Source organism: Algoriphagus chordae (genome assembly GCF_003254055.1).
Classification (GTDB): domain Bacteria; phylum Bacteroidota; class Bacteroidia; order Cytophagales; family Cyclobacteriaceae; genus Algoriphagus; species Algoriphagus chordae.
In genome coordinates this window covers 173,015-230,685 of the sequence record NZ_QKZT01000004.1, presented here as the reverse complement: position 1 = coordinate 230,685, position 57,671 = coordinate 173,015, and the positions used below count along the sequence as shown (strand labels likewise).

General features: G+C 40.2%; 54 protein-coding genes, 2 tRNA genes and 1 riboswitch (2 of these 57 running past the window's edge). Of the genes, 34 read left to right on the top strand and 22 right to left on the bottom strand.

Going from position 1 to position 57,671, the window contains the following annotated elements; genetic code table 11:
• Both LV85_RS06350 and LV85_RS06345 read right to left on the bottom strand, forming a co-directional pair.
• Positions 1–15, bottom strand: partial view of a xanthine dehydrogenase family protein molybdopterin-binding subunit gene (locus LV85_RS06350; protein WP_111317350.1) — the 5' end (the start) only. Its footprint begins 2,151 nt before the window's first position; only the first 15 of its 2,166 coding nucleotides appear in the window; it begins with the start codon at positions 13–15; the stop codon falls past the left edge of the window.
• A gap of 2 nt (positions 16–17) precedes the next feature.
• A complete protein-coding gene (locus LV85_RS06345; RefSeq protein WP_111317349.1) occupies positions 18–476 on the bottom strand; it encodes a (2Fe-2S)-binding protein in 459 nt (152 codons plus the stop codon).
• A gap of 318 nt (positions 477–794) precedes the next feature.
• Between LV85_RS06345 and LV85_RS06340 the strand changes: the two genes are divergently transcribed.
• From LV85_RS06340 to LV85_RS06330, 3 genes are all read left to right on the top strand, one after another.
• The gene (locus LV85_RS06340; protein ID WP_111317406.1) at positions 795–1,928 is read left to right on the top strand and encodes an MBL fold metallo-hydrolase; all 1,134 of its coding nucleotides are present in this window, start codon (positions 795–797) and stop codon (positions 1,926–1,928) included.
• A 147-nt stretch (positions 1,929–2,075) separates the two neighbouring features.
• The gene (locus LV85_RS06335; RefSeq protein ID WP_111317348.1) at positions 2,076–3,224 is read left to right on the top strand and encodes a Gfo/Idh/MocA family protein; all 1,149 of its coding nucleotides are present in this window, start codon (positions 2,076–2,078) and stop codon (positions 3,222–3,224) included.
• 175 nt (positions 3,225–3,399) lie between these two features.
• On the top strand, positions 3,400–3,906 hold the full coding sequence (locus LV85_RS06330; protein WP_111317347.1) for a DUF2911 domain-containing protein: 507 nt from the start codon (positions 3,400–3,402) through the stop codon (positions 3,904–3,906).
• Positions 3,907–4,258: 352 nt separating this feature from the next.
• Here the strand turns inward: LV85_RS06330 and LV85_RS06325 are convergent, their stop codons facing one another.
• The 3 genes from LV85_RS06325 to LV85_RS06315 form a co-directional block, all read right to left on the bottom strand.
• Entirely contained in the window at positions 4,259–4,831 is a 573-nt protein-coding gene (locus LV85_RS06325) for a GNAT family N-acetyltransferase (RefSeq protein WP_111317346.1), read from the bottom strand.
• A 72-nt stretch (positions 4,832–4,903) separates the two neighbouring features.
• Positions 4,904–5,419 (bottom strand): hypothetical protein, encoded by a 516-nt coding sequence (locus LV85_RS06320; protein WP_111317345.1) that lies wholly within the window; start codon positions 5,417–5,419, stop codon positions 4,904–4,906.
• 37 nt (positions 5,420–5,456) lie between these two features.
• The gene (locus tag LV85_RS06315) at positions 5,457–6,065 is read right to left on the bottom strand and encodes a hypothetical protein (RefSeq protein ID WP_111317344.1); all 609 of its coding nucleotides are present in this window, start codon (positions 6,063–6,065) and stop codon (positions 5,457–5,459) included.
• Between the two features lie 391 nt (positions 6,066–6,456).
• On the opposite strand from LV85_RS06315, the gene hrpB reads away from it, so the two are divergent.
• Positions 6,457–8,943: an ATP-dependent helicase HrpB gene (gene hrpB / locus LV85_RS06310; RefSeq protein ID WP_111317343.1), complete on the top strand. Its 2,487-nt coding sequence runs from the start codon at positions 6,457–6,459 to the stop codon at positions 8,941–8,943.
• Here the strand turns inward: hrpB and LV85_RS06305 are convergent.
• Both LV85_RS06305 and LV85_RS06300 read right to left on the bottom strand, forming a co-directional pair.
• Positions 8,940–9,572 carry a hypothetical protein gene (locus tag LV85_RS06305; protein ID WP_111317342.1) on the bottom strand — a complete coding sequence of 211 codons (633 nt, stop codon included), beginning with the start codon at positions 9,570–9,572 and terminating at the stop codon, positions 8,940–8,942. The two genes, hrpB and LV85_RS06305, sit on opposite strands and share 4 nt — an antisense overlap.
• Positions 9,573–9,626: 54 nt before the next feature.
• On the bottom strand, positions 9,627–10,154 hold the full coding sequence (locus LV85_RS06300) for a HEAT repeat domain-containing protein (protein ID WP_111317341.1): 528 nt from the start codon (positions 10,152–10,154) through the stop codon (positions 9,627–9,629).
• A 48-nt stretch (positions 10,155–10,202) separates the two neighbouring features.
• Between LV85_RS06300 and LV85_RS06295 the strand changes: the two genes are divergently transcribed.
• The 4 genes from LV85_RS06295 to LV85_RS06275 all read left to right on the top strand — a co-directional run bounded on the left by LV85_RS06295 (position 10,203) and on the right by LV85_RS06275 (position 14,348).
• Positions 10,203–10,913, top strand: coding sequence for a hypothetical protein (locus LV85_RS06295; RefSeq protein ID WP_111317340.1), 711 nt, complete (start codon positions 10,203–10,205; stop codon positions 10,911–10,913).
• Between the two features lie 555 nt (positions 10,914–11,468).
• Positions 11,469–12,908, top strand: a complete 1,440-nt coding sequence (locus LV85_RS06285) for an alpha-L-fucosidase (protein ID WP_111317338.1) — start codon at positions 11,469–11,471, stop codon at positions 12,906–12,908.
• Positions 12,909–13,358, top strand: coding sequence for a GNAT family N-acetyltransferase (locus LV85_RS06280; protein WP_111317337.1), 450 nt, complete (start codon positions 12,909–12,911; stop codon positions 13,356–13,358).
• A 138-nt stretch (positions 13,359–13,496) separates the two neighbouring features.
• Positions 13,497–14,348 carry an alpha/beta hydrolase gene (locus tag LV85_RS06275; protein ID WP_211318381.1) on the top strand — a complete coding sequence of 284 codons (852 nt, stop codon included), beginning with the start codon at positions 13,497–13,499 and terminating at the stop codon, positions 14,346–14,348.
• Positions 14,349–14,456: 108 nt separating this feature from the next.
• Here the strand turns inward: LV85_RS06275 and LV85_RS06270 are convergent, their stop codons facing one another.
• A complete protein-coding gene (locus LV85_RS06270; protein ID WP_111317336.1) occupies positions 14,457–14,840 on the bottom strand; it encodes a TM2 domain-containing protein in 384 nt (127 codons plus the stop codon).
• Positions 14,833–15,138 (bottom strand): DUF2752 domain-containing protein, encoded by a 306-nt coding sequence (locus tag LV85_RS06265; protein ID WP_111317404.1) that lies wholly within the window; start codon positions 15,136–15,138, stop codon positions 14,833–14,835. The genes LV85_RS06270 and LV85_RS06265 overlap by 8 nt, the downstream gene beginning before the upstream one ends.
• A 243-nt stretch (positions 15,139–15,381) precedes the next feature.
• Between LV85_RS06265 and LV85_RS06260 the strand changes: the two genes are divergently transcribed.
• Complete coding sequence (locus LV85_RS06260; protein WP_111317335.1) at positions 15,382–16,260, top strand: TolB-like translocation protein; 879 nt, start codon at positions 15,382–15,384, stop codon at positions 16,258–16,260.
• A 36-nt stretch (positions 16,261–16,296) separates the two neighbouring features.
• Positions 16,297–17,184, top strand: a complete 888-nt coding sequence (locus LV85_RS06255) for an SMP-30/gluconolactonase/LRE family protein (protein WP_245942182.1) — start codon at positions 16,297–16,299, stop codon at positions 17,182–17,184.
• Between the two features lie 97 nt (positions 17,185–17,281).
• On the opposite strand, the gene LV85_RS06250 is transcribed toward LV85_RS06255, so the two are convergent.
• The 3 genes from LV85_RS06250 to LV85_RS06240 all read right to left on the bottom strand — a co-directional run bounded on the left by LV85_RS06250 (position 17,282) and on the right by LV85_RS06240 (position 22,012).
• Positions 17,282–18,607, bottom strand: a complete 1,326-nt coding sequence (locus LV85_RS06250; RefSeq protein WP_245942180.1) for a hypothetical protein — start codon at positions 18,605–18,607, stop codon at positions 17,282–17,284.
• A 60-nt stretch (positions 18,608–18,667) separates the two neighbouring features.
• Entirely contained in the window at positions 18,668–21,082 is a 2,415-nt protein-coding gene (locus tag LV85_RS06245) for a TonB-dependent receptor (protein ID WP_245942178.1), read from the bottom strand.
• 222 nt (positions 21,083–21,304) lie between these two features.
• Entirely contained in the window at positions 21,305–22,012 is a 708-nt protein-coding gene (locus LV85_RS06240) for a DsbA family oxidoreductase (RefSeq protein WP_111317402.1), read from the bottom strand.
• A gap of 328 nt (positions 22,013–22,340) precedes the next feature.
• On the opposite strand from LV85_RS06240, the gene LV85_RS06235 reads away from it, so the two are divergent.
• The 13 genes from LV85_RS06235 to LV85_RS06175 all read left to right on the top strand — a co-directional run bounded on the left by LV85_RS06235 (position 22,341) and on the right by LV85_RS06175 (position 37,573).
• Positions 22,341–23,600 carry an aminotransferase class V-fold PLP-dependent enzyme gene (locus tag LV85_RS06235; protein ID WP_111317332.1) on the top strand — a complete coding sequence of 420 codons (1,260 nt, stop codon included), beginning with the start codon at positions 22,341–22,343 and terminating at the stop codon, positions 23,598–23,600.
• Positions 23,601–24,018: 418 nt separating this feature from the next.
• Positions 24,019–24,702, top strand: a complete 684-nt coding sequence (locus LV85_RS06230; protein ID WP_111317401.1) for a GNAT family N-acetyltransferase — start codon at positions 24,019–24,021, stop codon at positions 24,700–24,702.
• Positions 24,703–24,861: 159 nt separating this feature from the next.
• Positions 24,862–26,055, top strand: coding sequence for an argininosuccinate synthase (locus LV85_RS06225; RefSeq protein WP_111317331.1), 1,194 nt, complete (start codon positions 24,862–24,864; stop codon positions 26,053–26,055).
• Entirely contained in the window at positions 26,048–27,016 is a 969-nt protein-coding gene (gene argC / locus LV85_RS06220; RefSeq protein ID WP_111317330.1) for an N-acetyl-gamma-glutamyl-phosphate reductase, read from the top strand. Before LV85_RS06225 ends, argC begins: the two co-directional genes overlap by 8 nt.
• Positions 27,017–27,173: 157 nt before the next feature.
• Positions 27,174–28,319 carry an aspartate aminotransferase family protein gene (locus LV85_RS06215; RefSeq protein WP_111317329.1) on the top strand — a complete coding sequence of 382 codons (1,146 nt, stop codon included), beginning with the start codon at positions 27,174–27,176 and terminating at the stop codon, positions 28,317–28,319.
• A 3-nt stretch (positions 28,320–28,322) separates the two neighbouring features.
• Entirely contained in the window at positions 28,323–29,294 is a 972-nt protein-coding gene (locus tag LV85_RS06210; RefSeq protein ID WP_111317328.1) for a Rossmann-fold NAD(P)-binding domain-containing protein, read from the top strand.
• A gap of 13 nt (positions 29,295–29,307) precedes the next feature.
• On the top strand, positions 29,308–30,108 hold the full coding sequence (gene argB, locus LV85_RS06205) for an acetylglutamate kinase (RefSeq protein WP_111317327.1): 801 nt from the start codon (positions 29,308–29,310) through the stop codon (positions 30,106–30,108).
• 21 nt (positions 30,109–30,129) lie between these two features.
• The gene (locus tag LV85_RS06200; protein ID WP_111317326.1) at positions 30,130–31,203 is read left to right on the top strand and encodes a M20 family metallo-hydrolase; all 1,074 of its coding nucleotides are present in this window, start codon (positions 30,130–30,132) and stop codon (positions 31,201–31,203) included.
• A 2-nt stretch (positions 31,204–31,205) separates the two neighbouring features.
• Entirely contained in the window at positions 31,206–32,540 is a 1,335-nt protein-coding gene (argH, locus tag LV85_RS06195; RefSeq protein WP_111317325.1) for an argininosuccinate lyase, read from the top strand.
• Positions 32,541–32,648: 108 nt separating this feature from the next.
• Complete coding sequence (locus tag LV85_RS06190; RefSeq protein WP_111317324.1) at positions 32,649–34,190, top strand: SulP family inorganic anion transporter; 1,542 nt, start codon at positions 32,649–32,651, stop codon at positions 34,188–34,190.
• On the top strand, positions 34,187–34,834 hold the full coding sequence (locus LV85_RS06185) for a carbonic anhydrase (RefSeq protein ID WP_111317323.1): 648 nt from the start codon (positions 34,187–34,189) through the stop codon (positions 34,832–34,834). The genes LV85_RS06190 and LV85_RS06185 overlap by 4 nt, the downstream gene beginning before the upstream one ends.
• Positions 34,835–34,924: 90 nt before the next feature.
• A riboswitch (SAM riboswitch) is annotated at positions 34,925–35,033 on the top strand.
• A gap of 171 nt (positions 35,034–35,204) precedes the next feature.
• The gene (locus tag LV85_RS06180; protein WP_111317322.1) at positions 35,205–36,509 is read left to right on the top strand and encodes an O-acetylhomoserine aminocarboxypropyltransferase/cysteine synthase family protein; all 1,305 of its coding nucleotides are present in this window, start codon (positions 35,205–35,207) and stop codon (positions 36,507–36,509) included.
• A gap of 8 nt (positions 36,510–36,517) precedes the next feature.
• Positions 36,518–37,573 (top strand): homoserine O-acetyltransferase family protein, encoded by a 1,056-nt coding sequence (locus tag LV85_RS06175; protein ID WP_111317321.1) that lies wholly within the window; start codon positions 36,518–36,520, stop codon positions 37,571–37,573.
• A 30-nt stretch (positions 37,574–37,603) separates the two neighbouring features.
• Here LV85_RS06175 and LV85_RS06170 read toward each other — a convergent pair whose 3' ends face one another.
• Positions 37,604–38,047, bottom strand: coding sequence for a DUF2147 domain-containing protein (locus LV85_RS06170; RefSeq protein WP_158531149.1), 444 nt, complete (start codon positions 38,045–38,047; stop codon positions 37,604–37,606).
• 315 nt (positions 38,048–38,362) lie between these two features.
• Between LV85_RS06170 and LV85_RS06165 the strand changes: the two genes are divergently transcribed.
• The 9 genes from LV85_RS06165 to LV85_RS06125 all read left to right on the top strand — a co-directional run bounded on the left by LV85_RS06165 (position 38,363) and on the right by LV85_RS06125 (position 47,198).
• Entirely contained in the window at positions 38,363–39,253 is an 891-nt protein-coding gene (locus tag LV85_RS06165; RefSeq protein WP_111317319.1) for a cell division protein FtsX, read from the top strand.
• Between the two features lie 4 nt (positions 39,254–39,257).
• A complete protein-coding gene (locus LV85_RS06160; protein ID WP_111317318.1) occupies positions 39,258–39,470 on the top strand; it encodes a DUF3098 domain-containing protein in 213 nt (70 codons plus the stop codon).
• Positions 39,471–39,478: 8 nt separating this feature from the next.
• On the top strand, positions 39,479–40,273 hold the full coding sequence (locus LV85_RS06155; protein ID WP_111317317.1) for an undecaprenyl-diphosphate phosphatase: 795 nt from the start codon (positions 39,479–39,481) through the stop codon (positions 40,271–40,273).
• 1 nt (position 40,274) lies between these two features.
• Positions 40,275–40,958, top strand: a complete 684-nt coding sequence (gene truB, locus LV85_RS06150; RefSeq protein ID WP_111317316.1) for a tRNA pseudouridine(55) synthase TruB — start codon at positions 40,275–40,277, stop codon at positions 40,956–40,958.
• Positions 40,945–41,868 (top strand): bifunctional riboflavin kinase/FAD synthetase, encoded by a 924-nt coding sequence (locus tag LV85_RS06145; protein WP_111317315.1) that lies wholly within the window; start codon positions 40,945–40,947, stop codon positions 41,866–41,868. The genes truB and LV85_RS06145 overlap by 14 nt, the downstream gene beginning before the upstream one ends.
• Before the next feature lie 11 nt (positions 41,869–41,879).
• A complete protein-coding gene (locus LV85_RS06140; RefSeq protein WP_111317314.1) occupies positions 41,880–42,575 on the top strand; it encodes a CoA transferase subunit A in 696 nt (231 codons plus the stop codon).
• A 43-nt stretch (positions 42,576–42,618) separates the two neighbouring features.
• Entirely contained in the window at positions 42,619–43,278 is a 660-nt protein-coding gene (locus tag LV85_RS06135; RefSeq protein ID WP_111317313.1) for a 3-oxoacid CoA-transferase subunit B, read from the top strand.
• A 190-nt stretch (positions 43,279–43,468) separates the two neighbouring features.
• Positions 43,469–43,807, top strand: a complete 339-nt coding sequence (gene gldC / locus LV85_RS06130) for a gliding motility protein GldC (RefSeq protein WP_111317312.1) — start codon at positions 43,469–43,471, stop codon at positions 43,805–43,807.
• A 322-nt stretch (positions 43,808–44,129) separates the two neighbouring features.
• Complete coding sequence (locus LV85_RS06125; protein WP_111317311.1) at positions 44,130–47,198, top strand: TonB-dependent receptor; 3,069 nt, start codon at positions 44,130–44,132, stop codon at positions 47,196–47,198.
• Positions 47,199–47,563: 365 nt separating this feature from the next.
• Here LV85_RS06125 and LV85_RS06120 read toward each other — a convergent pair whose 3' ends face one another.
• The 3 genes from LV85_RS06120 to LV85_RS06110 all read right to left on the bottom strand — a co-directional run bounded on the left by LV85_RS06120 (position 47,564) and on the right by LV85_RS06110 (position 51,360).
• Positions 47,564–50,980, bottom strand: a complete 3,417-nt coding sequence (locus LV85_RS06120) for a HEAT repeat domain-containing protein (protein WP_111317310.1) — start codon at positions 50,978–50,980, stop codon at positions 47,564–47,566.
• A 186-nt stretch (positions 50,981–51,166) separates the two neighbouring features.
• Positions 51,167–51,241 (bottom strand) — tRNA-Glu (locus LV85_RS06115).
• 47 nt (positions 51,242–51,288) lie between these two features.
• Positions 51,289–51,360: transfer RNA gene (locus tag LV85_RS06110), tRNA-Glu, on the bottom strand.
• Positions 51,361–51,550: 190 nt separating this feature from the next.
• On the opposite strand from LV85_RS06110, the gene gap reads away from it, so the two are divergent.
• Positions 51,551–52,564: a type I glyceraldehyde-3-phosphate dehydrogenase gene (gene gap / locus LV85_RS06105; RefSeq protein WP_111317309.1), complete on the top strand. Its 1,014-nt coding sequence runs from the start codon at positions 51,551–51,553 to the stop codon at positions 52,562–52,564.
• Positions 52,565–52,569: 5 nt separating this feature from the next.
• On the opposite strand, the gene LV85_RS06100 is transcribed toward gap, so the two are convergent.
• The 4 genes from LV85_RS06100 to LV85_RS06085 are packed head-to-tail and all read right to left on the bottom strand — an operon-like array spanning position 52,570 to position 55,637.
• On the bottom strand, positions 52,570–53,631 hold the full coding sequence (locus LV85_RS06100; protein ID WP_111317308.1) for a VOC family protein: 1,062 nt from the start codon (positions 53,629–53,631) through the stop codon (positions 52,570–52,572).
• Entirely contained in the window at positions 53,628–54,356 is a 729-nt protein-coding gene (locus LV85_RS06095) for a TIGR04283 family arsenosugar biosynthesis glycosyltransferase (RefSeq protein ID WP_111317307.1), read from the bottom strand. The genes LV85_RS06100 and LV85_RS06095 overlap by 4 nt, the downstream gene beginning before the upstream one ends.
• The gene (locus tag LV85_RS06090) at positions 54,349–54,972 is read right to left on the bottom strand and encodes a DUF6134 family protein (RefSeq protein WP_111317306.1); all 624 of its coding nucleotides are present in this window, start codon (positions 54,970–54,972) and stop codon (positions 54,349–54,351) included. Before LV85_RS06090 ends, LV85_RS06095 begins: the two co-directional genes overlap by 8 nt.
• Positions 54,969–55,637: a TIGR04282 family arsenosugar biosynthesis glycosyltransferase gene (locus tag LV85_RS06085; protein WP_111317305.1), complete on the bottom strand. Its 669-nt coding sequence runs from the start codon at positions 55,635–55,637 to the stop codon at positions 54,969–54,971. Before LV85_RS06085 ends, LV85_RS06090 begins: the two co-directional genes overlap by 4 nt.
• A gap of 163 nt (positions 55,638–55,800) precedes the next feature.
• Here LV85_RS06085 and LV85_RS06080 point away from each other — a divergent pair, with 163 nt between their 5' ends.
• The gene (locus LV85_RS06080; protein WP_111317304.1) at positions 55,801–56,436 is read left to right on the top strand and encodes a peroxiredoxin; all 636 of its coding nucleotides are present in this window, start codon (positions 55,801–55,803) and stop codon (positions 56,434–56,436) included.
• A gap of 70 nt (positions 56,437–56,506) precedes the next feature.
• Here LV85_RS06080 and LV85_RS06075 read toward each other — a convergent pair whose 3' ends face one another.
• The gene (locus tag LV85_RS06075) at positions 56,507–56,791 is read right to left on the bottom strand and encodes a DUF1330 domain-containing protein (RefSeq protein ID WP_111317303.1); all 285 of its coding nucleotides are present in this window, start codon (positions 56,789–56,791) and stop codon (positions 56,507–56,509) included.
• A gap of 45 nt (positions 56,792–56,836) precedes the next feature.
• A protein-coding gene (locus tag LV85_RS06070) for a TolC family protein (RefSeq protein WP_111317302.1) crosses the window boundary here: on the bottom strand, positions 56,837–57,671 show its 3' portion. The gene runs 554 nt beyond the window's last position; 835 of the gene's 1,389 nt are visible here — the last part of the coding sequence; the start codon falls outside the window, past its right edge; its stop codon occupies positions 56,837–56,839.

Sequence of the window (57,671 nt, the reverse complement as noted above, 5' to 3'; positions counted from 1 at the left end):
TGTCAGTGTAGCCATGATTATTTGGATTTAGCAGCCATTGCAACGGCTTCTCTGATTTTATGATAAGTACCACATCTACAGATATTTCTGTTCATTGCTTCATCTATCTCTTCCATAGATGGCTTTGGATTCTTTTCAAGAAAGGCCGAAGCGTTCATAATCTGCCCAGCTTGACAATAGCCACATTGGGCAACGTCTACTTCTGCCCAGGCTTTTTGAACTGGATGATCTCCATCTTCCGAGAGCCCCTCTATTGTTGTGATTTCGTCTTCTGTGAGACTAGCCGCTGGAGTGATGCAGGAAAAAATAGCCTCTCCATTTTTGTGAACAGTGCAAGCACCACACTGAGCGATGCCGCAAGAATACTTGGTGCCGACCAATCCAAGATGATCCCGAAGTACCCAAAGTAAGGGGGTATCTTCTTCTACATCAACCGAATTTGCCTTTCCGTTGATTTTGAGGTTTATAAGTGCCATGGGTTATTGATTAAGTTTTACACGTTTAAGATAAAGAAAATCAGAAGAGTATAGAAACCGACTATAAAAAATAGGTGGCTTTATCTCTCGTGGCGACCCAACGGCGCAACGCTTTTCATACCCTGCTTACCTGCTATCTGAAGTCGCAATTGCTTTAGATATTAGCTTTTGTACAGCTTGGAACTCTTTGATAAAAAATCAATAAAATCCCTTCTAACTCGCACCTTTTTATAGGTTTCGCAGTTGAAGCCAATAGTTTATACCCTAGCTTTTCAAGCTCCTATGTTCAAGTCTTTATTCAAAACTCTGAAATACCTAATGATCAGCATCATTTCAATTGTAGTCATACTAGCTATCATTGCTATACTCTTTGTTAATCTTAGTCCACAATTTGGCGGAACTCAATCCAAACAAAAGCTAGCACAATTTGAGAAATTGGACTATTTCGAAGATGGAAAATTCAGCAATCTCATACCTACTAATATGGACATGGATTTCACAGAGGCGATAAAGATGATACCTGATTTTTTCAAAAATGACCCTAGCCGTCAGCCAAATTTCGAACTACCCATAGAGCATCGTGATTCTTTGGAGTTAGTTACTAAGGATCATCCTACTCGCTTAGTGTGGTTTGGGCACTCTACTTTTTTACTCCAAATCGAAGGAAAGAATATTCTGATCGATCCTATGTTTGGTGAGGTACCCTCTCCTAGCCCGTATTTGGGCAAAAAGCGCTATAGCAAGGAGCTGCCTATTTCCATAGAAAAACTGCCGCAGATCGATATGATCATCATGTCACACGATCATTATGATCACTTGGATTATGGTTCTATTCAGAAGCTGAAGGATAAAACGAAGTCCTTTTACATGCCTTTAGGAATGGGAGCGCATTTCGAAGAATGGGGAGTAGATTCTTCCAAAATCCACGAGTTGGGCTGGTGGGATGAAATCAAAGCGGATGGCTTGCTTTTAGCTTTAACTCCTGCTCGACACTTTTCTGGACGTGGTTTGAATGATAGATTCTCTACACTCTGGGGTTCTTGGGTGATCCAAGGCAAAGAAGATAATATCTATTTTAGTGGTGATAGTGGCTATGGTCCACACTTCAAGCAGATAGGAGAGAAATATGGTCCATTCAACTTTGCCATGATGGAATGTGGTCAGTACAATGAGCGCTGGTCGGATATACATATGTTGCCCGAAGAAACTGCTCAGGCGGCAATGGATATCAAGGCAGACGTTTTTATGCCAATTCATTGGGCGGCCTTTACTTTAGCGATGCACTCCTGGAGAGATCCGATTGAACGCGTTTTGGTGAAAGCTACAGAAATCAATCAGCCAATATTTGTTCCTGAGATTGGTGAATTCATCGAGTTGGACAAAAATCTAGAAACAACACGTCAATGGTGGTTAGAACCCACATCCATGACTAAACAGATGATTTCCAAGTAATAGACTCAAAGTCCTAGGTATTTCTAACTGCTTTTGTCCATTTCAATCCGAGATAGTATTGAAATCTAGTTTTGGGAATGGGAATGAATTGAGGCATTTTTCCTAATTTAAGGTTTCAAATTATATTCAATTCAACCTAAAAAACCTATGGCTCAGACTATCAAAGCAGCTATCGTTGGCACCGGATTTATCGGACCGGCACATTTAGAAGCACTTAGAAGAATTCCTAATATCGAGGTGACAGGCCTTGTAGAAGTAAATCAGGAAGTAGCAGATGCCAAAGCTGCAGAGCTTGGAATCCCAAATGCCTACACTTTTGAAAATATGCTGAAAGATGACAGCATTGATGTAGTACATATTTGTACTCCAAACTTCCTTCATTTTCCGCAGTCAAAAGCCTGTATGGAAGCTGGTAAGCATGTTGTCTGCGAGAAACCACTTTCAATGACAGTTGAGGAGGCGCAGGAGCTTGTTTCTTTTGCAAAAGAAAAAGGAATGATCAATGCAGTTCACTTCAACCTCCGTTATTATCCTATGGTTCGCCAGATGAAAGTGATGCGTGAAAAAGGTGAGTTGGGAGATGTATATTCCGTGATGGGTTCTTACTTACAGGATTGGTTATACTTCAAAACTGACTATAGCTGGAGGTTGGACCCTAAGCAATCTGGTGGTTCAAGAGCAGTAGCAGATATTGGATCTCACCTTTTAGATATGACTGAATATGTGACTGGTTTGAAAATCACTGCTGTAATGGCTGATTTCTCCACTGTGCATCCTAAGCGCCTGAAGCCTTTGAAAGCAGTAGAATCTTTCTCTGGAAAAGAATTAGACCCTTCAGATTACCAAGAGTATGATGTGACATCTGAAGATTATGCTACTATTTTGCTTCGTTTTGATAATGGTAACACAGGTTCGATTACCGTCAGCCAAATCAACGCTGGACGTAAAAACCGCCTTAATATCGAAATTTCTGGATCTAAGTCGAGCTTCGAATTTAATGCTGAAAAGCCAAACGAACTTTGGATCGGTAAGAGAGAAACTGCCAATTCTATTTTGATGAAAGATCCTGCCTTGGTAGACGAAGGGGCTCGTTCTTTAGTAAGCTTCCCAGGAGGTCACCAAGAAGGCTTCCCAGATACTTCCAAGCAGCTTTTCAAGGAAGTTTATGCCGCAGTCAGAGAAGGCAAACAACCAGAAAAACCTACTTTCCCAACTTTTGCTGACGGCTTGAGAGAGTTGATCATCGGTGATGCGATCGTAGAAAGTAATGAGAAAGAAGGTTGGGTGAAGATTTAATGCGATTGTTGGGTGTTGGAGGTTTGATGTCCGGTGAAGCATACATCGGTCACCCAACATCCCGCACCCGACGTTTTCCCCCTTTTGTAACCTTTTCACAGAAATGTCAGTTTGGAAACTAGAGGAATTAATAAATTTCTTTATTTTTCATATGTAATAACAAAAACTAAGGACCATGAATTTCAAAAAGAATTTACTAGCCACTGCCCTACTTGCATTTATAGGTTTAGCGGCATTTGCTCAAGAGAAAGCTAGCCCAGCCAAAACCGCTGAAGGAACGGTAGGCGATGCTAAAATCACTATCAATTATTCCTCTCCTGCGGTAAAAGGCCGTATGATCTGGGGAGATTTGGTGCCTTTAGGAGAAGTATGGAGAGCTGGCGCAAATGATGCAACTACCTTCACGACTACTAAGGATATCATGGTAGAAGGAAAGAAATTGCCTGCGGGAACTTATAGTTTCTTCGTGATCCCAGGTGAGGCTTCTTCTACATTTATCTTCAACAAAGTTGCTAAGCAATGGGGAGCATTTGATTATGATTCAAAAGAAGATGCATTGAGAGTTACAGTTCCTTCTGGCCAGACATCTACTATGGAAGAGCGTCTTGTATATGAAGTAAAGCCTTCAAGCTTTGAGATTAGATGGGAATATGGAAAAGCTTCAGCCAAGTTAGGCTCATAAGCTTTCCAAGCTAATTGAAATTGAAACCACGGGATTTTTCTCGTGGTTTTTTTGTGGATTAGGGGATTTTATCGCGGTGTACACGGAGGATGACGAGGAGCTCACAGAGAAAAGCTTATGTCTTTTTATACGGCACTTCGAGTAAGAATAATTTAGAATTTACAAGAGAGTGATGACGGGTCAGGGTGAGCGAAGTCGAAGCCTCTATTAAAATATATAAAATTATTGTCCTCGACTTCGCTCGGACAGACTCGAATTGTGGTGAAAACACAATCCGTCATTGGGCACGTAGCAGTCTGTTTTAAAATATTAGAGTAGGGTGAAAAATCGTTCGCCCCTACCTCATTCAATCCTATAGTTTAGACGAAGACAACTTCAATTGTAGATGCTCAAGGGAAATTCCCAATAGTTCTTTCTCTCCTACAAGCTTAAATCCCAATTTCAGATAAAGCTTTTTAGCTCTAGGATTTGTCCTGTCCACTAGCAAGCCTAGGGTAGCATCTCCATGCTCAGACTTTACTTGAATGAGAAATTGAAGCAGTTTTGATGCGATACCTTTTCCTTGCTGTGTAGGGAATACAGCCAAAGAATCTATATAATACTCACCAGCTTGGGTTTCTTTTTCTACATGCATATTCCTATCAAAATGCTGATGGATATATTCCAAAACTGGCTTTCTTAATTCCTGCAATTTGGCTCCATCATACACTAACATCGCTCCTACAATCTCACCATTGTCCACAGCTACATAGCAGTTCTGGAAAGAATATTGATTTCCTGTATTCTGAACAAAATAATGTAAAAAGCCCACAGCTTTGAGGTAATCCTTCTCGCCCATAAACTTATACATCACCTTTCCAGAGGCTAGCATCAGCAGTTCAGTAATCGCCTCGGAATCTTCAAGCAGCGCCTTCCGGATAATCATGTTTAGACTATAGTGTAAATAAGCAAGGAATGGATTCTATTGAAGGGCGAAAGATTATTCGCCTCTACAATTTTACAGTTTTGCTAATATTTCCTTGGCAGCCTGAATTGTTTGATCCTTGAATTCACCAGCTGTTCCTTGATCCTTTGACATACTAATGTGCATCATTTTTTTACCCTTATAAGTAGAAATTTGACCTTGACCTGACATGTAATAGGCTTTGTTTTCGAAGCCAGAAACTTCTTCTTTTTTAGATTGGAAACTCATCGCCTTATCAAAAGTTGATTCCTTTCCACCAAAATCTGCAACTGTAAGCTCAGCACGATAATCCTCACCATCTACCGTAAAACTATATCTACATGTAGGGTAAGAACTTCCACTTGGCTTATTGACGAAATTTTCTCCATTTGGAAAATATTCTTTGATAAAGGACTCAGTATATAAGTCACATGGATAGTCAGAGGCTTTTTCTGCCTTTACAGTCTCATCTAAATCTGTGGATGATTCTTCCAGCGTTTTCTCACTTGTATTATCTCCATTACATGAAAAAAGAAAAAGGGCTAGAAGTAGTATGTTCAATTTGTTCATAAGCGTTTGCTATTAAATTTTAAAAATGAAAATTGATTTATCTGATGTCGTAACTATTGTAATTTTCTAGTCTTATTTTGCCTGTCATTGGATAGAAAGGGCCTTTATTTGGAGATCTTCCATAGTCTATTCCTTCTCCTGTAAAAGAGATTTCTATGATGTCATCAGTTAGTTTTTCCAGTGTAACTTCCCCAGAGTAGAGTATTTTTTTATCATACTGTGTGTTTGTTTGCGGCCAATAAACTTCCACATGAGATCGTTTTTTCTTGGAGGTCATCTGTTCTTCCTGAGATAACTCTGAGTTCTGGAGAGTAAAAGAATTGGGAGTACTTTCATACACACCCTCTCCTAAAAGATTGACCATGCAGACGTTCTGATTTTCGTCAACAAGCTTCAGATTTAGTGCATTATTCATAAAAACAATATTGTCTTCTGTGTTGATTGCACTGAAATCCATTTCCTTCCCATCGATAGAAACTGATACGGAGAAATTGGCTTCTCCCTTTGCTATCTTTTCTCTTTCATCCGAGCTGGATCCAGAATCTTCTACCCTGCTACCCATTTCTTGGGTGATTTCTGTTGCTTTCTCTCCTGAGCAAGAAAAGAAGATGATCCCGATAAGGGCTAGAATTAAAGTGTTTTTCATATTCAAAAATCATTTAAAGTTACAAATGAAGGAGGATTTCTGTCAGCAAGAATCTCATGGTTCGTATTCATAGTTTTACTGGATAAAATATCCCCGTGATTCTGTAAGCTAATAAAAAAAAGTGAAATGCCTGATTAGGATATAGTACAGATTGGTGAGATTCAAGATTGGTTTCTTGCTAACATTAACTTAGATAATCGAAAAAACACTCAGATAGTTTTGGAGATCAACAGGCAATTGTTCCTCTCGTAAATGGTAAATCACAATTCGCAAATTGTATAGAGACTTACTAATTTGAAGGTGGTAATGCTCGTGTACTTCCTTACCATTCGCAGTGACTTAAGCCTCCCACAATTCCCTTTCTACCCTAGAATCCCTATTTTTACATCGCATGCTTAATCATTTCGATCCACTGTCATTTGACCTCCCTGTTGCGGAGATAATTCCTCAAGTAAAATCCCAATTTTCAACCGCTAATTCTCTGATAATTCAGGCTCCTCCGGGTGCGGGAAAGAGTACGCTCCTACCATTGACTCTGCTGGATGAACCTTGGCTGGCTGGCAAGAAGATCATTATGCTTGAGCCTCGGCGATTGGCGACTAAGACCAACGCTCAGCGCATGGCGTCTATGACGGATACCAAGTTGGGAGATCTGATCGGTTATAGAATTCGCTTTGAATCGGCTATTTCTGCACACACCAGACTGGAAGTAATCACGGAGGGAATTTTGACCCGCATGCTTCATACAGACAATGCTCTGGAAGATGTGGGCTTGGTGATCTTCGATGAGTTTCACGAGCGCAATCTTCATTCTGAGCTTGCACTTGCTCTAATTCGAGAGGTTCAGCAAATCCTAAGGCCTGATCTACGGATTTTGCTGATGTCGGCGACTATAGATGCAAAGCAGCTTTCTGGCATGCTGAAATCCACCGTGATCGAGAGCAAGGGGCGGCAGTATCCTGTAGAAGTCAATTACATGAACGCTGTAGATGAATATTCGATTGGGGAAGATGCGGCTAGGCAGATTATTCCTCTGACCAAAATTCATGAGGGAGATTTCTTGGTTTTCCTTCCGGGACAGGGAGAGATCCGAAAAGCACAGGAAATTCTTAGAAATGCATTACCGGATGATTTGGTATTACCACTATATGGACAGCTTTCACCAGCAGATCAAAACAGAGCGATCATGCCACATCCCTCTGGAAAACGAAAGATTGTGCTTTCTACAGATATTGCGGAGACTTCTTTGACAATAGAAGGAGTCAAAGTGGTGGTGGATTCAGGTTTTGCCAAATCAAATAGATTTGATCCAAGATCCGGTTTATCACGATTAGTACTCCATAGAATCAGCCTAGATTCTGCAGATCAACGCTCTGGCCGTGCTGGTAGATTGACCGCGGGTCATAGCTATAGGTTATGGACCAAAGCAATTCAAAATCAGCTGAATGAGTATCGAACACCTGAATTATTGGAAGCTGACTTGACTGCTTTGGTACTAGATATGAAAGCTTGGGGCAAGCAGGATATTCGCTCCATGACTTGGCTCACTCCTCCTCCAGCTGGCACCTTGGCTTTGGCAGAAAAGACATTAGAATCCATAGAGGCTATAGTGGAAGGTGAACTTACACCTCACGGTAAGGAAATTCACAAATTGCCTACGCATCCACGAATTGCTCACATGCTTATCAATGCGGCAGAAATCAAACAGTTGGGTTTGGCTACAGATATAGCCGCGATCTTGAATGAGCGAGATCCGCTAGGCCCTGAAGCTGGAGTGGATTTGAATCTCCGAATCGAAGCTCTTCGCAGGTATAGAAAACACGATGTGAGCATAGCTGGGATCAAGAAGATCGAAAAGATGGCGGCTTCCTATCGTCGCATGTTTTCCATCCAGCCGGATAACAGCCCAGTTGATCCCTGGCAGACCGGTTTGCTCCTCGCATACGCTTACCCTGAGCGCATCGCTGCAGCTCGTCCTGGCAACAATGCCCAATTCCAGTTGGCCAATGGGAAAATAGCTCAGATTGCACACAAGGATGATCTAGCTCATGAGTCTTGGCTAGCAGTAGCTCATGTGGATGCGCGGGAAGGAATGGGCAAAATCTGGATGGCTGCTCCTATTAACCCTAAAGATTTGGCTCCTATGCTGAAGACCAAGGAAGTGCTGAAATGGGATAGGAAAAAAGGTGGACTTCAAGCACATTCAGAGATTAGAATTGGTTCGATTATTCTGGGCACTCGGCCTTTGGCAAAGTACGCCGCAGGAGATGTGACCGAAGCGATCTTGGAGGCTATTCGTGAGGATGGGGAATATTTGTTGGATTTCTCTAATAATGTGGAGCAATTGATTTTGCGTGTGCAATCGTTGAAACAATGGTATCCAGATCAAAACTGGCCAGATTGGTCGGTGGCAACTCTTTGCGAAAAGCCTGAGACTTGGATAGCTCCATATCTTCAGAATATCAGCAAAAACGATGACTTCAAAAAACTAGATCTGGCTCAGATTCTTTTTAGTAGTCTTGATTTTGAACTTCAAAAGCAACTCGACCAACTGGCACCAGCCACTATAGAAGTTCCTTCTGGAAGTAAAATTAAACTGGAATATAGAAAAGAGGATATTCCACTTTTGGCTGTGAGACTTCAAGAATTGTTTGGTTTGCTGGAAACACCCACCGTGAACAATGGAAAAGTAAATGTGCTAATCGAAATGCTCTCTCCAGGATATAAACCTGTGCAACTCACACAGGATCTGAAAAGCTTTTGGCAGAATGGCTATTTCGAAGTCAAGAAAGAATTGAAGAGACGCTATCCAAAGCACGAATGGCCTGAGAATCCATTAGATGCCCAGGCCATTAGAGGAGTAAAGAGGAGGTCTTAAGCCGCCACTAATTCCACCTTGTCAAGATAATTCAATAATTGTAGGAAAGTGGCAATGGTAAATGGCGTCATTTCCTGAGATGTAATTTTCTCCAAGAATGACTGTCTAAGAACAGGGTAATCTTCTGGATTATACAGCCTGCTTAGTGCTGTAGAGCGAAATGCTGAATCTATTAAGTTATAAGCTTCAAAAGGATCTTCTTTATGGTGCAGAAATTCTTGTTCAAGAACTACAGGATCGATCATTTGATCCAACCACTTAAATCCTGTGTTCAAAAAGAAATTTTCGAATGAAATAATTACTTGAGACATCTCATCACTATCTCCAACTGTGATTTTTTTTGGGTAAGAACTCCCCAGTTTGTCCGGTGTTTGGGCTAATGTAATCGATTGCTCAGCATGATTACTCAGTGTTGGGAGGAACTTATGGATTAATTCTTCCACTTCATTGATGCGAATACCCAAGTGATACTCTAGATAACTCTCTTTAGAACCTTCTATGAAATGGACAAAAATCACCTGCTTACCATGTGGAAAAACCTTCTCAAACACTAATTGAGAGGGATTTAACTGAAATCCATGATCCTTAAAAAACTCTGAGTGTAGCCCGACAACATCCAATTTTCGCATGACAATCTTCTTTTTTATGTATTTGTAAATACACAAGAATCAGGCGAATTTTTTTTAATCCTCAGAAAACAGGTCTTTGATTTCAGCGAGAATAGGTTCCACTTCTAATTTTTTCAGTTCCAAACTTCCTTCATCCTCAGGATTATGCAGGTAATGGTTCCAGTGTTTCTCAGCTTTTCGAAGGGTACGTGGCGTCATGTCAAATTCCACCTCGTCCAAATACATCTTTGCCAATGCTTGGGCTTTGAAATTACCAAATAGAAAAACTCTAAAAATATCCACGAAGCGTAGGCTCAAATCAAACTCCTCCAAAATCTGCACAAAGGCTCCTTGATGAGGTCTATTCTTCTTATCCTTGATTGCTTCAAAAATCGCGTCCAGAGAATCCTCATTAAAAGAGGACTGTGAAAGTGCTCTGCAGGCTAAGTATGAAACTTCCCAGTTGTCACCTTTCACTAGTTCGATGACCTTATCCTTTCCACTTTCTCCCAGCTTTTTGCCAAGTTTGTCTGCAAAATAAAAAGCTTCCTTTTCATTAGGGTCGCTCATGCGCTTGATCAAGCCTTCGATTTCCTCGTCCATGATTTTTCGGTTTATTTGTGTAAATATAAGTGAAAAGCCTCCCCCGCTATGATTTCCGGCAATCCAAAGTTAATAAGTCTAGAAAAGTACCAGTCTTTATTGGAAGTCTCCCATGAGAAGGGCTTACTAGGTTCTTTCGATCTGGCTAAGCATCAATGGGAAATTTCTGATTCGGATACTTGGCTGGCCAAGATCTCCATACCTTGGAATACTTCTCCAAATGAACAGGGGCACTTACAGGTCAAAGATGATTTTCATCTGGGCTTAGTGATGATTAGAGCAGGAATAGCCGTTACAGGATATTTTCATAATGGAGAAATGCTCGATCACAAAGTTTTTCGGGCCTATATGGTTCGTCAGAAGCAGGGAAAAAGCCAGATCAAATACTTAAAAACAAAGGGTAAATCAAGAGCTGGCTCTAGACTGAGACTGGGAGAATCTGAGCAGTTTTTCGAAGAAATCAACGAACGTCTTCAGCAGTATGAAGATAATTATGCGATTAGCACCTGGGGAATTAGCTGTGGCAAAACACTCTGGCCGTACTTCTTTGGTAGCGATACTCCTCCCCCTTTTTCTAAGAAAGCAGAAAACTTGATCAGTATTCCATTCCATGTACAACAACCTGATTTTGAGACTTTACAGTCCATTCACAAGAAGTTGAATGGAATTCATTTGACCCTTTCTGAAAAAGGGCAAGGGATCTTTGGGCAATTAGATGGCATAGATTCAAATAAGGTTGATGAAGACGAGGATTGGTGAGGTAATTAATGATCAATTGGCAATAATCAAATTCAAAGATAGAAACCCTTTGTTCTCCTTATGACTTTTGTGGTAGATACTTTTTATCACCACAAAGGAACAAAGGGCATAAAGCCTTACTGATAAGAATTACTCCCTCTGATTCGGGAGCAGCTCTATGTTTCCTATATGGTTATGCGTTTTGAAAATGATCATTGGGCAATGTTCAAATTCAAAGATTAAAACCCTTTGTTCTCTTTATGACTTTTGTGGTAGAGACTTTTTTTTACCACAAAGGAACTAAGGGAATAAAGCCTTACTGATAAGAATTATTCCCTCTGATTGGGGAGCAGATCTATGTTTCCTATGTGGCTATGTGCTTTGAAAATGATCACTGGGCAAAATTCAAATTCAAAAATCAAGAAGTAGAATCACCCATACACTTTGTGTTTCCGAATCTTAAATTTCAGCAATCTGAGATTTCATGGAAAAGAATTAGAAGAGATTTCCCTTTTGACTCTTTGCTTTCCATTTTACCTTTGAGCATTCTTAAATTTTAGCTTTTATTCATTTCCCATGTCCCAAAAACTCATCTGGCTACTTGTATTTGCATCTGTCATTTCATTTCAGGCCAATGCGCAGAACACCCTACACCCTACTTCCTCGGAATATGAATACCCTACAGATCCCAAAGTTGCAGAGAAACTCGAGCAGTGGAGAGATCAGAAATTTGGAATTTTGATTCACTGGGGAATCTATGCTGTGCCGGGAATTGTAGAATCATGGAGTATCAATAATGAGGATTGGATCAATAGAAAAGATACCACTCAGAGTTATGATGACTACAAGAAATGGTATTTTGGATTGAGTGAAAAGTTTAATCCACAGGGATTTGACCCGAATCAGTGGGCTGATGCTGCGGATAAAGCCGGAATGAAATACGTGGTTTTTACCACCAAGCATCATGATGGGTTCAATATGTTTGATACTCAGTTTACAGACTACAAGATCACCAATGGGCCTTTTGCAAGTAATCCCAAAGCAGATGTAGCTAAGTATGTTTTTGATGCTTTTCGAGAAAAGGACATGATGATCGGAGCTTATTATTCTAAGCCTGATTGGCATTCTCAATATTACTGGTGGGACTACCGCGCTACGCCAGATAGAAATGTCAATTATGATATTCGTAAGCATCCATGGAGATGGAAACAGTATGTGCAGTTTACGCACAATCAACTAAATGAAATCACAACCAATTACGGAGATATAGATATCCTTTGGTTAGATGGTGGCTGGGTAAGACCAAAGTCTACCATTAATGATGAAGTTTTGAGTTGGGGAGCACCGATCCCAGATTTCGATCAGGAGATCAATATGCCAAAGGTTGCGGAGACCGTTAGAGCAAATCAAGAAGGAATCCTAATCGTGGATCGTACGGTTCATGGACCTTTCGAAAACTACCGTACTCCAGAGCAGGGGATTCCTGCTGAAATGTCTTCAGATCCTTGGGAAAGCTGCATCACCTTGGGCGGAGCATGGGGTTTTGTACCCAATGACAAATTCAAGCCTTCCAGAAAGGTAATTCACTTGCTGATCGAGATTGTGGCTAAAGGTGGAAATTTATTGCTTGGAGTTGGCCCTACAGCTGATGGACTATTCCTTCCTGAGCAAATTTCTAGATTGGAAGAAATCGGGCAGTGGCTTGAAGTGAATGGTGCAGGAATCTACGATACCCGTGCAATCGAGAACTTCCAAGATGACAAACTGTATTTCACCCAAGGAAAAGCTAAAGAAATGTATGCTTTGATGCCTCTTGCTGAGGGAGAACAAGTTGGAGAGACCATCTCATGGACTCTAAACGCACCTAAAAAAGACAGCAAAATCACTATTCTAGGTGAGAAGAAATCACTTAAATGGAAAACCGTTGACGGTAAAACGGTAGTTTCTCTTCCAAAGAACTTGCAAGAAAAATTCTCGAATTCTCCAGCTATCGTGCTGACTTACGTTTCTGAATAAATGGAATTGATTACGGTAATAAAGCCTTTCGACGAGCTCAGCAATCGTGAGCTTTATGCGATCATCAAACTTCGAAATGAGGTTTTTGTGGTAGAGCAGGATTGCGTTTTTCAGGATGCTGATGACAAAGATCAATTAGCTTTTCATGTTATGATCAAATCAAGTGATTTCCTAGTGGCTTATGCGAGAGTGTTACCTGCTGGTACTACTTTCGCAGAGGCTTCCATAGGCAGAGTAGTGAGTGATAAAAAAGCACGAGGAACTGGAGCTGGCAAAAGGTTGATGAAAGATTCAATTGCCTTTGTTAAATCTGAATATGGTTCCTGTACCATTAGAATTGGCGCTCAAACCTATCTGAACGAATTTTATAAATCCTTAGGATTTGAGGATGCAGGAGAAAGGTACCTAGAAGACGGTATCGAGCATGTGGAGATGACAATGGAGGTTTAGTTCTTTTTCTTGGTCTTTGTCCTACAAACCAAATCAATCAGAGAACCTTTATAAAACTATGAGTGGAATGCAATTAATCATGGATTTAAAACTAGTTAGTCCAAGTACTTTGGGATTACTCAACTTTAATGGAAAGTTATGAATAGAATTACCTCAAAGTTTTTGTGCTGTTTTTCAGTTCTCTTTTTGACTGCTAGTTTTTCCTTTGCCCAGGAGCTGTTTTCATACAAAACAGTGGATACTACCGAGCTTATGATGGAGGTACACTATCCTGAGCAAATGGATACAACTGAGAAATATCCAGCATTGGTTTTCTACTTTGGCGGAGGTTGGAATTCAGGTAGCAGAGCACAATTCGAGCATCAGGCGGAATATTTTGCCAAGAGAGGTTTGGTTTGTTTTTTGGTAGACTACAGGACGAAAAACGAGCATAAAACTTCGCCTTATGAATCCATATCTGATGCCAAATCAGCTATGAGGTATTTGAGGGAAAATTCCAGTAAATATCATATTGATCAGGACAAAATCATAGCCTCGGGTGGTTCTGCTGGAGCGCATTTGGCAGCGGCTACGGCTTTAATAGATGGATATAATGCCACAAGTGATGATATGGGATTCAGTTCCATACCCAATGCTTTGATACTATTCAATCCTGTCATAGACAATGGTCCTGGAGGCTATGGATATGAAAGAATCGGAGATCAGTACAAGGACTTTTCACCACTACACAACATCAAGGCAGGTGCTCCTCCTACCCTATTTTTATTGGGCACCAAAGACAATCTCGTTCCTGTCGTGACTGCTCAGTACTATCAGATGGTGATGGAAAAAGTGGGAAACAGATGTGATCTGATTCTGTACGAAGATCAGCCTCATGGTTTCTTCAACTACACCAATTTTGAGTATTACAAAAAGACGGTTCAAGCTGCCGATGATTTCCTTCAATCTTTAGGCTATTTGGAAAAAGAGCCAGTGGTTATAATTGAATAGCTTCAACGATATACTAAGAAAATGAAACCGTCGAGGTTTTAGAAACCTCAACGGTTGAAATGGAAAAAGCCGGAATTTCTCCCGGCTCTCTCTCAGTAGTTAAGTTTATTATGTGGTTGGCGTGTTAGTCACATCTCCAGGATAATTTGCATTCAGCATATTCATTGTCTCATGAGCCACTTTGATATTGAACTCATAAGCAAGGCTCTTATAATTGACCAAATCGACAATAGTACCAATGAAACAAAGTCCGAAAGTCAATATGTATAAAATACCCAATCCTACTTGACCTAGTATAAATCGGTGCAATCCTGCAAAACCAAAGAATCCTAGTAAAGTCAAGATCAAAATCATTTGCGAGTCCTTTCTTCTAGCACGGTAAACCTGTGCGAAAAGTGACGCTTGGTCTTCATCCATATTTTTCATCAAACCCTGGATGTAACCCAGTTCCATTCCTTCCAATTCAGGAAGATGTCTTAATACATTAGCCATAATTGTGTGTTGTTTTTAAGTTTCTAATAAGTTGCCAGATTCGAGAGATAATCACCACATACGCTAGCAAAGCCAGAGGATGCATTTCCCAGGAAGCTTGAAATTCTCCTTTTGCAAGAAGACTCATAGACCTTCCCAGTCCACAGCCCGGACACCAATCAAATCCCAATTGACTCAGTGGGCAGAGACTAAAGTGTGTGCCGCCGTGAGGATCTAAGAATAGAACTGCTACTAAACTACCGATCCAAAAGATCAACTCTAGCGGCAAGTTTGATATCCATTGAGGAATTACCTTCATGTTCTGTTTAATACGAAAAAGATGCCATTCCCCAAACATAGCCTTAAATCACGAATTTCGCAGGTTGGGCAATTTTTATGCAAAGGAAACGTACAAAAACATGTTCGATAATGAACAGAATTATTCTAGGATAAACAAATTCAACTAGGACTTATCTAGTTCTACGAAAATCAGGTCTATCCTAGTTTTCAACTTGTATTTCATCTTCATTTTGTATTTTGGCAGTTCAAATTACAGCTCCTAATGAAATACCTATTTGCTACTTGCTACATTTTATTCTTAGCAAGTATGTTTTCCCTTCAGGCACAGACTGGTACAGACCTATGGGTGATGAATACGAGTGGAAAAGGAAGTAATCTAAAATTGCTGACTGAATCTGCTCATACCCTGACCGATAGAGCAGAATATGATAACCAGCCTAATTTTATCAATGAATACCAATTGGTATTTTCTGCTGCTGATGAAAATGGAAATCACGATATTATCGTCTATAATTTCGAGTCAGATAAATTTACCAACCTTTCCAAAACTTCCGATCGCAGTGAATTTTCTCCAAGTATCACCGATTGCGGTATGTATATCGCAGCGGTAGTAATGGAACCCGACAAAAAGCAGCGGATTTGGTTATACCCTACCAGTTTCGAAGATGCTGAATTACTATACGATGATATAGAACCTGTGGGATATTACGATTGGTATGACAATAAAGCAGCAATGTTTGTCCTGGGAGATCCAAACAAACTGATCTATGCAAGAGGAAGAAATGATTTGGTAGAAATAGACTCAGGAATAGCCCGAACAGTCAAGAAACGACCTAAAACATCTGAAATCACTTACATGACTCAGCCATCTGAAGAAGTTTCGGGTATAATTAAAAGCTTTGATATAGAAAGTGGAAAAAGAGAAGTATATCTTACTGGAATTTCAGGCGCACAGGATTTCATTTGGATCGATAAAAACCACCTCCTGATGGCTTCTGGAAATGAAATATTTATCAGGAAATACAAGGATGAAAACTGGAAATCGCTTGGTAAAATAAATTCTGATACTCACGAAAACATCACCCGAATGGCCTATAGCGAAGATTTAAATGTGCTTGTGGTCGCAATGAATAGAAAATAACAATACACTATGAACCCTATTAAATCAACCCTTTTTATGGCGGCGCTTCTTATTGGATCGCAGGCTTTTTCGCAAGAAATAGAAGACAAAAAAGGCATCGTTGCCAAAAACGCTGAATTAGTAAAAGTACAAGATGGCTTTGAGTTTACTGAAGGCCCAGCAGTCAACCGATTTGGAGATATATACTTCACTGATCAACCGAACAACAAAATCCATAAGTGGAATGCCTTGTCCAATGAAGTAAGTGTTTTCAAAGAAGATGCGGGAAGATCAAATGGCATGTACTTTATGCTTGACGGAACCTTGATCGCTTGTGCTGATAACAAAAATGAACTTTGGGCTATTGACACCGATGGAAACCACGAAGTGTGGATCACGGCTTTTAGAAGTAAAAAACTGAATGGGCCAAATGATTTGTGGGTAAAGCCTCGAGGAGGAATTTACTTTACTGATCCGCTCTATCCTAGACCTTACTGGGAAGGCAGATCTGAAGAGTCAGAGCAAGAAGGTCAGGATGTGTATTTTTTGTCTGCTGATAAAACAGAATTATTCAAAGTTGCAGATGACTTAGTAAAGCCAAATGGAATAGTGGGCACTCCTGATGGAAAACACTTATATGTGGCGGATATCGGAGCAAAGAAAACATACAAATATGATATCAGAGAGGATGGTTACCTCATCAATAAATCGCTTTTTTGTGAAATGGGATCTGATGGAATGACTATCGACGACCGAGGAAATTTATATCTAACTGGCGATGGTGTGACTGTATTTAATAAAAAAGGTGAACAAATCGCCCATATTCCAGTTCCAGCCAAGTGGACTGCAAATGTTGTTTTCGGAGCTTTGGACAGGAAAACATTGTTTATCACAGCAATGGATGCTGTTTACACCCTTCAGATGAAATCAAGGGGCGTTTGGTGAAAGGTTAAAAACCGAAAAATCCCGGTAGGTCTAAATCTACCGGGATTTTATTTGACTTTCCTCAGCTAGCTGAGGGAAGACAAGATTTTGAATGATCTTAGAACAATCCTATATAGTGACTTCCTGCAACATTTTCTAGTTGAGCTCCTTTAGTTACTTCTCCTGTTTCAGTTTCTACAACATAGATATTTCCGTTTTTCCCTACAGGTGCTTGAGTAAGGTAAATTTCAGTACCCTCAACTACAAATCCTTGATATTGGAATAAGTAAAAGTCTGCTTCGTAAGGGATATCATCAATTCTTTGTCCTGTTTTGGTATTTAAATCAACCAAAGCAAAAAATCCCTGTGCTCCTGCCACACCTTCCTCAGAACTTGCATCTCTGTAAGCAACTACGGCTTTTCCATTAGCAGCAGGTCTCCAGGCCAAAATATAAGCGTCTTCAACACCTAGAGCAGCATCTAAATTGAACACATAAGAATCATCGTATTGATTATTCGCATCTATTTTTAAGATGTGAGAACCTTCTGGATCACCTTGGTTGGCTTGATAAACACTTCCATTGTATTCGAAAGAATTGATACTACGATAACCATTCGTATCTCCCTGTCCCACCGCAGAACTAATCACTGTAGGGTTTACTAATGAAGGATAGTCAAGTACAATTGTTTTAGAGTTTAAAATTTCTCCCGAATTATCACTTTCACCAGTAGCAGGATCAACTTTACTCACGCGTGCACCAATATATAATTTATCTCCTGCAGCGTTTAAGGTAGGCATGTCAATTCTAGAAATGTAATAGCCATTTGCTTCTTCCTCTTCAGTCAAAGAGACGATGCTTTCCTGAAATTCATTGATTGTAGAATTTACCAAGTCCAAGGTTACAACTCCCATGGTAGACTCAGTGCGGACGTAAGTGTCGTCTGTAGCGTCTGAAGGCGTGCCATTATCATCAAAAATATCTTCTGTGGAAACATAAACTGCAGCTCCAGTATTATCTCCATCAAATAATTTAACCCATCTAGGAGCAGATCCCACATACGGGGCTATACTTACTGCAGTACCTGACTGAGTGAAAGTTTGTCCACCTCCAACAGTGTATTTGGTATAATTCCCACCCGTATCACCAGCATAGCTAATGTTAAACATTGTGTTACCATCTTCAGAAGACTGTAATCTGGCTGTTCGGTTAGAAGGCACTATAAATCCATTGTCAAATGGCGCTATAGATACCGTAGGATCCTTGGCTTCTTCACTATTTATAGAGTAAATTAAAGTTCCTCCATTTCCATCGCCAGGATTATCTCCCATTCTTGCTGCAGCCACGGTAATCCATCGGCCTTCTGCATCTGGATCCGGATTCGGATTGGGATTTGGAGTAGGGTCATCAGTACATGCAACCATCAGCCCACCTGCTATAATCATAGCAGTCAGTTTTGGCAAATTTTTAAAAGTGTGTTTCATTATGTAGTTAGTATTAATAGGTTAATAATTATTGATTCTATAGTTTAATTTTAGATAAAATGCTCTTCCTGGTTTTTGCACCGATAAGTTGTCATACACGGCTTGATCGAAGATGTTTTTGACATCGAAACTCATGACAAGTTTATTGCTTGGGAACACATAACTAAGTCCTAAATCTTGCGCTAACTGTTGGGGTACTTTAAAAAATTCATCTCCAACAGTATTTGATCCCTGAGGTACCAGGTATGAAAATTCATCCGTGAAGTACATGGTATAAAAGAGATTTAATCGCGAATCTTTTTGAATTAAATCTTTAAATGAATAGCGTAAGCTCCCATTCATTGTGAAAAAAGGTGTATTGGGCACGTCAATCTCTACTCCTCTGTTTACAATTTTCAAATCAAAGCGTGAGACATTGAAGTTGAAACCAAAATTATTATTGTAGGTATAGTCCAACTGAGCATCAAATCCTTTTGATGTGCCATTTCCCTGATTTTCATAGAGTATGGTTTCATCGTTGACATTTGAAGATGTCTCAATGGGCAATCCAATTCTGTCTTTAATATTTCGCGTAAAGAGATTGGAAGAGAAGGTAAAATCATGCCTGTTTAGGTGATATGTTCCTAGGCGAAATCCTAAATTAATGTTGTTACTAAGCTCTGGCCTGATACTTGGATTGGCAACCACATTATCACCGTCGTTACCAAATACTTCACTTTCATTTGGCAATCTGACTGCCTTTTCTGCGGAAGTTAACAAGGTAATAGTTGGAAGTACAGCATAGGATAAAGTAAATCCGTAGCCCTCATTCTCCGTGTTGGCACTTGTGACTTCATCTACTATTTCATTGGTTTCTTCATTGATCTCAGGGTCAATGTTTACCGTGTTTTGCTGGTAGTATTTTCCAAATACATTTGCCTTGAGTTTTTCATCGAAGGCATTTAACTCATAGGTTAGTGAGATTATATTTTTTTGTAAATCTCTAGTTCCCTGGAAAGTATTTTCTAAAACCGATCTTAATTCATCACTATCTACTCGATCTATGCCACTGTAGACATGATTTGCCATGAATCTGTGATTTTTACTTATAGTGTAAGAAATGCCGGTCCTTATAGAGGATACATTTCTATTGATTTTAGCCAAGGTAGGCCCTCCTTCCTGCTGGGACCCCCATGTATACTTATATTCATTTCCTTTAAAATCAATTGCCCTTTCACCGTTCCAGCTGTATGCCCAAGCTACCGTATCGCTTACCATACGGTTTCGTTTGCCGTACAATCCATTGATGTTTACATCTAACCCTTTAACAAAGAGATTATTCTTTTGATAGGTTAAATTCATCAACATGGCATCCGACTCCATAAATCGATCCTTATAAGGGGTAATTGTCATAAAAGCCCCATGTTGAATTTCTTTATAATCACTTGATCTTGTAAAGCCAACTAAAAATTGATCTGCCCATTTTACGTCTGTGTAGCCAATCTGCAACATTCCACCAGAAGATCTGTATGCATCATTGAATCGTCGGGCAGTCACAGGAGTTTGAACCCCTCCTATTCCTGTCACAACTACACTTCTGCCCGAGACTTCATAGTCATTATCTGAGTAATTATGGAATAGAGATCCTTTAACCGTAAAGCCTGATTCTTTAAAACGGTAAAGTCCGTTGACGCTAGCCTGAAGGGTGTTAAAAGAACCATAAGAAACTGAGGCATTAAAACTCGATTGAGTAGAATTTTGAAGCACAATATTGATAGCTCCCCCTAAGGCATCATCCGCCAAATGACCAGGAACTACCCCCTTATACACCTCAATTTCTTTAATCATTGAAGGCGGGATGCTATTCAGGTTAAATGAGTTGCCATAAGCGGAGATGGGAATGCCATCGATAAAAATTCGAACAGCATTTCCTGATAAACCATTTAAACTATAATTGACTTCAGAACCTAAACCGCCGTTTTGACGGATTTTAACTCCCACCGTGGTATTCAATAATTCATTTGTTTGAATATTTCGTAGACTAGCCTCCTTGGTATCAATAATATTTACAGCAAATCCGGATTTTTCCACCTGCGTCTTGTAGGACTCCCCGATAACGCTGACCTCATCCAAGTCGGTATGACTTGATCTTTTTAAAACAGTAGTGATGGGCTTGGAAGCAACAGTAGATTCAATCTCAAATTCTTTCTTCTCGATCTCCAAACTGGAAACCTGCGCCATATACTTTCCATAAGGAACTGCCTCAATGGTATAGCTTCCCAACTCGTCAGATAGGCTATGTTTATTAATAGATGTGATAAATACCGTAGCAAATGCGACAGGTTGCCCATCTTCAAAGGTCAATTTACCACTTACAATCCCGGTCTGTGCGTAGGAAAGAAAGGAGGTATAAAGACAAATACTAAAAAATATGGAAGTGAAAACTTTTTTCATCATGCTCCTGCGTGTTTAACAGGTGCAAAACTAGTCTTTAATTATAATTAATCTAAATAAGGTTTAATAAAAAATTAACTCTGTTTAAGAGTTTCGACTTATTGTACTAAATATCAGGTAATTGAAATTCAGAAAAAATATCCTTTCCAATAGAATGTAAATAAAATAGGCTACCTAATCCTTAGGTTAGGTAGCCGTAATTTTGAAGCATACGAGGTACTTTTACTAGCAATTTTGCCCATCGACATCACAGGCTTCTCCATCTCCTTCAGCGATTTCAAGACTTGGATTTGCTTTGTTGTATTCATCCCAAGCTTTATCCAAGGTCTGAGCAAAGACTTCGTCGGGCTGCGCTCCTGAAATTCCAAACTTTCTATCTAGCACGAAGAAAGGTACTCCCTTCACTCCTATTGTTCTGGATTCATAGATATCCTGCTCCACAGTATCTTTGAATAGCTCAGAAGCTAGCATTTGCCTGATTGGCTCTTCTTCCAAACCCACTTCCTTGCCCAAAGAAACCAATGTATCAGTATCATCAATGTTTAGCCCGTCTGTGAAATAGGCTTTCAACAAACGCTCCTTCATCTCTCCTCCTTTTCCGGATCCTTTGGCTAAATGAATCAAACGATGTGAATTCATCGTGTTTGCCACAACAGTTTTTCCCATTTGAAAATCCAAACCTTCAGCAGCAGCCATATTGACCACATTATCCGTGATTTCTAAGGTTTGCTCCATCGACCATCCTTTTGATTTAGAAAGTTGTTCAAGGGTGTTGAGAGATGGATCAGTTACCTGATCTGGATTAAGTTGAAAGCTTTTCCATTCTATTTTGATTTTATCTTTGAAAGGCGAATTATTGATCGCCTTTTCCATTTTTCTTTTTCCGATGTAGCAGAAAGGACAAACTACATCCGACCATATTTCTATTTTCATCTGATTATTGTTTTTAAAGGTCATATGGAATCTCGCTGGCAATACAGAACTATCTCCGTGGATTAGTTCAAAATCATGCTCGATTTCATATCAATTTTCTTTACTTATGTCTAAATAGAAATTTACCCAAAAGAGTTCAGCCAATTTTGAAAACTAAAGAATGCCCTTCCTGTGCGATGGAGATAGATTCTAAAGCGAAAATATGTCCAATTTGTAAATTTGAATTCCCTCAAAGGTCCCCTTGGATAGCTTGGCTAGCAATTATTTTATTGATAGTTTGGATCGTCAGCTATATACTCTAAGCAAGGCAAGATTAATCAGCATAGTTATGAAAAAGCGAAAGTTTCTAAAGTCCCTGGCATTTCTCGGAATAGGTTCAGGATCTATTTTCTCCACAAAAACAGCATCTGCTAAAACAATCTCTGAAATAGATCCCAATGCTCCTGACTTTTGGGAGCAGATCCGTGCTGCTTACAAATTGAAGCCGGATTATATAAATCTTGAGAATGGTTATTACTGCTTTTTGCCAGAAGAAACACTAGACAACTACATCAAGCATCTTAGAGATGTCAATTATCAGGCTTCAAGCTATATGCGTACTGTGCAGTGGGACAATAAAGCCAAAAGTGCTGCGATGGTTGCTGAATTGGTGGGAGCTTCTCCTGAGGAAGTGGTGCTTACTAGAAACACAACGGAGTCCATCGACTTGATCATTTCTGGCTATCCATGGAAATCCGGTGATGAAGCAATTGTGTCGAATCAGGATTATGGAAGTTTGCTGAATATGTTTGAGTTAGCTGAACGAAGGTATGGGATCAAAGTCAAGCGTATAGATATTCCTATGCATCCGGAAAATGATGAGGAAATCGTCGCTGTCTATGAAAAGGCTATTACTTCCAAAACCAAGCTGATGATGGTGCCGCATATTGTGAATATCACTGGACATATTTTGCCTGTTAGGAAAATAGCTGATATGGCACATGGACATGGTGTGGAGGTTATGCTAGACGGTGCTCATGCTGTGGGTCATTTTGATTTCAACATTTCCGAGCTGGATTGTGATTATTATGGATCCAGTCTGCACAAATGGCTAAGTGTACCACTAGGTTGCGGAATGCTGTATGTCAAGAAAGGAAAGAGTACTCAAATTCGACCGCTTCTTGCACCCTATGAATTGGATCAAACAACCCTTTTGAATCTCAATCATACCGGTACACATGCTGTTTCCACAGATTTGTCCGTCATCGATGCTGTCAACTTTCTCAACAAAATGGGATCTAAGCGGAAAGAGGATCGGTTGAGATACATTCAGCGCTATTGGTCGGATCAGGTTCGTGATCTCCCCGGGATCAACGTAAATACACCTGAAGACCCGCATCGCTCTTGTGGAATTGCAAATGTGGGCATAGACGCTATGAGTACAGCCGATATGGCAACTATGCTATTGGATAAATATCAGATTTTCACCGTAGCGATCAATGGTGCTGGTGGAGTAAATGGTTGCCGAATTTCCCCGAATGTCTATACCTCTGAAGCTGAGATGGACAAATTTGTTCTGGCTTTGAAAGAAATGTCCGGTAATGCATAATTCAACCAAGGCATTCAGGATTGCCTAATTGATAATTAGAAACCAAATTATATTCTGCACATGGCAAATAGAGCGAAATAGCCAAGTATCTTTTTCCAAATCTGTAAAAATTTCGGTCTAACGTTAAATTATTCTTAAAAACCCTTGCATTTTCCTTCCTAAGGAATGAATTTTGCCTCCCTATTACGCATGACACAAGTAAATCACATAGCCCCAACTTATACAACAGCTACTACGGTAGAGCTGAAGGTTGATGCTATTGCTTTTTTCACTCCTATAAGGACGTGTAGATTTTTCTATAGGGTTTAACCCTTCGATAAATAATTGTACTCCTACGTGGAGTACTCACTCGCCCTTTTACACTTTGATTTATTTACCCATCTTCCGATTTCTTCGGAATTAACACATGCAATCCCTAATGGATAACATTTCTTTCCAGATAATTGTAGCAAATCCTTCTCACACGGTATATTCCACTCAGATCACAGATGAGATGGAAAACTCTGCAAAAGCTCGTGGCACAGGTATAGCCAAACGTAGCCCTGCTTATGTAGAGACCAAAATGGAAGAAGGGAAAGCAGTAATCGCATTGACTTCTGATGGCAAGTGGGCTGGCTTCTGCTATATTGAGGCTTGGGGTCATGGTAAGTACGTTGCAAACTCCGGCTTGATTGTTTCACCTGAATTCAGAAAGTACGGATTGGCGCGCTTGATCAAGAATGAAGTATTCAAGCTTAGCCGATTGAAATATCCAGATTCTAAAATATTTGGATTGACCACAGGAGCTGCGGTGATGAAAATCAACTCTGAGTTAGGTTACATTCCTGTTTCCTATTCTGATTTGACTGATGATAATGAGTTCTGGAAAGGCTGCCAAAGTTGCGTCAATTATGAGATTTTGGTGAGTAAAAACAGGCAAAACTGCCTATGTACAGCCATGCTTTACGATCCTAATTCCAAGAGAAATCATACGCAAGAGTTGGCGCTCCGGGAGAATTTCAAAAAAGATCTCAAATTATTTGATCGCTGGGTAAGATTAAAGAAATACGTGATGCTTAAATTGAACAAGTCTAAGGACAGCATTTCGAGCATCTTTCTATAAATAAATCTATTCTTCCCTTCAGGAAGAAAAATCATATTTCGATGAAATCGAGCATAGCGAAGAACGGTACATTAGGGATTATCCCGATTGGTATCTAAATCAGCTTACTAAATTTCTCCTGATTGCTATCAGGAAGTCGAAAGAAAAAATTAGAATCATATGAAAAAAATAGTTTTAGCCTACAGTGGAGGCTTGGATACCACATTTTGTGCTTTGCACCTTTCCAAAGAACTAGGATATGAAGTGCATGCCGTTTTGGTAAACACAGGCGGGTTTTCTGAAGAAGAATTGACAGATATTGAAGAAAGAGCAAAAGGCTTAGGCGTAGCTTCTTTCAAAACACTTCATGTGATGGACACCTATTATAATGAAGTGATCAAGTATTTGGTATTCGGAAATGTATTGAAAAACCAAACTTACCCCCTATCTGTTTCCGCGGAGCGTATTCTTCAGGCCAAATCACTGGCTGAATACGCCAAATCAATTGGAGCAAAAGCGGTAGCTCATGGTTCTACTGGAGCTGGAAATGATCAAGTTCGATTTGATATGATTTTTCAAACGATCGTTCCAGATATCGAGATCGTCACTCCTATCCGTGACCTGAAACTGAGTCGCGCTGAAGAAATTGAATACTTGAAAAAGCATGGTGTTTCGATGAATTTCGAGAAAGCTGCTTATTCTATTAATAAGGGAATCTGGGGAACTTCTGTAGGAGGAAAAGAAACACTAACCTCTTCCGATTACCTTCCTGAAGAAGCTTGGCCTATCCAAGCTACGGAAACTGAGCCTTTAGAATTGATTCTTTCCTTCGAAAAAGGTGAATTGAAAGGTGTGGATGGTAAAAAGTATGAGGATTCGGTAGAAGCTATTCAGGCGCTCCAAGCTTTGGCAGCTCCTTATGGAATCGGCCGTGACATTCACGTCGGTGATACGATTATCGGAATCAAAGGCAGAGTTGGTTTCGAAGCTGCTGCTCCCTTGATCATCATCAAAGGACATCAGTTGCTGGAGAAGCACACACTTACCAAGTGGCAGCTTTTCTGGAAAAATCAATTGGCTGAGTTCTATGGTAATCATCTTCACGAGGGACATTACCTAGATCCAGTGATGAGAAACATGGAAGAGTTCATGGCCAGCACGCAGACTTATGTGACTGGTGAAGTTCGGGTTTTGCTTCAGCCATTCCGATTCACTTTGCTTGGAATCACTTCTAATCATGATCTGATGTCCAACAAGTTTGGTAGCTACGGAGAAATGAACAAAGGCTATACAGCTGAAGACGTGAAAGGTTTCACACGTATTTTGGGCAACCAAACCTCGATTTTCCATAAAGTTAACGCTGACAATGACTAAAATTAAAACAGCGATCATAGGGGCAGCAGGCTATACTGGTGGCGAATTACTTCGTCTGCTAGTTCATCATCCTGCTTGCGAACTGGTCTACGTACATAGCAATAGCCAGAAGGGCAAAAAAGTAGCTGAGGTTCACCCTGACCTCATCGGGGATTGTGATCTCATTTTTACTGACGAAGTACAAACTGAGGGAATAGAAGCTGTATTCTTGGGATTGCCACATGGCCAAACCAAAGGGTTTTTGGAGCAACACTCCTTCTCTCCTGAGACAGTTTTGATCGATTTGTCTACTGATTTCCGTGACGAGTCCAATGGCTTTACTTATGGTCTTCCAGAAGTAAATGCTGCGAAAATTAAGACTGCTAAAAAGATTGCTAATCCCGGCTGCTTTGCTTCAGGCATTCAATTAGCACTACTTCCTGCTATCGCAAAAGACTGGGTGAAAGACACAATAAATATCTCTGGAGTCACTGGAAGTACGGGTGCAGGCAAGAAACTAGCTGAGACATCCCACTTCAGCTACAGATCTTCAAATATGTCTGTTTATAAGCTTTTTACACACCAGCATCTAAAGGAGATTAATCAGACTTTCAAGCAGCTCAATGCTAGCTTTTCATCTGAAATGCTCTTTGTTCCATACCGTGGCAATTTCCCTAGAGGAATTTGGATTACAGCTTATTTCCCTTTTGATGGAACTCAAGAAGAAGCTGTAGCTGCCTACAAGGAGTTCTATAAAAACGCTGCTTTTACTCACGTTTCTGATATCGACATCGATATGAAGCAAGCAGTGAACACAAATAAGTGTATCGTTCACGTACAAAAAGAAGCTGGACAATTGGTGATTTACTCCGCCATTGACAACTTACTCAAAGGAGCCTCTGGACAGGCAGTTCAGAATTACAATTTGGCATTTGGACTTGAAGAGAGGATGGGCTTGAATCTAAAAAGTATAGGGTTTTAATTAGATATTAGACTTTAGACATAAGATTCAAGACTGTGTGATAGTCACTTCAAAATTAAGTGTTCATCATTCAGCATTCAATATTCTTCAATTTTGAAATAGATCTATGAGGCACAGAATTACCTCGTATTTCGTCAATCGTAATTCGTCAATTCTTATGAACTTATTTGATGTATATCCTCTCATCCCAGTTACCATCGCAAAAGCTGATGGCGCTAAACTTTGGGACGATCAAGGACAAGAATATATAGATTTATATGGTGGTCACGCAGTGATTTCCATTGGTCACACACATCCACACTACCTAAAGCGCATCAAGGATCAATTGGATCAGATCGCTTTTTACTCCAATTCCATTCAGATTCCTATCCAAAAGGAATATGCTGAAAAACTAGGCGAACTTTCAGGCTATCCTGAGTACCAGCTTTTCCTTTGTAACTCAGGTGCTGAAGCCAATGAGAATGCAATCAAGCTAGCTTCCTTCGCAACAGGAAAATCAGGTTTTATTGCTTTTTCTGGAGGTTTTCATGGCAGAACATCTGGTGCAGTAGCTTTGACAGATAATCCAAAAATTGTTGCTCCTTGTAATGAACGAGATGATTTTCATATTCTTCCTTGGGAGGACTTGGCTGCTGTAGAAGATGCTTTGAAGGCAAAGGAGATCGCTGGAATAATCATCGAAGGAATCCAAGGAGTAAACGGTATTCAGGTTCCTAGTTCAGACTTTCTTCTAGGTTTAGCCTCTCTGGCAAAGCAATACAATGCCAAATTGATTTTGGATGAGGTACAGTCAGGTTTTGGCAGAACTGGGAAATTCTTTGCGCATCAGTTGGTTGACGGGCTTAAACCAGATATCATCAGTATGGCAAAGGGTATGGGGAATGGATTTCCAATCGGTGGAATCTTAATCTCACCGGAGTTCAAAGCCAGTTACGGATTACTTGGAACTACTTTTGGAGGCAATCACCTTGCCTGTGCGGCAGGTCTGGCAGTAGTGGAAGTTATTGAAAAAGAAAACCTTCTGGAAAATGCTACTAAACTTGGTGAAAAGCTTTTGACCGAATTGAAAGAAATCCCTGGAATCAGGGCTATTCGTGGTACAGGTTTGATTATTGGTATTGATCTGGATCGGGAAGCTGGCCCTGTTCGCTCAGAATTGGTGAAAAAATATCACATGTTCACAGGAAGTGCAGCTGGCAAGAACACGATAAGACTCTTGCCTCCTTTAAATATCGAGTGGAATCAGTTAAATTCGTTTTTAACCGCATTAAAAGAAATCTTAAGTCAATCCCCTTCCAGTTAACAAATGGCAAACATTATCGAGCCACTACAGCATTTTACAAAATTTGAATCTTTCGACCTGGGCAACCAGTTAATCGAGAAAGCACTTTTATACAAGGCCAATCCAAGTCTAGATCAAGCAAAAGGCGCTGGAAAACGCATAGGATGCATTTTCCTAAATCCTTCACTTAGGACACGTGTTTCTACTCAGCTAGCAGCATTGAACCTAGGTATGGAACCAATTGTGCTGAATATGGACAAGGAAGGCTGGGCGCTGGAGATGCAGGATGGAGCTGTCATGAACCGTGGTACGGTGGAGCATATCAAAGATGCTGCTGCTGTTTTAGGTTCATACTTTGATATTCTGGCGATTCGTGCATTTCCTTCTTTGACAAATAAGGAAGAAGACACAAGTGATTTTGTATTTTCTCAATTTGTAAAGTATTCTGGAGTTCCAGTGGTAAGTTTGGAATCTGCCACGCGACATCCACTTCAAAGTCTTGCCGATCAGATCACGATCAGAGAGAATTGGGCTGGCAAAAAGAAGCCGAAAGTAGTCTTGACTTGGGGTCCGCATATTAAAGCTATTCCTCATGCAGTTGCCAATTCCTTTGCAGAATGGACCCTTGGAATGGATCATGATCTCACGATTACTCATCCTGTAGGTTATGAATTGGATGAGGAATTCACCAAAGGTGCGACCATAGAATATAATCAAAGTAAAGCATTAGAGGATGCTGATTTTGTGTATGTTAAGAATTGGTCATCTTTCAATGATTACGGTAAGATTCTATCTACAGATTCATCTTGGATGCTTACTGAAAATCATTTTGAGAATGCCAATAATGCTAAAGTTATGCATTGCCTTCCTGTGAGAAGAAATCTGGAGTTATCTGATGAGATTCTGGATGGGGAGCGCTCTTTGGTACAGCACCAAGCCAAAAATAGAATATTCGCTGCTCAAGCAGCCATCAGCTACTTGTTAGGAAATAAATAAAGACTTACGCCCAATGAAAATTAGCATTATTAAAATCGGAGGCAATGTCATCGACTTTCCTGAAAAGCTAGATGAATTTTTAGCCCTTTTCGCCAAATTTCCCGGGCACAAAATTTTGGTTCACGGAGGCGGGATCATGGCTTCCCGCTTTGGAGAATCTCTAGGTGTAATGCCCGAAATGGTGGATGGGAGAAGAATTACAGACAAGGATACCTTGGATGTAGTGACGATGGTGTATGCTGGTTTGATTAATAAAAACATCGTAGCCAAACTCCAAGCGCTCAAAGTAAATGCGATAGGAATGTGTGGTGCAGATGGCAATATCATACAGTCTATCAAACGTCCAGTGAAAGGAATTGATTATGGATTTGTTGGTGATATACAGACTGTTAACACCCAATTGATTGATCATTTACTTTCAGGGAATTTACTACCGGTAATCAATGCGATTACCCACAACGCCAAAGGCCAGTTATTAAACACAAATGCAGATAGTATAGCTTCTGCGCTAGCCACCAGCCTTGCTAAGGAACATCAGGTTAATTTATATTTCTGTTTTAACAAAAGTGGAGTATTGCTAGATGAGAAGAATGAAACCTCCATTGTACCCATGATCAATGAGGATATCTACGAGGAGCTTCGCAAAGAAAATGTGATACACTCCGGTATGATTCCCAAATTGGACAATGCTTTTGAGGCATTAGAAAAGGGAGTAAATCATGTTTGGATCGGGAAAGCAGAGAACCTTCATTTGGCAGCGAAAGGCAAGCTTTCTGGAACAACCATAGAGAGAAGTCGATATGACCTCTACTAAACAACAAAATTGAAATTAACGATGGGTTTATATGATGATGCGGTACAACTTCTATCTCAGTTAATAGAAACGCCATCTTATTCGAAGGAAGAAAGTGCTACTGCTGATATAATTGAAGAATTTTTCACTGCTAGAAACATAGAAGTCCACAAATCAGGAAATAACATCTGGGCATTTGCAAATGTCTTTGATAAAAATAAGCCAACTATTTGGCTGAATTCCCACCACGACACAGTTAAACCAAACGCTGGCTACACCAAAGATCCTTTTCAGGCAATTACGGAAGATGGAAAGCTCTTCGGATTAGGAAGTAATGACGCAGGAGGACCACTTGTTAGTCTCATGGCAGCCTTTTCCCATTTTCAAGAAAAAGAAGATCTTCCATTCAACCTGATAATGATTGCATCTGCCGAGGAGGAGATTTCGGGTAAGAATGGAATAGCTTCAGTTATAGATCAGCTTCCTCCCTGTGATTTGACTATCGTCGGAGAACCTACTTTGATGGATATGGCCGTGGCCGAAAAAGGCTTGATGGTGATTGATGCAAAAGTTAAGGGAAAAGCTGGACACGCAGCACGTGAGGAAGGCATAAATGCTATCTACGAAGCCCTGGGTGATCTTCAAAAAATCAGGGATTTTGAGTTCAAGAAGATCTCTCAATTCCTAGGAAAGACTAAAGTTTCGGCAACTGTTATTCATTCAGGACAGCAGCATAATGTTGTACCTGATCTTTGTGAATTTGTATTGGACGTCCGCGTCACTGATGCTTATTCTTTGGAAGAAGCTTTGGAGGAATTGAAAAGCTCCATAAGTGCAGAGCTAACCCCTCGATCACTTAGACTTCAATCTTCACACGTACCAGAAGGTCATTTGATATTGAAAGTAGGAGAAAAACTAGGCAAGAAAACCTATGGCAGTCCTACCCTATCTGATCAGGCATTGATCCCCTACCCATCTGTCAAAATCGGTCCTGGTGACTCAGCAAGATCACATTCTGCAGATGAATATATTTATTTGAACGAAATTCAGAACGGCATAGAAGGCTATATCAAGATACTTGAAACCTACGCAGACATGCTTACTCAAACTACTTAGAAATGAAACTTTGGCAAAAAGAAACAGGAAGCAAAAAGGAAGTAGAATCCTTTACTATAGGTCGTGATCCTGAATTTGATATACTACTAGCTCCCTTTGATGTGCTAGGATCCATGGCTCATGCAGAGATGTTATCCACCATTGGCTTGCTGACTGCAGAAGAAAATGAGATACTTCAGCAAGGCTTAAAGCAAATATATATTGAGATACAGAATGGCGACTTCAAAATTGATCCGGGAGTGGAAGATGTCCATTCACAGGTGGAGTTTTTGCTAACAGAACGCTATGGAGATGTAGGCAAGAAACTTCATAGTGGTAGAAGCCGCAATGATCAAGTTCTAGTTGATTTGAAGCTATACTATAGAAATTCGATTAAGGAGCTTGTTGAAGAATGTACTAGCTTATTCGATTTGCTTATTTCTCTTTCAGAAAAGCACAAGAATGATCTGATGCCAGGATATACCCACACACAATTGGCAATGCCATCTTCGTTTGGACTTTGGTTTAGCTCTTTTGCCGAAGGCTTATCAGAGGACATGGGATTACTGAAGGCAGCTTTTGACCTAGCTAATAAAAACCCGCTGGGTTCTGCGGCAGGCTATGGTTCAAGTTTTCCTTTGAATAGAACCATGACTACCGAACTACTTGGTTTTGCGGACCTACATCACAATGTGCTAAATGCACAAAACAGTCGAGGGAAAACTGAGCGTACCTTATCTTTTGCGATGGCCGGAATGGCTGGAACACTAAACCGCTTGGCTTCTGATGTTTGTATTTTTATGAATCAGCATTTTGCCTTTATAGGATTTCCTGATGATTTGACTACTGGAAGTAGTATAATGCCACATAAGAAGAATCCTGATGTATTTGAGCTAATCAGAGCTAAAACCAATCAGATTCAAGCAATCCCCAATGCCATTGCATTGCTATTGACCAATACCACCACAGGATATCATCGAGACCTGCAGTTGCTCAAAGAGGATATATTTCCTGGCATAGAAACCTTGAAAAATTGCCTTCGTATGACTGGCTTCATGCTTAGTTCAATTAAAGTAAAAGAGAATATATTAGCAGACCCATTTTATAAACATCTTTTCTCTGTTGAAGTAGTCAATGAGCTAGTCCTGAAAGGCACTCCTTTTAGAGATGCTTACAAACAAGTTGGGATGGATATAGAGTCAGATAATTTCGCTCCAGATCAACTGCATTTGAATCATTCCCATGAAGGAAGTATAGGTAATTTAAATCTTCAGGAAATAGATGAAAAAATGCAAAACTCTATCAAACTATTTAATTTTAAGAAGATAGAACAATCATTCGAAGATCTTCTAAAATAAGACTTTTGTCATGTTTTACTGATTTAATTAGAATCATTCCATATAAAAATTTATTTTTGCACGAAATAACGAAGAAAATTCTAATCTTCAATAAAACCAATCATCAGAATGAACACCCTTTTAGGAAGTAATCTCAAGTATGATTTAAAGGCCAGTTTAGTGGTCTTTTTGGTTGCCTTGCCTCTTTGTCTAGGTATTGCAATAGCAAGTGGTGCTCCTCCCATGTCAGGACTTATTGCAGGAATCGTTGGTGGTATAGTCGTTGGAGCATTGTCCGGATCTCACGTCTCTGTGAGTGGACCTGCGGCAGGACTTACGGTAATAGTCCTGGATTCTATTAGTAGTATGGGAACCTTCCCTCTTTTTCTTGCTACACTAGTGGTGGCAGGTTTGATTCAGTTAGGTTTAGGAATAGTAAAAGCTGGTGTCATTGGTTATTATTTTCCCCACGCTGTAATCAAAGGAATGCTTACTGCCATTGGTTTGATTCTTATTTTGAAACAAATACCACATGCGCTTGGCTACGATGTGGATTTGATGGGTGATCAGGCTTTTTTGCAGACTGATAATCACAATACCTTCTCGGAAATTTGGTATGCCATCAAATATCATAGTATAGGAGCCATTCCAATTGTCTTGGTAGCAATGGCTATTTTGATTCTTTTTGAACAACCTAAAATTCAAAAACATAAAATTTTTGGAGCTGTTCCTGGAGCCTTATGGGCTGTTATTTCTGGAATTGTAATTAATTCTCTTTATGGTATATGGAAGCCGGAGTGGCAGCTGGGAGGTGATCATTTGGTGAATATTCCTGTTTTGGACAGTATTAGTGAAATGGGTGATTTGATGACTTTTCCAGATTTCTCAATGATTGGTGAAGGTGCTTTCTGGATCGTTGCACTTACGATTGCAATTATCGGTAGTCTTGAATCTTTGCTAAGTATTGATGCGGCAGATAAAATTGACCCTCACAAAAGAGTAACACCTCCAAGTAAGGAACTAGTAGCTCAAGGTGTGGGTAATACACTTTCTGGCTTGATCGGTGGATTACCAGTTACAGCAGTAATTGTACGGAGTTCTGCCAACGTAGCTTCGGGAGCCAAAACAAAGATGTCCGCGATTTTTCACGGTATCCTGTTGATGATTCTAGTCTTGGCTATTCCAAATATCCTAAATATGATCCCGTTGAGTTGTTTAGCAGCGGTGTTATTCATTGTAGGCTATAAGCTGGCCAAGCCATCTATATTTGTCAATATCTACAAACACGGTTGGGATCAATTTATTCCATTCATTGTCACTGTGGTAGCTATCCTGTTTACTGATCTATTAGTTGGAATAGGTATTGGAATGGTATTCGGATTATTCTTTGTTGTAAAAACGAATTTCGTTCGCTCTGTAACCTTGACAGAAATGAATGGAAACTATTTGGTGAAACTTCAAAAAGATGTCTCCTTCCTCAACAAAGCTTTGCTAATGAAGTATCTAGCAAAGATTCCATCAGAAAGTAAGGTGGTGATCAATGCACAAAAAGCGCAATTTATTGATCATGATATTCAAGAAGTTTTAAATGATTTTATAGCTTCCTGTCCAGATAGGAATATTAGAATTGCAGTAGAAGGATATAAGTTTAAAATACACGAAAATATATGAGCCCCTACGAGAAACTATTAATTCAGAACAAAGCTTGGTCTGATGACCAAAAGCAGACAGATGAGAACTTTTTTGGTAGACTGGAAAAGCAGCAATCTCCAAAATTCCTTTGGATAGGATGCTCTGACAGTAGAGTCCCTGCTAATCAGATTACGGGTACAGATCCTGGTGAAATATTTGTTCATCGCAACATTGCCAATATGGTGGTGCATACCGATTTGAACCTGCTAAGTGTATTGCAATATGCGGTAGAAGTACTTAAAGTAGAGCATATCATCGTTTGTGGACATTACGGCTGTGGTGGTGTCGGCGCTGCACTAGGACATCAGAATCTGGGCCTTATCAATAAATGGCTGAGAAACATCAAGGAAGTTTACAAGATGTATCAAACAGAAGTTGATGCAATCGAAAACCAGGAGGATAAAGTAAATAAATTGGTGGAATTCAATGTAATCGAGCAATGCCAAGATTTACTAAAAACTTCCATCATCCAAAAATCCTGGAAAGCTAGAACTGCGCCTATTATTCATGGTTGGGTGTATGGATTGAATGATGGTCTTGTAAAAGAACTAGTCAATATCGAACCGGATCTAAAGAATATAAATCCTATCTTCAGATATGATCTAGATGAATTAGATAAGTAATTATAGTTTTTTGAACCGCGAGCTGAAAATCATTTTGATTTCTCACTCGCGGTTTCTTTATTTGTACCATCCTTTCACTTTTAGTGCTCGGATTTATATAGAAGAGGCGAGAGACAGGCTCATAGACCCTCTGGCAACCTGGAAAGTCCAAGGTGCCAATTCCTGCCAAATGAGATAATCTTATTTGGAACTATAAGTTCATTCGTATATGCATCAAGGATACCATCCATTTACCCTTTCTCTTCAGAATTTATTTCAGGTAAAGCTTTTAGCTTACCTCCGGCATGCTATGCCTCATTCGGCCTAAGTTTAGTTTCTTAGGACTTAGATCATATTTCTTAAGTTTTTCAAACCATAAATCCCAAAAATCATGTCAACAAATTATCACTTCGAAACACTGCAAGTTCACGCAGGTCAAGAGCCAGATCCTAGTACTAACTCACGTGCAGTACCTATCTATCAAACTACCTCCTATGTTTTCAATTCCGCAGAACATGGTGCGAATCTTTTTGGATTAAAAGAATTCGGGAATATTTATACTCGAATCATGAACCCTACTACGGATGTTTTTGAGAAGAGGCTTGCTGCTCTGGAAGGTGGAGTGGCTGCCGTGGCCACAAGTTCAGGTATGGCAGCTCAATTCCTCGCATTGAACAACATCATGGAAGCTGGCGATAATTTTGTTTCTAGCCCATTTCTATATGGAGGTACATTCAACCAGTTTAAAGTCTCTTTCAAGAGAATCGGAATAGATGCCAGGTTTGCAAAAGGAAAAACTCCAGCAGATTTCGAGGCACTCATCGACGACAAGACTAAAGCGATTTACTTGGAAACGATAGGAAATCCTGAATTCAATATTCCAGATTTTGAAGGAATTGCGGCTGTTGCAAAGAAGCATGATATTCCGCTGGTAGTAGATAATACCTTTGGTGCTGGAGGCTATTTGTGCCAGCCTATTGCTCATGGAGCTAATATTGTCACCTCATCTGCTACTAAGTGGATCGGTGGTCATGGTACTTCTATTGGAGGAGTGATCGTAGATGGAGGTAATTTCAACTGGGGAAATGGAAAATTCAAGCAGTTCTCTGAGCCATCTGAAGGATATCACGGATTGAATTTCTGGGAAGTATTTGGAGAAAACAACCCTTTAGGACTTCCAAATGTTGCGTTTGCTATCCGAGCACGAGTAGAAGGTCTTCGTGACTTTGGACCTGCCATTAGCCCGTTCAATTCATTCCTATTGCTTCAAGGAATAGAAACGCTTTCTCTAAGAGTACAGAAAACAGTGGAAAACACCTTGGCGTTGGCTCAATGGCTTGAAGCCCATCCTTCTGTTCAGAAAGTGAATTACCCAGGATTGAAGTCTTCTCCATACCATGAGTTGGCAAAGAAATACCTTAAAAACGGATTTGGTGGAGTATTAAGTTTTGAGCTAAAAGGTGATAAGGAGCAGGCTTCTGCACTGATCAATAGCTTGGAGTTAATTTCTCATCTAGCCAATGTAGGCGATGCCAAAACTCTAATTATCCAGCCTGCCGCTACGACACACCAGCAATTAACCGATGAGGAACAACTTGCTGCGGGTGTCACTCCTACTCAATTGAGAATCTCATGTGGTATCGAACACATAGAAGATATCAAGGCTGATTTGCAACAAGCTTTCGACAAAATCTAACTCAACAAATGAATCTTAAAAGTCAGTACGCATCGATTACCATGACCCAGGAAATATTTCATTCAAGTTCACCTTTGCCGTTGGAATCAGGAGAATTCCTCACTGAATTTGATCTTGGCTACACCGCATATGGCCAGCTCAACTCAGATAAATCCAATGTAATCTGGGTCATACATGCGCTTACTGGAGATTCCAATGCGCAAGAATGGTGGAATGGTTTGATAGGAGAAGATAAATTCTTTGATCCTGCAGATCATTTCATCATCTGTGCAAATCTATTAGGATCCTGCTATGGTTCTACCCAGCCATTTAGCGACAATCCTGAGACCAAGGAGCCTTATTATTATGATTTCCCTCAAATGAGCACCCGTGATCTTGCTCAGGGATTGGAGCGCTTAAGGATTCATTTGGGAATAGAATCTATTCATACGCTTATCGGTGGTTCTTTGGGCGGACAAGTAGGCTTAGAATGGGCGTATATTTTGGGCAAAAAGCTTCAGAATGCCGTGATTCTTGCATCTACTTCCAAAACTAGACCATGGGTTATTGGCTTCAATGAAACCCAGAGAATGGCCATTGAGTCAGATTGCACCTGGGGAGAAAAACATGAGCAAGCAGGAAATAAGGGCTTGGAAACAGCCCGAGCCATTGCCATGCTAACCTATAGACATCCTGATGATTTATCCGCTAAACAAGCTGACCCAGACAACAAAGTCGATGATTACCGAGCAGCATCATACCTAAGGTACCAAGGTCAAAAGCTTGCCAGACGTTTTAATGCGCTGTCATATTGGACTTTGAGCAAAACAATGGATTCCCACGATTTGGGAAGAAATAGAGGTGGCCTAGATAATGCATTGGGAGAAATAGAAGCAAATGTACTGGCAATAGGTGTGAATACAGATTTGTTATTCCTCCCAGAAGAATCTCAGTTTATCAGTCAAAAAGTGAAAAAAGGTACGTACAAGGAAATCACTTCCACAGCAGGGCATGATGCTTTTCTGATTGAATTTGAACAATTGTCCTACCTGCTCAAATCCTTTTACCTACAGCAAAAAAAATAATTAAGATAAAATAAGGCAGCGATCACTGCCTTATTTTTTTACTCTATTCCATTCTACTGTCCTACTTACCCAAGATTCGCCGAGGTATCCTTTGATCTCAAGCAGATCTTTCTTTTTGAGTTGTAGTTCACAGATATAGGAAATTCCTGATTCCGGATCATAAATCTTACCATCTGACCAAACTCCATTTTTATATTTCAAGCCATCCAAAATCGTCAAGCCCATCAATGGACGATCCCTCAGACTGGAATCCGAATTCACAACGTCTAAAAAACTCTCTGGATCTCCTTCATCATGTTTGATCCAAATAAGTTTCCCGATCAGCTGATCATCATTTTCCATGATCTCAATCTGAGCTGTCTTTTCCATATTGAACCACACTCCTATTATTTTAGACTTAGCTTGTGCCTGGGCAGATTCTATACCAAGGAACAGCATACAAATGCTTAGTAAGGTGTATTGAGCAGTTTTCATAAAAAGTTGGTTTTTGTAATACTTAGGATGGCTAGAATTGAATATATCCATTTTTGGGTTAAAATCATATCAAATTATCTATCAATTCTCCTATTCAACTTATAGCCCTCTGGTTTTGTTTTAAGCAAAATCACATTTAACTAAACAGGACAGTCACAACTAATTAAGGCTAGTTATTCTTATCAAATAAAGTGCGATTCAGGACAAATCATCAGATTCCTAGTTTAATTGAAGAAAATATCATCAAAATCCTTTATCAAGAATAGATTGGCAATATCCTTGGGGAGAGTTACTTTTGAGCAGAAAAACTAATCTATGGCCAAATACCCACGCAAGAAAAAGACATTAGGACACTTCAAGTTTGGGAGCGTTCTCTTCAGTACTACCTTATCGCTTTTTATAGTAGGTCTTTTCGGAGTGATCTTGATCCAAGCAAAAACGCTGACAAGCATGATCCGAGAGAATATCGAAGTTCAGGTGTTTTTGGAAAAAAACATGGAGCAAAAGGACCTAGATGCCATTCATGACAATCTTTCCCAACGATCATTTATCCTTCAAAAAGGAGATACACTAAACCTCAGGTATGTTTCTGATGAGGAGGCTGCAGCCACTTTTATAGAAAGTACTGGAGAAGATTTCACACAGTTTCTCGAGGACAATCCGCTCCGAGACAGCTTTGTGTTGACAATAGCCGAGGAGTTTCAAACCTCCGAGCAGCTAGAAGCTATCGTCACAGAAATTCAGGCGATTCCAGGAGTTTTTGAAGTTTCCTATATGACCGATTTGGTTGATTCTATTAATAAGAACCTACTGAAGGTGAGTTTGGTCTTAGGAGGATTTATCCTGATTTTGATTATCACCGTGGTCATGTTGATCAATAATACTATTCGACTAGCCTTGTTCTCTCAGCGATTCTTGATTCGTTCAATGCAGTTAGTTGGTGCTACCAGAGGTTTTATCAGAAAACCGTTTCTCTCTAGAGCATTCTTGTTTGGCATGATGGCAGGAGCCTTTGCATCGGTTATTCTTTTTGGATTGGTGAAATACACGCAGGCAAATATCGAAGGATTTGCCATGCTTCAAAATCAAGAATTACTCCTAGTGCTTTTTGGTATTTTGATCTCCGTGGGCGGAATTCTATCTGTCTTGAGTACCTTGCGTGCAGTAAACAAGTATTTAAATATGTCTTTGGACGAACTCTATTAATATAATGAGCAAATCTTCATTCCCCTTTTCCCGCAAAAATTACAAGCTAATGTTTATCGGTATCGGTCTGATCATTCTAGGTTTCATCATTATAGGCCTGGACAGCGATCCACATGGTAATGGCGTATTAGGCTTAACCATAGGCCCAATAGTTACTTTGGCTGGATTTATTTTTGAATTCTATGCCATTTTTGCCAAAACAGATAGTAATAAGTAAAAAGAAGCGTGGAAATAATTGATGCGATTATCCTTGGAATCATCCAAGGATTGACCGAGTTTTTGCCTGTATCCTCCAGCGGTCATTTGGAATTGGGGAAGGCTATTTTAGGAGAAAGTAAAATGCCTGCCGAAGGCTTGATGTTCACAGTGGTGGTTCATTTTGCCACGGCTTTAAGCACGATCGTTGTATTTCGAAAAGACATAGCAGAGATATTCGCTGGCCTATTTAAGTTTCAATGGAATGAGGAAACTCAATTTGCTGCCAAAATAGTCCTTTCCATGATTCCCGCGGCTATTGTTGGAGTTGTATTTGAAGAAGAATTAGAGACACTTTTCGGTGGTCAAATCGTATTTGTAGGCTGTATGTTGATTTTGACAGCAATCTTGCTTTTCCTTGCTGACAAAGCCAAATTCACCAACCAACCTGTGACTTTCGGACAAGCAATCATCATCGGTATTTCTCAAGCGATCGCTATTCTTCCGGGGATTTCCCGTTCTGGAGCTACAATTTCTACTTCAGTGCTATTGGGAATTGATAAAGGTAAAGCAGCCAGATTCTCATTTTTGATGGTTGTCCCTCTGATCTTGGGGAAAATTGCCAAGGATATTTTGGGAGGAGAACTATCTATGGAAACTGAAGGATTTGGCTATCTGACCGCGGGGTTTTTAGCCGCTTTTATTGCAGGTATTGTAGCTTGTACCTGGATGATTAAATTAGTAAAAAACAGTAAACTCAGCTATTTCTCTATCTACTGCCTTATTGCGGGGGTGATTGCAGTTATAGCTGGATTATATTTATAGGATGAACGAAGAGCCTTACGGAGAAGTTTTTTTAATCAACAAACCGCTAGAATGGACATCTTTTGATGTAGTAAAAAAAGTCAGAAACGCCCTCCGAATTAAGAAAGTTGGGCATGCCGGAACGCTTGACCCCCTAGCTACTGGCCTACTCATCGTTTGTGCTGGTAAGATGACCAAGCAAATAGATTCCTTTATGGGTCAAGAAAAGGAATACACAGGTACCTTTGTGATCGGTGCTACAACAGATTCCTTTGATTTGGAACAGCCGATAATTCCTGTTGCAGACCCTTCTCATATTACTTTGGAACAAGTGACAGCCGCTGTGGCCGAACTTACAGGAGACATTTTGCAGATCCCTCCTATGCATTCTGCCATCAAAGTAGATGGAAAGCGTGTTTATGAATCCGCCAGAAAAGGCAAAGTAGTAAAAATGGATCCTCGCCCAGTCCAAGTGTCTGAGTTCGAGATCACCAAATTTGAAAATCCAGTTGTTGAATTTAGGATTGTTTGCTCCAAAGGAACTTATATCCGTAGCTTGGCCAGAGATCTGGGAGATAAATTGAATGTCGGAGCCTATATGAGTTCGCTTTGCAGGACAAGAATTGGTAATTTCAAACTTTCAGAAGCGCATGAGCTTTTAGCATTAGTAGAAGAAATCAAAGCAAGAACACATGAAGATCTATGAAGGCCTAAGTGATTTTCCAAAGCTCTCCAATGCGGTCGTTACCAGCGGAACATTTGATGGAGTGCATCTTGGGCATCAGAAAATCCTTCATCGAATTCGAGAAATCGCTCGTTCCATTAATGGAGAGACGGTTTTAATCACTTTTTGGCCACATCCTCGGCTGGTACTTTATCCTGATGAGCACAACCTCAGGTTGCTCAGCACCTTTGAGGAAAAAGCTAAGTTGCTTCGGCAATTTGGTATTGATCACTTGGTCACGATTCCTTTCACCAAAGAATTTTCTCAGCTTTCTTCCCAAGAATTTATTGAATCTGTCTTAGTCGATACGATTCAAACCAAGAAACTGGTTATAGGATACGATCATCGCTTTGGTAAAAACCGTGAAGGAAGTTTCGAATACCTGCAAGCGCATCATAAAGAGTACGGATTTGAGCTGGAAGAAATCTCCAGACAAGATGTAGAGGACATAGGTGTGTCCAGTACCAAAATCCGTCATGCCTTAGAGACAAGTGATATAAATACTGCTATCAATTACCTCGGCAGACCTTATGAATTGAATGGTTTGGTAATCAAAGGGCAGCAAATAGGCAGATCTATCGGTTTTCCTACAGCCAATATTCATATTCCTAACGATTACAAACTTATCCCCAAAGATGGCGTTTACGCAGTAGAGGCTGTAGTGAACGGGGCCTTGTACAAAGCCATGCTGAACATCGGAAATAGACCTACAGTCAGCGGAACTCAGAAGACTGTAGAAGCCAATTTATTCGATTTTCAGGGAGATTTGTATGACAAGCAGATTACGATTTACATCAAAGCATTTCTTCGTGAGGAGCAAAAATTCGATGGACTCGAAGCATTGAAAAAACAACTGTTTTTGGATCAGAAGAATGCCAAGAACTTGCTATAAACCCAAAATATATGATCAACAAAACTGTAAAAAATGCTCGTGAAGCAGTAGCAGACATTCCCAGCAATTGCATGCTGATGATGGGAGGCTTTGGCTTGACTGGCATTCCCGAAAACTGTATTTCAGCACTTTTAGAAAGAGATATTTCAGGTTTGACGATTGTCTCAAACAATGCCGGTGTAGATGATTTTGGTATTGGCTTGTTGCTGAAAAAGCGAATGGTCAAAAAGATGATTTCAAGCTATGTAGGCGAAAATGCTGAATTTGAGCGCCAATTACTCAGTGGAGAATTGGAAGTAGATCTGATCCCACAAGGGACACTTGCCGAGCGCGTACGAGCGGGTGGCGCAGGAATCCCTGCATTTTTCACCCCTGCAGGAGTAGGCACTGAAGTAGCCGAAGGAAAAGAATCCCGAGAATTTGATGGAAAAATGTACCTGTTGGAAAGTTGGTTGAAAGCTGATTTTTCCATCGTCAAAGCATGGAAGGGCGATACGGCTGGCAATTTGATTTTCAAAGGAACGGCTAGAAACTTTAATCCTATTATGGCGACGGCCGGAAAGATCTGTATAGCCGAGGTAGAAGAGTTGGTGCCTGCTGGGGATCTCAATCCCAATGAAATCCATACTCCCGGTATCTATGTTCAGCGGATTTTCCAAGGAGAAAATTATGAGAAGAGAATTGAACAAAGAACAGTCTCTCAGTAAAGACGAGATTGAACTTATCTTTTGACTTCAAAACAAACCCAAAATGCTTACAAAAGATCAAATCGCTCAACGAATCGCCAAAGAGGTGAAGAATGGGCAATACATAAATTTAGGAATTGGTATTCCGACCTTAGTAGCTAATTACATACCTGACCAGTTGGAAGTCGTGCTTCAATCGGAAAATGGATTACTGGGTATCGGCCCCTTCCCTACTGAAGAAGAGATTGACCCAGATCTTATCAATGCCGGAAAGCAAACCGTGACCATGGCGAAAGGCTCAGCACTGTTTAACTCCGCAGAATCCTTCGCTATGATACGAGGTGGGCATGTGCATTTGACCATACTCGGAGCTATGGAAGTGTCCGAAAACGGAGATATTTCCAACTGGAAGATTCCGGGAAAAATGGTCAAGGGAATGGGTGGAGCGATGGATCTAGTGGCTTCAGCAGACAACATCATCGTAGCGATGCAGCATTGCTCTCGATCAGGCGAATCAAAACTGCTCGCTGAATGCTCCCTTCCAATCACAGGGATTCGCTGTGTAAAGAAAATAGTCACTGATCTTGCTGTTTTAGAAATCTCTCCCTCAGGTGGTTTTATCTTGCGTGAAAGAGCACCAGGTGTTTCGATAGAAGAAATCAAGTCCAAAACAGCTGGTAAAATGATAATAGAAGGAGAAATTCCTGAAATGATTTTCGAATAAGATCAGTAAAAATGAACTCAGACAAGGCTCGTGAAGTTAACCTGATTAATTTTGCAAAATCAAGACAGGCTTACATCGGGATCAACTTATAAAGTATGAAATCGAGTTTTGCCCAGTACTTTGCTAATAACATGTGCGAGATTCCTCCCGATAGGCATCGAGATGATCGTAAAAAGATAATAACAAACAGATGAAAAACTCAGAGATTAAATTCCAAGTCGATTTAGATGAAAACAGTTTCCCAAAATCAATCAAGTGGGATGCATCAGACAAAGAAGGTGCAGGCCTAGAAGATACCAAAAGCATCAGCTTAAACGTCTGGGACAATCAGAATCACTCTACACTTCGTATTGATCTATGGACAGAAGAAATGTCTGTAGTGGAAATGAAAAGGTTCTATATCGACATACTTGGTGGAATGGCTCAAACAATCTTGAATAGTACTGCTGACGAATATATGTCTGAGGAGATCAAAGAACTTTGTGATCGCTTAGTCAAACATGTAAATGAAGAAAATAAAGAAGGATAAATTCTCCTTTTTTCGCGTCAAAAAGCCCGGCATTGCTGGGCTTTTTTGTTTTCACCAGCTAAAGATCAAAAATATTATTGTTTTATGATTTGTTAACAAAACAGTTGGCTGGCTTTAGGATCAATAATAAACACAGCAATTATTTTTAAATTTTTAAGTGAATGCCTCAGTTTCCAAGCGAAGTCGTATTTCAAAGTTTTTGTTTGATATTATATTTTGGCCTCAAAGCACTAATTATTCGTTTTTTCGGCTAATTTTCAGGTATTACTTAATGGATTTCCACCCTAAATCCAATAAACCCTAAATATTAATAAAATAGCCTATGAGCAATTTTACAAACAAAATCAGGGCCTCAGTGTTCTTGGTAACACTCTTGGTTTCCCTAACAGCAGGTAAAGTTATCGGCCAGACTAAGATATCTGGAACCGTAACTGACGCAGACACTAAAGAGACTCTAGTAGGAGTCAATATTTTAGTGAAAGGCAAAGTAATCGGAACTATCTCCGATCTTTCAGGAAAGTATGCGCTGGATGTCAATCAAGAACCTCCATTGACCTTAGTATTCTCGATGGTGGGCTACGATAGCCAAGAGGTAGAGGTTACAAGTTCCCAAACCACACTGGATGTTCAACTGGTAGAAACAGCCATCCTAGGTCAGGAAGTTGTAGTTTCTGCATCTAGAGTTGAAGAAAGTGTGCTTCAATCTCCAGTATCAGTGGAAAAAATGGACATCATCGCAATTCGAGATGCACCACAAGCGAGTTTCTACGATGCGATTAATAATATGAAAGGCGTGGAAATGAGTACACAGTCTCTCCTATTTAAGTCTTTCAACACACGTGGTTTCAACGCGAATGGAAACGTGAGAACAGTTCAATTGATCGATGGTATGGACAATCAGGCTCCGGGTTTGAATTTCTCAGTTGGTAATATTGTCGGAATTTCAGAACTGGATTTAGAAAGTGTAGAATTGCTTCCAGGAGCTTCTTCGGCACTTTACGGACCAAATGCCATCAATGGTATCTTGTTGATGAATTCTAAAAGCCCCTTCCTCTATCAAGGTCTTTCTGCATCAGTGAAAACAGGAATTATGCATGAAAGTAGTAGATATAAGAGGGATGGTGAAACTGAGGAACCGCAAGCCTCAACTGGCTTTTATAATTTCAGTGCTAGATACGCCAAGGCGATCAGCAACAAGTTTGCCTTCAAGGTAAATTTTGAATATATGCAAGCAGATGACTGGCAAGCAAATGACTTCCGAGACCAATCACTTCTTAACGGTTCTACGATTGAAACTGGTAATTCGCAGAATAACCCAGCTTACAATGGTGTAAATATTTATGGTGATGAAACCAATGTAAATATGCTTTCTGTAGCGCAGTCTATGGTTGCAGCTGGAGCCCTTCCAGCTTCAGCATTAGGAATTGTTCCAAATATGCCTGTTTCTAGAACAGGCTATATGGAAAGAGATATTGCAGATTATGGTACTAAATCTGTGAAATTCAATGCCGCACTTCATTATAGAATCAACGATAATATTGAGGCAGTTTTTCAAGGAAATTTAGGTTTTGGTACTACCGTCTATACTGGAGCTGATAGGTATTCCCTGAAGGATTTTATGATGGGACAATACAAAGCTGAATTGAGAGCTTCTAATTGGTATATAAGAGCATATACTACTCAGGAACGCTCTGGTGATGCTTTTGCCGTGGGTACTGCTGCGCAAGGAATCAATGAAGCATGGAAAGCTAGTACGCAATGGTTTCCAGAATATGTTGGCGCTTATGCAAATGCGATAGGCCAAGGTGTTGATGCAAATACAGCTCATGGCCTAGCTAGGCAATTTGCAGATACAGGAAGGTACTTACCTGGAACTACAGAATTCCAGAATGCATTAGCTGATGTAAGTTCAAGACCGATTCCAGGTGATCAAAATGGCGTGGGATCTAAGTTTGTAGACAGCAGTAACTTGTACCACATTGAAGGATCATATAATTTCTCAGAGCAAATCAAGTTTGCAGAGATTGTAGTAGGAGCTAATTATCGTATTTATGACTTGAATTCAAACGGTACTATTTTCGCCTTAGATGAAAATGGTGATGAGTTTAAAATCAAGGAGTACGGTGGATATATTCAAGGTTCTAAAAAACTATTCAACGATAAATTCAAATTAACAGCTTCTGCTCGTTATGATAAAAACCAGAATTTTGCTGGTCAGTGGTCTCCACGAGTTTCAGGAGTATTCACTCAGGGAAATCATAATTTTAGAGCTTCTTATCAAACTGGGTTCCGAATTCCAACAAACCAAGATCAGTATATTGATTTGAACACCCCGCAGGCACACCTGATTGGTGGTTTACCTTTCTTAGCAGAAAAGTATAATTTGAATACAAATCCAGGGTATTCATTGGCTAATGTAACTAGTTATGGAGGAGCAGTTTCTGCAGATACTCAGCCAGATTCTCCTGTTTACCAACAGAGTATTCAGCAAGCAACAACTATTGCTATAGACGAGGCTACTAAGTATGTTACTGAGCAAGTGCTGGCAGGAAATATCCCTGCTAGTGAAGCTCCTGCAGCGATTGCTGCACTTGTTCCTACTCTAGTTCCAGGTATTGCAGCTGAGTTGGTTCCATATAATGCGGCAGATGCAAATGTAGATAAATTACAACCTTACGATATCAAGGAATTTAAGCCTGAGCGTGTGAAGTCTTTTGAAGTTGGGTACAAAGGCATTTGGGGTAACAAATTATTGGTTGATGCCTATGCCTATTTCAATAGATTTGAAAACTTCAACGGTAGCCAAGTGCTAGTTCAGGATGCTACAGATGCTGGTTTGGCTGGTCCTAATGCAATCACTGGTCTAAACCTGATCGGTGCTATCGCAAATGCAAGAAATATTTATTCTATGCCTGTAAATAGAACAGAAACCATCAAGTCATGGGGATGGGCTGCGAGTATGGATTACAAGCTGCCAAAAGGATATACTATTGGCGGTAATGTCTCTTATAACACGCTTTCCAACTTGGATGAATTAGCGGAGACTGGTTTCCAGCCTAGCTTCAATACGCCGGAGTATCGCTATGTATTGAACTTCGCAAATAGAGAGGTTATTGACAACCTAGGATTTGCGATAGCTTATAGATGGCAAGGTGAATTTGTATGGCAGTCTTCTTTTGTAGGCCCATCAGTTTCTAGTCAGCAACTATCAGTTGTACCTGCTTATGGCACACTGGATGCTCAAGTGAGCTACAAAATCAAAAGCATCAAGTCAATCCTAAAAGTGGGTGGTTCCAACCTATTCAGCAAGGGATACACTCAAGCATGGGGCAACCCAACTATCGGAACCATGTATTTCGTAAGCTTGACATTTGATGAATTCTTGAATTAATAACTAACGAACTACTCTTAAACTAAGAGCCTTCTACTATCGTGGAAGGCTCTTTTTATTTTCAACTAATAACTCTTACTTATATATCCCATGAGATTATAAGAATTCTTTAATTAGTTTGTAGGTAACGTTTGTTTCCACCCAAGCTTCCTGATATTGATCGTAAAAAGACTGCTTCAAATGTATATCAATACTGGCATCAGGAGATTTTAGTATTTGAATATCATCCACAATAATGGTCTGATGCAATTGATTAGGCTGGTCAACTTCAGGTCTAATCTGAAAAATTCAGATATGAAAAAAAACAAAAGGACCACCATAAGCATGGTGACCCTCTCGATCTATTATTTTGACTCCCAATTAGTTTACTCCCATTCTTTTCTCATCGTGCTAAGGAAGCTTAGCAGATCTCTAATTTCTCTTTTGGTAAGTAGCCCTTTCATATCTGGCATACTGGAAGGCGAGTTTTTGCGCTCTACAATACTGCTGTTCATGATCAGCGTATCTGGCTTAGCTCCGACTTTCATCACCAAACCATCTTCCTTCTCTTCCATCAAGGTACCATTCACCGAGGTTCCATCTTTCAATTCAAGCTGAACAAAACCGAAACCAGGAGCTAGACGCTTGCTTGGATCTATCAAAGCCTCTAGGAGTTCCGTTTTAGTGACTCTGTTTGCTATTCCATTCAGATGCGGTCCAGCGACTCCACCCATGTCATCATAACCGTGACAGCGGATACATTGAGCCGTTTGATTCTGGAAGAAAATATTCCTTCCCACTCTCACACTACCTCCTTCAAGAGCTCCGCTATACAGCGCTACCAGATCTCCATGAGTTCTCTCCTCTTGGATCTTGTCGTATCTAGCCCTCAACTCCGTTGATTTTGTTTCGTCTATTGCTTCTTCCAATTCGATCAATACTTCATTTGGCAATTTGTCATTTGACAAATCATTCAAAAGTGTGTTCCAAAGAGGAAGTTCAGCTGAATTATCAAGATTACCCAGACTTAGCAATGCGGCTTGTTTTTCTGCTGTAGTTCTATTTTGAATCACATCCTGAAGTAGATTGACCATTAAGTCCTGAGAAATATCAGTCTTAGTCAACAGATCCAATCCTACTACACGAACTGCTCTGGAATTGTCCTTCATCGCTATTTCTATAGGGCCTGAAATAGTCCCTGGATTAGCATTAGAAAGTGCCAAAATTGCGGCTACACGAACATTTTCAGACTGGTCATTTTTCAACAAGGCAACTAACTTATCTTCAGCATCAGCGATGGTCAATTTGCCAATTGCTTTTACACCTGCTACTCTGATTTCCTCATTAGAATCATTTAAAGTTCCAATCAATGTCTCCTTCACAGAAGCTTGAATCGGAGCTAGATCTCTTTCCACTTCGCCACGATTTCTTCCATCAACCCGATCAAGAACCGAAGGCTTAGCCCAAGTGCCTAAGGTTGCGATTGCTTCAGCTTTCAATACTGGATTAACTCCAGGCTTAGAAATGTAAGCTTTCAAATTATCCATTGACTTCTGAGTGCCTACACGTAGGTTAGCCCCGATAGCTCTTCTGATCAAAGGTTCGTTTTCGAATTTGGTGCTAACTAGCAAATCTCCCAATTCAGGTAATGCGCCCTCGATGGAGAAATCATCATTGATCGCTCTCGCAGCTTCTGTGACGATGTATTCGTCCTGATCAGCCAAGAACACCTTGATACCAGGATCTGCCATTCTACGTAGTGCCAAAACAGCTCCAAGACGAACAGCATTGGAAGGATGTGAGGCTAGCGCAATAATTGGTTCTTTCTTGTTGATTCTCGCTAGAGCTAAACTTGCAGCATGACGCAAATATGCATCCTCGTCATTGTTAGCTTCCAAAACGCCAATCAAACCGTTAACAGCAGGTTCATAGGCGATTCTCCCCAACGCTTCCGAAGCAAAGAATCTAACACGAATTTCAGTATCTGTAAGCAGAGGTAAAAGTGCCTCACCGGCTTTTGCATATTTAATATCTCCAAGCCACTTAGCAGCTTGAGCACGGATCTCAGAATCCTGATCTTTCAACAAAGGAATCAAGACATCTGCATAATCCATTTTTTCCAATCTAGCCAATTGGCTAATTCCTACGATAGCATGGATTCTCGCATATTGATTTCCTTTTTGCTCAATCGCTGCCTGAAACACTTCGGCTCCGTCAGCTCCTCTTTTGGCTAATTCAAACTGAGCTTTTCTTCTAATTCTCATATCCTCATCAGACAGATATCCACTCAATGCATCGTCTGTTAAAGTGCTGAAGTCAGTCTTCATAACCTGAGCAGTGATCTTTCTAGCTTCCCAGCTAGCTCCTCCCTCATCATCCAACTTCCACACTCGACCATAATTTTTGGTATTCCAACCTTCTATCCAATCAGCAAAGTACAGCGAACCATCTGGGCCAAAGTCCAAACCTGTAGCCAAAATTCCTGACATGATATTCTCGGTCTGAGACATCTTGAATGATGCTCCGTCTTGCTCCAACTTGAAAGCGTGAATTCCAGACCTTGTTGGGTTTCCTACAAATGAAGCTACGAAAAAGGTGTTTTTCCATTTTTCGGCCAAGGCTGTTCCAGGGTTATAAACCATCCCAGTTGGGCCATTAATATAATTTTGAATTGGCGGCGTGATATAAGCTGCCTGACCTTCATGCCTTGGGACAAAAAGTCGCTCATCCATCCATACTTTATAAGTATTGTTATCTGGATCACGGTACTTGCCAAACTGCCAGTTTGTTCTCCAGCCAGTATCCGATCCGTTCACTAGATAAACAAGTCTTTCACTCTCTCCACCATGATCACCATCATTATCTACTGAAATCAGGTTGTTATAAGCATCAAAAGTGAACTCATGCGTGTTTCTAACACCCATGGCAAAAATCTCAAAATCACTTCCATCAGGATTTGCACGAGCGACTACTCCTCTATTTGGGTATTTCCATTCCGTTCCATCTGGGCCTGTGCCATTGAAACCAATGTCTCCAATTCCCCAGTAAATTCTGCCATCAGGACCTACTTCAAGACCTGACATACCATGGCCTCCAAATCCGATGTGAATTCCATAACCATGAGAAATGGACTCTTTCTCATCCATAATTCCATCCCCGTTGTTGTCGGTAAGTCTCCAGACATCTGGCCCCACTCCTACAAAAAGATTATCGCCAAATTTCAATAGAGCACCCGCTACATCTGTAGTCACGTCATTGAAATCCTGAACCATAATCTGAGAATAGTCAGCAAGACCATCTCCATCTCTGTCTTTAAGCCTGTAGAGCTCTTCCCGCTCCACGGTCATATCTCTCCAGTCATGAGAACCATCACCATTTACATCTGCCAACCAGGTGTTTTTGTCTGACATTTCTGGGGACAAAGTCTTTTGGAGAAAGGCTCTTTTTTCTTCGATAGTTTGAAGACTTATAGAAGGTATTTCCCAGTCTTGGTGCTGTCTAATATCAAATTCAGAATTCTTCTGACGATTGGTTCTTGTATAATACAAACTACCATCATCAGTGACCTGTATGGAGATAGGATCATATACCAAGGAGTCAACTGCCCAAAGGGAGAGTTTGAGTCCAGGACTAAGGATAGGATTTACCTCTCCTTCGGCAGCTTGCACCATGGGAGAAATTTCTTCCTTGCTAAGTGTTCTTTCTCGGAGATCTACTTTCTCCTGACTACAGGAAAAAATAAGAGGTAAAGCAGCTGCCAGAATTATTTTGGCGTAACTGAGGCTGGTTTTAGGTTTAGGCATATTTTGGTTAGTATTTTCTAGGTCCAAATTAAAGAAAATAAGGCTTGCCCAAATGCCATTGGTAAAATGATACCCTTAAAAACAAAAAAAAACCCGATCACAGACCGGGCTTTTGTTCACTTTAACCACTAACAACCATAAAACAAAAATATCTTAAGACAAAGCGGGGATTGAGCTTTAACGTCTTGGTAGTCGGTACGGGAATCGAACCCGTGTTTCATCCGTGAAAGGGACGTGTCCTAACCCCTAGACGAACCGACCATACTAAATAAAAATTTTCACAACTTCCTGAAATTCAGGCGACAATGTAGTCGGTACGGGAATCGAACCCGTGTTTCATCCGTGAAAGGGACGTGTCCTAACCCCTAGACGAACCGACCATTAATACCCTTCGAAAACGTGCTTTTCTGAATGGTTGTGCAAATATAGAGGCTTAAGTTTTTAAAACCAATTAGGCTTCGAAAATTTCTTTTGAATTCTGTTAAAAAGCTGAGTTCAAAGGAATAAAATTTTCTTTGGAGGGTTTGCAGTTGATTTTCCTATTTTTGAATTCCAATTTGAAAACTACCCATGAAACCAACCAAAGACATCAGAATTGCCATTAACGGCTTTGGACGAATAGGAAGATATACCGCAAAATTAATCCTTGAAAAAAAAGGGCTAAACCTAGTCGCAATAAACGATTTGGCTGATCCTGTTGCTATTACCCACTTATTGAAATACGATTCTATTCATGGGAAATCTGAAAACAAAATTGAACTTCAAGATTCAATTCTCAAGGTAAACAGCCATGAAATACAGCTCATAGGCCAATCTGATCCGGAAAAACTTCCTTGGGGGAAATTGGACATTGACTTAGTGATCGAATGCACAGGCAGATTCACTGATCGAACTGGCGCAGAAAAACACTTAACTGCAGGTGCAAAAAAAATAATCATCTCCGCTCCTTCCCTAGACCCCACTATCAAAATGGTGGTGATGGGAGTTAACGATTCTATTTTAACAGGAGAAGAAAGAATAATTTCCAATTCTTCTTGCACCACCAATTGCTTAGCTCCTATGGTGAAAGTACTGGATGATAACTTTGGTGTGGAGAAAGGATTTGCCTCTACAGTGCATTCCTACACCAATGATCAAAATCTTCATGATGCTCCTCATCGGGATCTTAGAAGAGCTAGAGCAGCTGCATACTCTATTATTCCCACCACTACGAATGCGGGAAAAGCATTAGATGAGATATTGCCAAAATTGGCGGGTAAAATTGAAGCTTCGGCGATGAGAGTTCCGGTGCCAGATGGTTCTTTGACTGACATGATCGTAGAGCTGAAGCAAGATGTGACTGAGGATCAGATCAACAAGGCTTTCAGAGAGGCAAGTACAGGCTATTTGAAAGGATTTCTCGAAGTTGAGGACTCTCCTATCGTATCTATTGATATCATAGGAAATCCGCATTCCTGCATCATCGATTCTGCACTGACATCAGCAAAAGGAAAAATGGTCAAGCTTGTCGGTTGGTATGACAACGAAGCGGGCTATTCCAACCGTTTGGTTGACCTAGCCCGCTTGATTACTGGAAATATATAATAGTATTAATCCTTCACTCGATTTAGAGAAAGCAGTTTCACTATAAAGTTTGGAAGGTTCTTAGTATTGTCTCTTTTATTCAAATTCAAATACCAGCCAATTTTCTCCATAATAGGAACTTTGAAAGTTTCTACCATTTCGATCCAGGTACCATCAGGATCTTCTAAGTAGGAGAACCTTCCAGCAGCTTTGCCCATATCAAATTCATTACCACTATCTACAGTTAGTTCAATTCCATCTTTAGCTAGCTTGTCTTTGATAGCTCCCATGCCGTTCACGTCGAAGCATAAATGGATAAACCCGAGATCTCCCCAGTTTCTGTTTTCAAAAACTTTATTTCTAGGTTGATTTTTTGTTTCTATCAGTTCAATCTGTGTTTGGCAGAATAACTTTCCAAAAGCTCCAGTCAGGGTCGCTGAACTCTGTAGAATTGCTCTTCGGTATTCTGTATCAGCTTCTCCTACCTGCGCGAAATCCTCCCATACACCTGTCTTGTCGCAAAGTATTTCGGATTGCATCAAATGCTTCTGGTAAACAGGCAAGGCATCATCTACAGATGAGACTCCTATTACTACGCCTAAAACTCCACCTGTAAGATCTTTGCTCTTATTGAACCAAGAATTATTTTCAATCAGTTCAAATGTATTTCCATAAGGGTCTTTAATAAAAAAATGCCAAACGCCTAATGGATTCTTTACTGGCTCTCCCAGCATCGTTGCCCCTACGCTTTTCACATGCTCATAAGTTTTTTGGATGTCATGGCAACGCATTTTTACTGCCAGAATCCCTAAATCTTTCCAGGTAAGTTCCTGCTCAGATGCCAAAGGAACTTTGGAGGTGTACTGCCAGATTTCAAATCCCCCACCGCCTTGCATATTTAGGGCAAGAATGGCATGTCTGCTCTCGACTTTACCAGAAGTATATCGAGTCATCAATTTAGCTTCAGCACTATCCTGAAAAATCGGAACATCCATCTTGAATGCTTTTCTATACCAAGCCCAAGCCTGGTTTGCATCTTTTACTCCTATCCCTACTTGCTGGATGCCATTAATTGTCGCTTGATTCATTCAACTACTGTTATGCTTATACTTTTTTTAAATAAAAGATTTAAATATAGACTTTTGATTGAAGCCGGCTTAACTTTTAACAAAAAAAGAGAGAAAGCGGCAAAATTAGCCAGCTGCACTTTTATCCAACTATTTTCTTTGTATTTACGGGCTGAGACAGTCATTTCGTTTGGAAGGACATGAAAATCAGTTTTTTGACGAATTCTTCTCACCAATTCAAAGTCTTCCATAATACAATAATCCTCATCGAATCCTTCGAGGGATTCAAAAAGTGTTTTTTTGATAAAGAGGGTTTGATCACCTCCTCCGGAAAGAACTCCATTAAATCTGGTGAACCAGGAATTAATCCTCAGCAGCTTGTTTTTACTGTCAAATCTGTAGCAAAAACACCCGACATCCTTCCCTTTTTCAAGGTTGCTTAGAATCACTTTTGCAAAATATTTTACCGGTCTAGCGTCTGCATGTACAAAATATAGGATATCGCCTTTAGCATGCTGACTACCTAAATTTAATTGCGAAGCTCTATTGCAAATTTCTGACTGGACAACTAAAGCACCACAGGAATTTGCAACGACGACAGAGCCATCGTTGGATCCACCATCTACTACAATTATTTCCGAAAGAATAGAGCCGCCATATTTTAAAAGTAAAGGAATCAATTCTTTCAAATTAGCCTCCTCATTTAAACAAGGTACTATTACAGAAATCTTATTTGCTTTAGTCAACTCTGAGTTTTATCGAGTAATTCTTGATTTTATTCTCCAACACCACCTTTTGTAATACTCCGGCTTCATAGTAAAAGGTATTGGTACTGCCATTCACATCTATTGCATAGATGCCTTTTTTAAGCTCTACCACTTTGGTAAGCATCCCAAAATTCTCTGAAATCAACACATCTCCATTTTTGGGCTCTTCGAAATAAAGTTTCGCAGGTGTACCATAAACTGCTTGATTGATAGATTCTTCATTATGGAATTCGTATGAATTGGCATCAATGTCATAATGGTCCTTATTCCAGTTGACGGTGGTAACAAAGTTCCCACGATTGGAATCTGACTTGGTCCTTGCTTTCATCAGTTGCCCTTTTAGGAAGTTTACATTTTGTAAAAACTCAACATGGATTTTGCCGAAAAACCAGAACTCAACTTTACTATGGATTTGATAGTCCACAGATTCTCCATCGGTGACTTTGTCGGCTTGCATCTTTCCAATAGTAAAGCCTGCCAATACGATGTCATATTCCTGGACTACCTTCTGAGCTGCAGCAGTACTGATGCTTCCAAGGCCTAAAATGACTGATACCAATAAGATTGGTAGGTGCTTTTTGAATATAAACTTCATTGAGATGTATTCTGTTTAATATCTTCTTTGAGATCTTCGTCACTAAAACGAGGCTTCACAAGCTTCAATTTACTTTCGAACCTTTTCCAGTCTGCAAGCAAATCTACATCTGACAACACAGGAACTGTGCCACACGAAAGGTTATTAAGAGATAAGTACTCCTTACTTCTACGCGCGACCAGTTCAGTACTCCAGGGGATATTCTCAAAAAGACCAGGGATAAATTTACTCATTCCAAGCAAATAATAACCTCCATCAGTTGCTGGACCTATCACTGCGTCTTTTTGTTCAAGTATAGAAAAGGAATCTTTCAAAATATCAGTTGTCAATTCGGCGCAGTCCGTACCAATGATGATTAGGCTATCATAGCCTTTAGCAAAAAGAGTCTGAAAAGCTTTGCTCATTCTTTCTCCAAGGTCATCGCCCTCTTGTAGCTCAAAGTGGTAAGACTCGTCAAACGAAGGTTTAGCTACAGGAATATAGTCCGCATAGAAGATATACTTATCTACAGACAGATCATTCAACACCTCATAGGTATAGCTCAACAGGCTTTTATATGCTACTAAGGCAGCTTCATCTCCAATATCAGCAGCAAGTCTTGTTTTTACTCTACCCAGAATCAAATTCTTTTGGAAGATGATCAAGGCCGGTTTATTTTCTTTCATTATAGCTAAGCAAATTCTATAGGGATTTTCGATTGCAGTGTTTGGTGATTTGAAATTGCACAATCTTTTCCAAATGTTGATAAAAAACGCCAAATCACAAACCCATTGCCAAAGCTTTCGTACATTACCCTAGTGTTTTTATAGACTTTAACATTTATCTATTATGGGATTAAGATTAGGCGATTTGGCTCCAAACTTTGTAGCCGAAACCACAGAGGGAAAATTTGATTTTTATGAGTATTTAGGAGATAGTTGGGGGATTTTATTCTCTCATCCAGCAGATTACACTCCTGTCTGTACCACAGAGTTGGGTACGGTAGCGAAATTGAAAGATGAGTTTGCTAAGCGAAATACCAAGGTGATGGCACTTAGCGTAGATGGATTACCAAGTCATAAAGGCTGGGTTACTGATATCAATGAAACTCAGAATACCGTAGTGAATTTCCCAATCATTGCTGATGAGGATAGAAAAGTGGCTGAATTATATGACATGATTCATCCTAACTCAAATGAGAATTTCACAGTAAGATCGGTATTTGTCATCGGTGCAGATAAAAAAATCAAACTGATGATAACCTATCCGGCAAGTACTGGAAGGAATTTTGACGAATTGCTGAGAGTAATCGATTCTCTACAGTTGACAGCAAACTATTCTGTGGCTACTCCAGCCAACTGGAAGCAAGGTGAAGATGTAGTGGTATCTCCAGCAATCAAGACTGAGGATATCCCAGCAAAATTCCCTAAGGGTCATAAGGTAATTAAGCCTTATCTGAGAACTACTCCTCAACCAGACTTATAAAATACTGATTTTCAATCAAAAAAGGCTTTCTATTGAAAGCCTTTTTTGATTATATGGTTGTGAGTATTTTTTAGGTTTCTATCAACAGAAATTTTGCCTTGGCAGCACCAGATCTTACAGATTTTGCATGTTGGTAGGCATCAGAATGGTACCAAGCCTCGGCTTTTTCTTTGGTCGGAAATCTTAGCATTACCAGTCGTTCATGATTCCATTCACCTTCCAGCACTGTAACAGGATTTCCCCGGAGGACGAACTTTCCACCAAAAGCTGAAACTGTCGCAGGTGTGAGCGCTTTATAGGCGTTGTACTTTTCAGGATCTGTGATGTCTATTTCTACTATTACGAAGGCAGGCATAAAATCTTATTTTGGTTAAAGGTAAATTTACTTCAAATATTGAGATCATTCAAACCCAACACCGGCTGCATATCTCGTTTTGGCAAAGGAAACCTTACGTTTAGCAAGCAATTCATTTAAAGTAATCTTTGAACTGAAAACCGAGATTTCTCTACTATTTACTAAAAACAGGCTGCTTTCGCCAATCTCAAACTTTCGAACTTCTCCTTGAAGCAATTGTTCAAGTGCAGCTACATTTCCTGTATAGGTGTTGATCTGATTAGTAACGGCATTCCAGCCATTCAGTTCATTTTCCAGCTTTGATCGTAGCTGAAGTTCCTTCAAATCTCTGGAGTTTTGCTTATAATCTATTTTGGCTTCTGCCAGTCGCATTCCTCCTCTGGCTTTGCGCCACATTAATGGCGTGTAAACTGTAAGCCCCCATTTGTAGTTATTTTCGAAGAAAGCCGCTTGATCAAATTGATTGAGGTTTTCAGTTAGGAAATTATACTTGAGCTTCACCACCGGAATAATCTGCTGCGCTTTGAGACGTCTGTCCACATCTAGGCTCGCCAACTCATAGTCCGCCAGCATCAAATCAGGATGAGCCGCCACCAAGACACGTAGTTCTTCTTCGTTCACCATCAAGGGTTGATTTGTCTTCAGTTGCTCAGGAATTGTTTCTATAGCTAAGGCAATGGGATTGCCAGAATCATCCCAAAGATAATTATTAAGGTCTTGCCCTCGCATGAAAAGCTCATTGTCAGCTTTTTGAAGATTATATTCTCTGTTTAAGAGTTGAGAGGCCGCTTCCACAGTATCTATAGCTGGTAAATCCCCTTGCTCGTAACTTACTTTCACTGCCTGGAATCTGGTTTTAGCTAAAGCCACGCCTTCAGCC

Excerpts from the sequence above, each read along its gene's own strand:
- LV85_RS06120 (WP_111317310.1), bottom strand. The coding sequence starts at position 50,980 with ATGCCTAAACCTAAAACCAGCCTCAGTTACGCCAAAATAATTCTGGCA.
- LV85_RS06270 (WP_111317336.1), bottom strand. The coding sequence starts at position 14,840 with ATGGCTAATGTATTAAGACATCTTCCTGAATTGGAAGGAATGGAACTG.
- LV85_RS06135 (WP_111317313.1), top strand. The coding sequence starts at position 42,619 with ATGCTTACAAAAGATCAAATCGCTCAACGAATCGCCAAAGAGGTGAAG.
- gldC (WP_111317312.1), top strand. The coding sequence starts at position 43,469 with ATGAAAAACTCAGAGATTAAATTCCAAGTCGATTTAGATGAAAACAGT.
- LV85_RS06325 (WP_111317346.1), bottom strand. The coding sequence starts at position 4,831 with ATGATTATCCGGAAGGCGCTGCTTGAAGATTCCGAGGCGATTACTGAA.
- LV85_RS06280 (WP_111317337.1), top strand. The coding sequence starts at position 12,909 with ATGGAATTGATTACGGTAATAAAGCCTTTCGACGAGCTCAGCAATCGT.
- LV85_RS06255 (WP_245942182.1), top strand. The coding sequence starts at position 16,297 with ATGGCGGCGCTTCTTATTGGATCGCAGGCTTTTTCGCAAGAAATAGAA.
- LV85_RS06330 (WP_111317347.1), top strand. The coding sequence starts at position 3,400 with ATGAATTTCAAAAAGAATTTACTAGCCACTGCCCTACTTGCATTTATA.
- LV85_RS06245 (WP_245942178.1), bottom strand. The coding sequence starts at position 21,082 with ATGATGAAAAAAGTTTTCACTTCCATATTTTTTAGTATTTGTCTTTAT.
- LV85_RS06215 (WP_111317329.1), top strand. The coding sequence starts at position 27,174 with ATGAACTTATTTGATGTATATCCTCTCATCCCAGTTACCATCGCAAAA.
- LV85_RS06210 (WP_111317328.1), top strand. The coding sequence starts at position 28,323 with ATGGCAAACATTATCGAGCCACTACAGCATTTTACAAAATTTGAATCT.
- LV85_RS06285 (WP_111317338.1), top strand. The coding sequence starts at position 11,469 with ATGTCCCAAAAACTCATCTGGCTACTTGTATTTGCATCTGTCATTTCA.
- LV85_RS06170 (WP_158531149.1), bottom strand. The coding sequence starts at position 38,047 with ATGAAAACTGCTCAATACACCTTACTAAGCATTTGTATGCTGTTCCTT.
- LV85_RS06345 (WP_111317349.1), bottom strand. The coding sequence starts at position 476 with ATGGCACTTATAAACCTCAAAATCAACGGAAAGGCAAATTCGGTTGAT.
- LV85_RS06190 (WP_111317324.1), top strand. The coding sequence starts at position 32,649 with ATGAACACCCTTTTAGGAAGTAATCTCAAGTATGATTTAAAGGCCAGT.
- LV85_RS06140 (WP_111317314.1), top strand. The coding sequence starts at position 41,880 with ATGATCAACAAAACTGTAAAAAATGCTCGTGAAGCAGTAGCAGACATT.
- hrpB (WP_111317343.1), top strand. The coding sequence starts at position 6,457 with ATGCTTAATCATTTCGATCCACTGTCATTTGACCTCCCTGTTGCGGAG.
- LV85_RS06200 (WP_111317326.1), top strand. The coding sequence starts at position 30,130 with ATGGGTTTATATGATGATGCGGTACAACTTCTATCTCAGTTAATAGAA.
- LV85_RS06250 (WP_245942180.1), bottom strand. The coding sequence starts at position 18,607 with ATGATTATAGCAGGTGGGCTGATGGTTGCATGTACTGATGACCCTACT.
- LV85_RS06320 (WP_111317345.1), bottom strand. The coding sequence starts at position 5,419 with ATGAACAAATTGAACATACTACTTCTAGCCCTTTTTCTTTTTTCATGT.
- LV85_RS06260 (WP_111317335.1), top strand. The coding sequence starts at position 15,382 with ATGAAATACCTATTTGCTACTTGCTACATTTTATTCTTAGCAAGTATG.
- LV85_RS06145 (WP_111317315.1), top strand. The coding sequence starts at position 40,945 with ATGAAGATCTATGAAGGCCTAAGTGATTTTCCAAAGCTCTCCAATGCG.
- truB (WP_111317316.1), top strand. The coding sequence starts at position 40,275 with ATGAACGAAGAGCCTTACGGAGAAGTTTTTTTAATCAACAAACCGCTA.
- LV85_RS06085 (WP_111317305.1), bottom strand. The coding sequence starts at position 55,637 with ATGAAAGAAAATAAACCGGCCTTGATCATCTTCCAAAAGAATTTGATT.
- LV85_RS06165 (WP_111317319.1), top strand. The coding sequence starts at position 38,363 with ATGGCCAAATACCCACGCAAGAAAAAGACATTAGGACACTTCAAGTTT.
- LV85_RS06100 (WP_111317308.1), bottom strand. The coding sequence starts at position 53,631 with ATGAATCAAGCGACAATTAATGGCATCCAGCAAGTAGGGATAGGAGTA.
- LV85_RS06235 (WP_111317332.1), top strand. The coding sequence starts at position 22,341 with ATGAAAAAGCGAAAGTTTCTAAAGTCCCTGGCATTTCTCGGAATAGGT.
- argC (WP_111317330.1), top strand. The coding sequence starts at position 26,048 with ATGACTAAAATTAAAACAGCGATCATAGGGGCAGCAGGCTATACTGGT.
- LV85_RS06315 (WP_111317344.1), bottom strand. The coding sequence starts at position 6,065 with ATGAAAAACACTTTAATTCTAGCCCTTATCGGGATCATCTTCTTTTCT.
- LV85_RS06305 (WP_111317342.1), bottom strand. The coding sequence starts at position 9,572 with ATGCGAAAATTGGATGTTGTCGGGCTACACTCAGAGTTTTTTAAGGAT.
- LV85_RS06230 (WP_111317401.1), top strand. The coding sequence starts at position 24,019 with ATGGATAACATTTCTTTCCAGATAATTGTAGCAAATCCTTCTCACACG.
- LV85_RS06240 (WP_111317402.1), bottom strand. The coding sequence starts at position 22,012 with ATGAAAATAGAAATATGGTCGGATGTAGTTTGTCCTTTCTGCTACATC.
- gap (WP_111317309.1), top strand. The coding sequence starts at position 51,551 with ATGAAACCAACCAAAGACATCAGAATTGCCATTAACGGCTTTGGACGA.
- argH (WP_111317325.1), top strand. The coding sequence starts at position 31,206 with ATGAAACTTTGGCAAAAAGAAACAGGAAGCAAAAAGGAAGTAGAATCC.
- LV85_RS06090 (WP_111317306.1), bottom strand. The coding sequence starts at position 54,972 with ATGAAGTTTATATTCAAAAAGCACCTACCAATCTTATTGGTATCAGTC.
- LV85_RS06300 (WP_111317341.1), bottom strand. The coding sequence starts at position 10,154 with ATGGACGAGGAAATCGAAGGCTTGATCAAGCGCATGAGCGACCCTAAT.
- LV85_RS06265 (WP_111317404.1), bottom strand. The coding sequence starts at position 15,138 with ATGAAGGTAATTCCTCAATGGATATCAAACTTGCCGCTAGAGTTGATC.
- LV85_RS06185 (WP_111317323.1), top strand. The coding sequence starts at position 34,187 with ATGAGCCCCTACGAGAAACTATTAATTCAGAACAAAGCTTGGTCTGAT.
- LV85_RS06175 (WP_111317321.1), top strand. The coding sequence starts at position 36,518 with ATGAATCTTAAAAGTCAGTACGCATCGATTACCATGACCCAGGAAATA.
- LV85_RS06335 (WP_111317348.1), top strand. The coding sequence starts at position 2,076 with ATGGCTCAGACTATCAAAGCAGCTATCGTTGGCACCGGATTTATCGGA.
- LV85_RS06125 (WP_111317311.1), top strand. The coding sequence starts at position 44,130 with ATGAGCAATTTTACAAACAAAATCAGGGCCTCAGTGTTCTTGGTAACA.
- LV85_RS06075 (WP_111317303.1), bottom strand. The coding sequence starts at position 56,791 with ATGCCTGCCTTCGTAATAGTAGAAATAGACATCACAGATCCTGAAAAG.
- LV85_RS06340 (WP_111317406.1), top strand. The coding sequence starts at position 795 with ATGATCAGCATCATTTCAATTGTAGTCATACTAGCTATCATTGCTATA.
- argB (WP_111317327.1), top strand. The coding sequence starts at position 29,308 with ATGAAAATTAGCATTATTAAAATCGGAGGCAATGTCATCGACTTTCCT.
- LV85_RS06225 (WP_111317331.1), top strand. The coding sequence starts at position 24,862 with ATGAAAAAAATAGTTTTAGCCTACAGTGGAGGCTTGGATACCACATTT.
- LV85_RS06180 (WP_111317322.1), top strand. The coding sequence starts at position 35,205 with ATGTCAACAAATTATCACTTCGAAACACTGCAAGTTCACGCAGGTCAA.
- LV85_RS06295 (WP_111317340.1), top strand. The coding sequence starts at position 10,203 with ATGATTTCCGGCAATCCAAAGTTAATAAGTCTAGAAAAGTACCAGTCT.
- LV85_RS06275 (WP_211318381.1), top strand. The coding sequence starts at position 13,497 with ATGAATAGAATTACCTCAAAGTTTTTGTGCTGTTTTTCAGTTCTCTTT.
- LV85_RS06080 (WP_111317304.1), top strand. The coding sequence starts at position 55,801 with ATGGGATTAAGATTAGGCGATTTGGCTCCAAACTTTGTAGCCGAAACC.
- LV85_RS06160 (WP_111317318.1), top strand. The coding sequence starts at position 39,258 with ATGAGCAAATCTTCATTCCCCTTTTCCCGCAAAAATTACAAGCTAATG.